Below are 57,671 nucleotides of genomic sequence, written 5' to 3' on the forward strand. Positions count from 1 at the left end.
CTATTGGAGATATATTTGCGGCTGGTGAGGTTGCCTTTATTATGGCTTTAGGCGCTCTCCTTGAAGAAGCAACTACGGAGCGAGCAAAAAAGGGATTAAAAAAGTTAATTTCATTAGCACCTGTTAAGGGTCGTAAAATACAAGATAACAAAGAAATGATGGTTTCTGTAGAGTCTATACAAAGTGGTGATTATTTACGAATCCTTCCGGGCGAAACAATCCCTGTAGATGGACGCATTATTAATGGTGAAACAACGGTAGATCAATCCATTATGACAGGAGAGTCTATACCTGTTGATAAAACAATTGATGATGATGTATTTGGCGGAACGATTAACTGTTTTGGTGCCATAGATATTATAGCTACCAAAGTGGGCGAAGATAGTTCTATTCAAAAAATGATTCAGCTTATTAGAAATGCAGAACAGAAACAGGCTCCTATTCAGCGTATAGCTGATACTGTTGCTAGTCGATTGGTTCCTATTGCATTGTTGATTGCTTGCATAGGCTATCTAGTAACTGGAAATATCATCGTTGGTGTTACTGTGTTGGTAGTATTTTGTCCTTGTGCATTGGTGCTTGCTACACCTACTGCGGTTATGGCCGCTATTGGTCAAGCTACTAAACATGGCGTTATTATTAAATCTGGTGAAATTCTTGAAACTATGGGAAAAGTAGATATTATGGCATTTGATAAAACCGGTACTTTAACACGTGGGCAGTTAGCGGTTCAATCTATTTTAGCCGTTGATACAGATTATAGTGAGACTGATATTCTTCAATTAGCTGCATCGGCAGAGGCTAAGAGTGAGCATCCTATTGGCAAGGCTATCGTTTCTCATGCGATAGAGCAAGATTTAGAAATACTTGACACTACTTCGTTTACGATGTCTGTAGGTAAAGGGATTATAGCTGTAATAAAAGGTCGAGAATTATATTGTGGAAATGAACGATTCCTTGAAGAGCATAATATTATTGTCAGTGAGTCTATTCAACAAGCCATTAATGTATATCGAAGTGAAGGAAAGGTATCTGTCATTATTGCAAATAATGAGTATATTATAGGTATCATTACATTATCTGATACAATGCGAAATGATGCGATAAATATTATATCTGCTATCTCAAGCTTAGATATGACAACAGTATTACTTACTGGTGATAGTAAAGCAGCAGCTACATATATTGGAAAGAAATCTGGCGTTTCCGAAATACATGCGGAGCTTTTACCAGGAGAAAAAGTAAGTATTATCGAATCATTGCAAGGGAAACAGCACAAGGTTTGTATGGTTGGCGACGGAATTAACGATGCTCCGGCTATGAAGACTGCTGATGTGAGTATTGCAATGGGGACTATTGGTAGTGATATTGCCATAGAAACAGCAGACATTGCTTTGATGAGTGATGACCTTAGCAAAATTCCTTATATTAAGCGACTATCAGATGCTACGATTAAAACTATAAAATTTAGTATTGCTTTATCAATGGCCATTAATTGTATCGCTATTATTCTCTCATTGCTTGAGGTTTTGACGCCTACTACAGGTGCATTAGTGCATAATGTGGGATCTTGTTTAGTGGTCCTCATCGCTGCCCGTTTGTATGATAGAAAGTTTATTTAAATGCAATAAGAGCCGTCCCCGGTTGTATGGGGGCGGCTCTATTGATTAGGGCTATCATAGATCAAGTTTTGGTATATATATTTATATATATCAAGGGAGGTAGTTATCCTCAAACTTGATTATGATTGATGTTGTGTTTTGATGGGACTCCACCAATGGCGTCTATAGGCCTTGATGCCTTCCACCACGGTTCTTGTCGCTTTAGCTGCAATATCTTTCGTTGCAGCTGGGATGCCCTCTAGGCGATAAGGAATACCTAACTCCTTATATTTAGCAATACCCATAACGTGATAAGGTAAGCAATCAACGGCTTGTAAATTTTTCAGAGATCCTAGAAAAAAGCCTAGACGATAGTGACGATCGGCATTATCTGTAATCGTAGGGACTACTACGTGACGAACCCAAATCGGAACTTCCACGTCTGCCGTCAATCGAGCAAACCCGAGAATGGGCTCTAACGGTTTACCCGTTAACCATAAATGCTTGGCTGGATCGATTTCCTTAATGTCTAGGATGACGAGACTAGTTACACTGAGTAATTTACGGTATGCCACCTCTTGGTGGGGGTCAAAACAAATTCCACTTGTATCTAAACAGGTATGGACGTTTCTTTCACGGAAATATGTGAAAAGCTCAATAACAAAGTCGATTTGCATAAGAGCTTCCCCACCTGTGACGGTGATACCACCATTAGTATAAAATTGGCGGTTACGTTCGTACTGGTCCCATAATTCCTTTACGGTCATGAATTTAGCATTATCGCTAGTTTCATCCCATGTATCAGGATTATGGCAATAAGCACAGCGCATGGGGCATCCTTGAAGAAATACCACCATGCGCATGCCTGGACCATCAACCGTACCCATCGTTTCAACCGAATGAATACGTCCAGTCATAGGAAACCTCGATTAGATACGTTGATGGAATGTACGGGAAATAACTTCGTCCTGTTGTTGTTTTGTCAATTTGTTGAAGTGCACCGCATAACCGGATACACGAATCGTCAATTGAGGGTACAACTCAGGATGTTTTTGAGCGTCTAACAATGTTTCACGAGTAAACACGTTAACGTTCAAATGATGGCCGCCCTTTTGGGAATAACCATCCAATAACTCTACCAAGTTATCAACTTGTTGGTTGCTCATGGGTATAACCTCCTTTCAACCAAGACTAACACGCGTATCGGTGCCGGTGAAAGCAGTCCGATACTGTGGAAGATTTTATTTATCTTCCTCTATAGTAACATTTGGTTCGCTGCATGCGAAGTTTGTATTGCTGTTAGGCAATTGAGAAGGGTCTAACTCAATATCAAAATCGCTGACGGAAACAAATGTTTCACCAGATTTACCTAATGCGTCCGGAATGATAGAGAAGGTATTAGAAATACCATCGGAGCAATCACGCCATGGCATTTTAGCTACGGATGCCAACGAGGATACAGCACCGTGAGAATCACGACCGTGCATTGGGTTCGCGCCAGGAGCGAAAGCTTCGCCAGCCTTACGGCCATCTGGAGTAGAACCTGTAGCAGTACCATATACTACGTTGGAAGTAATTGTTAACAAGCTCATAGTAGGAACGGATTGACGATATGTAGGATGTTTACGAATCTTGTTCATAAATGTGGAAACAACCTTTGCTGCCAAGCTATCTACACGGTCATCATCGTTACCATATTTAGGGAAATCACCTTCGATTTCGAAATCAACAGCGATGCCATTTTCGTCACGAATAGGTTTTACCTTAGCATATTTAATAGCGGATAAGGAGTCTGCTACTACGGATAAACCAGCGATACCAGTTGCAAACCAACGAGTTACTTTGCGGTCATGCAATGCCATTTCTAGTTTTTCATAAGCATATTTATCGTGCATGTAGTGAATGATGTTCAATGCATTTACATATACGCCTGCCAACCATTCCATCATGTCGTCGAATTTTTCCCATACTTCGTCAAATTCTAAGTATTCGGAAGTGATAGGGCGGTACTTAGGACCAATTTGTTTCTTCAACTTTTCGTCAACGCCACCGTTGATAGCGTAAAGCAAGCATTTAGCCAAGTTGGAACGAGCACCGAAGAATTGCATTTCTTTACCAATACGCATTGGGGATACGCAACATGCGATTGCGTAGTCATCACCAGAGTTAGGACGCATCAATTCGTCATTTTCGTATTGAATGGAAGATGTTTCAATGGATAATTTCGCACAGAAACGGCGGAAGCCGATTGGCATGCGAGGGGACCACAATACAGTGAGGTTTGGTTCTGGAGCAGGACCAAGGTTAGTCAATGTATGTAGGTAACGGAAGGACATCTTGGAAACCAATGTACGACCGTCAGTACCCATACCACCGATGGATTCAGTGGTCCAAACAGGGTCACCTGTGAACAAATTGTTGTATTCATGGATACGTGCGAAACGAACCATGCGCAATTTCATAATGAAATGGTCTACGAATTCTTGGATTTGTTCCTCTGTGTATGTGCCGTTGCGAAGGTCTCGTTCCGCATAGATATCGAGGAATGTGGAGTTACGACCAATGGACATAGCAGCACCATTTTGCTCTTTAATAGCACCAAGATAGCCGAAGTAAATCCATTGCATAGCTTCACGAACATCCTTAGCTGGTTTGGAAATATCATAGCCATAGGATGCTGCCATCTCTTTCAATTCTTTCAAAGAGCGGATTTGATCTTGTATTTCCTCACGGTCGCGAATGACATCTTCTAGCATGTCACCCATTGTAATGCTAAATTGTTCTTTTTTATCTTCAATGAGATAATCAACACCGTAAAGAGCAATACGACGATAGTCACCGATAATACGACCACGGCTATACGCATCAGGTAGGCCCGTTACGATATGCGCTGTACGAGCTGCACGCATTTCCGGTGTATATACGTCGAATACACCATCATTGTGAGTTTTGCGATGTTTCTTGAAGAAGTCCTCTGTTTGCGGATCCATTTTGAATCCGTATTCTTCGATAGCGGATTTTGCTGTGCGCAAGCCACCATATGGGAACATAGCGCGTTTTAAAGGTTTGTCAGTTTGCAAACCAACGATTGTTTCAAGGTCTTTGTCGATATATCCTGGCGCATGGGCAGTAATGTGTGTGGCCACAGAAGTATCAGCATCGAGCATGCCGCCTTTTTCACGTTCTTCTTCATAAAGCTTCATTACTTGTTCCCACAATTTTGTTGTTCGTTCTGTAGGACCAGAAAGGAAGGAATCGTCCCCTTCATAGGGAATATAGTTTCTTTGAATAAAGTCGCGTACATCAACGGCTTTATCCCACACACCTGTGTTAAAATCTTTCCATGCAGTATGTTGCATTTTGCACCTCCATAAAAGGATATAACTATAGATTTCTATGCCTATAGTGTACAATGTTTGTAGCAATTCTACAATGAATAGATGATATAGATTTTCAATACATACCATGCGATTTTGTGAAGTATCTCATAAAATTCCATAAGCCGAATTGTTGAAGTTTACTTGTATATAGAGGATTATATGAGTTTTTTGTTTTTGCGATCTCACTTGATGTATACATAATAATATGAAATTGCATATCAATATTAATAAAGGGAATAAAAATTTCATTAAAGAGGATGAAGGCGGATTATTCAATAGTATGATCGGATAGTTTATATTTGTGTACTGTTCGGAGGCTGTTTATATCTTGTACAGAATCAGCCTGTAGGTCTTTATAAATGCGCATATATATTGCGATGCTACGGAACGTTGCCAGCCAGGAAAACAAGCGTTTCTTTTCTTCGCTGACATCATATACTATACTTTGAGCAGCTCTTGTTGAAGAGTAATTGATATTGCCTAATATAGGAGGTCACATTATGGATTTTAATGAAAAATTACGGGAGTATAGAAAAGAATCCGGATTATCTCAAGGGAAATTAGCGGAAACGCTCAATGTGTCGAGACAGGCCATAACAAAATGGGAATCGGGCAATGGGATGCCTGATATTTCAAATTTAAAGGCCCTTTCAGCTGTATTCAATATTTCTGTGGATGAATTACTTTCAGAAGAAGCGGTTAAACTTCGATATCCTTATGAAAGTATTGTAGAATACGATATCGATGAGATAAAACATTTCGACATTAAACTGGGTTCTGTTAATCGCGTAAAAATGAGAGCTGGAGAGGGTGAGAAGATAAAGGTTCAACTGGTCAGTGATACTATTGAAAATTTGACGGAACTTGTGAAAGTAAAAATCGATGATATAAAAAGGCGTATCGATGTGGATGTAAATCGTTCCAAATCCTTATCTGAAGAGCTTGTAAAAGAACATTTGTCGATTTTTATAAATTTGCCTGAAAAATATATGGGAGATACGGAGCTAGCGACCCATTGTGAAAAACTAGAGCTATTTGATATTATTAGTGAAAAGTTTGAGCTAGACGGAGAGGCTAAAGAAATTTATATTGCCGGCGGTAACAGTCATATAGAGCTAGATAACAACTCTCCAATGGAGATATATGTAGCGGATTATACGGGGCGAATTGATGTGAATCAGATATCGGCAAAATCTCGTCTGTATGTCCCTCATGAGTATGCTTTCAAAGCGGTGAAAAAAGGTATTCGCACTAAATTGCTCTTCGAAGAACGTGGACATCTTGTAGATGATTTTTCTGTGGCTGAATCAGAAAATCACATTGAAATTAATGGAATCAATAGTGAACTTACGATAGTTAAGCTAAGCAACTAGTTGCCTTAATTACAGGGGTATTCCTACAGCATAGTTTCATAAAGCTTTATTATTTGTTCCTACAATTTTGTTGTACATTTTGTAGGTCCCATAAGGAAGAAATCATCCCCTTCATAGGAATAAAAAGTATGATTTAATTTATTGTAGTGTTAGGGGTATATTATGGTACTATTGAGATAGTGTTATTAAGCTATAAAACATGTAGATAACATGATCTTGGTAGAATGAATCAAGATAGAAATAATTTGGATAGAATATACGTTAATCAAAGTGGATTATAAGATTGTATAGGCGAATGTTATTGAAAGGTGGATGTTAATGACAAATCGAAAGAAAGCACTTTTAGGTGCTTCTGCTACTATTGCGGTGTGGGCTACTGCATTTCCTTCCAGTAAAATCGCATTACAGTCAGTAGATTCATTGACATTGTCTGTGGCAAGGGTCATGGGTGGCGCTTTACTTATGCTGGTAATCGGCGTTGTAAAAGGGCTACATATACCGACAACATGGCGTGAGTGGGGAGTATATATTCTGTTAGGCGCTACAGGGAATTTTGTTTACCAAGTTGTTTTTAACGAAGGCTTGCGCACAATTCCAGCGGCTACATCTAGTATTATTATGGCCTTGACTCCGATGACGACGGCACTGATGGCCATGATTGTTTATAAAGATAAAATTCGTCCCATAGGATGGGTATTTACAATAACGGCTTTTATTGGTGTAGCCATAATCATTCTTTGGAATTCGACCCTTACAATTCCTACAGGTGCATTATGGACCTTGCTAGGAATGACACTCTTTGCGGTTTATAATATCCTTAATCGTGGACTTAGTTTAAAAGGATATAAGCCTATTACCATTGCCATGTGGTCTATGTTTACAGGAGCTATTATGGCATTGCCCTTTGTGGAACATGCTATTGAATTGATTGTGGTGGCACCGATTAGTGCAAAATTTGCTATGGCCTATTTAGCATTCCTATCTAGTGCGTTAGGCTTTGTATTCTGGAGCTTTGCTTTGGAACATGCTGAAAAGGTTTCTGATGTAACTAATTTTATGTATATCTCGCCTATAGTGGCAGCTATTGTAGCAGCCTTCTTATTGGGGGAAATACCTAATATGGGCCTCTATATAGGGGCGCCTATCATTTTAGGATCATTATATCTTTTTAATCGATATAGATAAGTTATTTTTGTTAGAGTCTGAATCGGTTTAGCTTGATGTAAAAAATATAAAATTAGATAAATAGGGATGTAAACCCTTATAAGATAAGAGCTATATAATAAAAGAACCTCAATCTTTTGATTGGTGAGGTTCTTTTTTGTTTGACAGTCATTATAAATTGTAGTAATCTAAGTACATAATTAAAACATACCTTAAAGATATGATTTATAAGAAATATTAATTCCTATCGATGTGCAGGGAAAGAGACAGTACAGTGATTGCTATACGAAATGTAACGAAAGAATTTGATGTTAATAAGCAAAAGGTTAATGCATTATCTGATGTAAATTTTACCATAGAAAAAGGAGACATATTTGGCATTATTGGCTTCAGTGGAGCTGGCAAATCTACACTGTTACGAATGATTAATGCTTTAGAGGTACCTACCTCTGGTCATGTTGAAATAGATGGTGTGAATATCAATGGCTTAAGTTTTAGCGAGCTCAGAAAGGTTCGTAAGCGCATCGGCATGGTGTTTCAACAGTTTAATTTATTGAATGCTAAATCTGTGTATGATAATGTGGCGATTCCATTACTTCTAAATAAAGTTTCTAAATCAGAGATTGATAACAAGGTTAAAACCTTGTTAGACTTTGTTGATTTAGGTGATAAAGCAAATGCCTATCCAGGAGAATTATCTGGTGGTCAAAAGCAGCGCGTTGGTATTGCTCGTGCGTTGGCTACAGATCCATCAATTCTGCTTTGCGATGAAGCAACAAGTGCTCTTGATCCAGATACAACAGAGTCTATTCTTCAATTATTAGAACGCGTTAATCGTGAACTAGGGGTAACAGTCGTTATCGTAACTCATGAGATAGATGTAATCCAAAAGATATGTAATCGCGTTGTAGTTATGGAGCATGGAAAGCTCATAGAGAGCGGATCTGTACTTGAGGTGTTTAGTAAACCTAAACACGAAACAACAAAGCGATTTGTTAGGACTGTAATTCCTGATGAAATTCCATCAACCGTGAAACATACATTAGCTTGTGATAAAAGGCCATACACAATTCTTAAGATGCATTTCTTAGGAAATAATACGACAGATAATGTTCTATATCATATTAATAAAACCTTTGATTTAGAAACGAGTGTATTATTTGCTACGGTAACAGAGTTAGAACATACTGTACTTGGTATTTTCATTGTTCAGTTTATTGGTGATGATCTGGAAGTGGGCAAGGTAAAAGAGTATCTTGTAGCGCAAGGCATCGAATGGCAGGAGGTGACACTATAATGGACTTCTTTATGCAAGAACTTGGCGTTCCCGGTTCGCAGTTAGTACTAGCTGCAGAACAGACATTATATATGGTGTTCCTGTCTTTATTCATTGGTACCGTACTAGGTCTAATTATCGCAGTTACACTAGTGGTGACAAATCCTAATGGCATCATTAAAAATATTGTGGTCTATACTATAACAAATACAATTGTTAATATCGTGCGTTCTGTACCATTTATCATTTTGATGGTGTTTATCTTGCCATTAACAAAGATGATTGTTGGTACTCGTGTTGGTACAACAGCGGCCATCGTACCGCTTGTTATATTCATTGCGCCGTATCTTGCTCGACTCTTTGAAAACTCTATTTTAGAGGTCAATAAAGGCATTATTGAGGCTGCACAGTCGATGGGGGCCTCTCATTTTGAGGTGATTTGGCATTTCCTTTTACCAGAGGCAAAGGGTTCGCTTATTCTATCTATTACAACAGGTACCATAGGTCTTATCGGTGCTACTGCTATGGCTGGTGCCATTGGTGCTGGTGGTGTAGGTGATTTGGCCCTTACTTATGGTTATGAACGGTTGAACTTTCCATTGATGTTATTTACCGTTGTTATTTTAATTATTTTTGTTCAAATTATTCAAACAATAGGTAACTACTTTGCACGTCGTGCGCGTCGTTCCTAATTTGATGAAATAGATTTTAGTTATATGGATTGTGAAAGTATAGGAGAATGTACTATGAAATTTAAAAAAATCCTTGCCCTTGGTGTGGCATTAGTATTTAGCGTAGCTTTTATCGCAGGTTGTGGTTCTAATAATAGTGATAATGGTGCTAAAAAAGAATTAACCTATAGTAAATCTCAAGGCCCTTATTCTGAATTGTTTGAAAAAGGTGTAAAACCAATTTTAGAAAAACAAGGCTATACCTTCAAAGGTGTAGATATGTCTGACTTGGTACAAGCAGACCAAGTATTGAGTGATGGTGAAGTGGATTTTAATGTTGAACAACATACAGCATACATGAAAAACTTCAACGAAAAACAAAATGGTCATCTTGTAGCATTGACTCCAATTCCAACAGTGCCAGCTGGTATCTTTAGTGGTTCTAAGACATCTTTAGATCAAGTAGCTGATGGCGATACTATTGCAGTTCCTAATGATGCATCTAACATGGCTCGTGCTTATGTGCTATTGCAAAAAATCGGTTGGATTAAACTTGATCCTAACAAAGATTTAGCAACAGTAACACAAGCGGATATTGTTGAAAACCCTAAACATCTTAAATTTACAGAAATGAAATCCCTTACAATTCCTTCTGTACGTACTGATTTTGATTATATCGTTATTACAGGTGCTATTATCTATAATGCAAAAATCGATCCTAAATCCGCATTGGCAAATGAAGATGTATTGCCACAATGGTTATTACAACTTGTAGTTAATGAGAAAAATAAAGATGCACAATGGGCAAAAGACATTGTAGCAGCTTACCAATCTCAAGAATTCAAAGACTACATGGAGAAAAATAATAACGGCCTATGGTTCGTACCAAAAGGTGAATAAATAAGAGAACCACCGATAAGTTGCAGCTTATCGGTGGTTCTTTTTTCCTATAATTCTATTGTATGGTAATACAAAAAATAAACCAATTAACAGTCAATAACGTCCAATCAAGCGGACAAATGAGTGTTAATCAGTTTATGATTAACAATAGTATACTAAACGAAAAAGATTTAGACAAGCTTCAAAAACAATATAATTATCAGTACTATCAAGCTGCGTGTCATGGGTCGTCACATGATTTTGATTTGTTTGATTTAGGTGCTATTAGGTTAACTACGGAACAAGGTTTGAATAAAATAAGGGTTTCACCTAATGATTTTAATTTATATGAAATTATATATTATAATAAAAAGCAGAATTACTGCTGCTGCTGTACATAAAGGTACAGGTAGTCAGACCAGTAATTCTGCTTCTATGGTTACTATATATGAAATGACGAAAGATATCAATGATGGATATGGAACCCTTCACATTGATGTTAATGGTAATCCTGAATTTTATATACTTATTCCTGCCACATAGTTTTCGTATAGTTCTTTATAGTGACCACCGCGTTTGATGAGTTCGTGGTGTGTTCCTTGTTCTGTGATAGTGCCGGTAAAAATCCAAGTATCTTGCAGTACCATGCCTACCGTGTTGTGTAAGCTTTCACGAGATACGTCGCGAATATCTACGCCATCGTTGATGATTGTGGCCGTTAAGGTTGGTATATATAATGTGCCTGCCACGGTGAGTAACGAAAGAATTGATACGATAATGACTGGAAACCATAAAGATTTTATATAGCGTATAAAAGGTTTCATTTAAATCCTTTCAGTAATTTTAGTTAAATTAATAATTTTCGATATTTATATTGTATTGTATAAAACCAAAAATATCTAGTAAAAACTATTACTAAAAGTTTAGTATTAATCAATAAGTATTATGACGAATATTATATTCTCACTAAAAAAATTCTGCTATACTGTATTAGCAATTTTGCAGTTTTATTTTTAGTAAGGAGTGTTCTTAATGAAGTTGAATTGGAAATTATTTGCACCGCTTGTAGTAGCTATTCTTGTATGGCTCATCGGTGCTCCTGAAGGTCTTAGCGCAAATTCTTGGATTTATGTAAGTATTTTTGCAGGCCTTGTGGTGGGGTTGATTTTAGAACCAATGCCACCAGCTTTCATCGGTATCATTGCTGTTACCGTATCTATGTTATTTAAGGTTGGTCCAGCACCTATTATAGACAAAGCAACTGGTGTAGCAAAGGCTATTACGGATGCCCAAGCTATCAGCTGGGGACTTAGCGGTTTCTCTAATGCTATCGTGTGGTTGATATTCGCAGCATTTATGATCGGTATCGGTTATGAAAATTCTGGTCTTGGTCGACGTATTGCATTGTTCCTCGTAGCCAAGCTTGGAAAGTCCTCTTTAGGCCTTGGGTATGCTATTGCTATTACTGACCTTGTGTTGGCTCCATTTATTCCAAGTAATGCGGCTCGTTCTGGTGGTACGATTTATCCAATTGTATCTAGTATTTGTCCGATGTTCGATTCTTACCCCGATAAGAATCCTCGTAAAATTGGTTCCTATTTGAACTGGGTAGCATTGGCAACAACTTGTGTATCTAGCTCTATTTTCTTGACTGGTGCGGCGCCAAATCCATTGGCTCTTGAATTGTCTGCAAAGTCGGGTATCGTAGCTGCCAACTGGGGCACATGGTTCCTAGCATTCTTGCCAGTGGGTATTATACTATTTATCATCACACCATTATTGACCTATGTATTCTGTAAACCGGAGGTAAAAGGGTCCCCTGAAATTGCAGCATGGGCAAGGGATGAATATAAGAAATTAGGTTCCATGACACGCAGTGAAATTTTCATGGCCTTGATTTCCGTGTTGGCTCTTGTGTTGTGGATTGGTGCTTCTACATTCAAAGTAAACCCTACAACAACAGCTTTGATTGTTATTATCTTGATGATTTTCACTAAGATTATGACATGGCAAGACTTCCTTGCTAACAAACCAGCATGGAATGTTTTGACTTGGTTTGCTACACTCGTACCTATGGCTTCTGGCCTTAAAAATGTAGGTTTCTTAGACTGGCTTGCTAAATCTGCTGGTGATTCTTTGGTTTCTTTAGATCCTACAATGGCAGTTCTTGGCTTGTTATTAGCATTTTGCTTACTTCGTTACTTCTTTGCTTCTGGCACTGCTTATGTAACAGCTATGGTAGGCTTGTTTGCTACTCTAATTCTTCAAATTCCTGGTGTTGATCCAGCTCAAGTTATGTTAATTCTTTTAGTACCAATGGGTATTATGGGTATCCTTACACCATATGGTACTGGTCACAGTCCAATCTGGTTTGCTAGTGGCTATAACAAAGGGCCTGAATTCTGGAAATTAGGCGCTATCTTTGGGATTATCTACCTTGCGATATTTATCGTGGTGGGTATTCCATGGATTCAGTTCGTAATGCCACTTTTAGGATAGCTTTCCGCCGCATTGTATCTTCTTGCGCTCCATTCGCTGCAAGTCGCTTAGTAGATACAATGCGGCTTCTTTTTATCCTGAAATGGCAATACTCACTTCGGGAGTAGCAAGTCGAGCTTACAGAACACTACGAGGGGCTTTCCTTATACCCGAAAAGGGTATAACTCACTTCAGGAAAAGTAAGTAGAGCTTACAGAACACTACGAGGGGCTTTCCTTATATCCGAAAATGGCATAACTCGACAGAGCTCGACAAATCTAAAATAATAAATATAATATTGATGTGATAGTAAATATCTTTTTTGGGGTTTCTGATGGAGGTGGTTTATTATTATGTCTGCTACAGAGCGTGTTGTACAGTCGATTTTATATGAGTTGGGCTGTGTTATGATTGGCTGGTCGGTGATGCAGTTTGTTCCTCATGAGGGTCAGCCTCTTGCTTTGATGGTTATTTTTTCCTTACTGGCTATGGTTTGGAATTTTGTGTTTAACTGGATATTTGATAAACTAGTACCAGGTGATCGATTAGCACGAGGGCCTGTAATCCGCACAATTCATGCAGTGTTGTTTGAAGGTTTGTTTATGCTTGCCACAGTGCCTATTATTATGTACATGATGCATATGAGCTTTTGGATGGCCTTTGCTACAGATATAACGATGACATTAGTCATATTAGGTTATACTTATATTTATAATTGGGTATATGATCGAGCACGTCTATATTTTGTAGAGGCTTAATTTTAAATGTGAGGTAGGTACCTCTTGTAAAATCTATATCGTATAGTAGGAGGTTCTTATGTCTACAAAATCTATTACCGGCACAGGTCTCTTGTTGGCCGTTGCCTTATTGGCGCAAAGCTTGCGCCTTATGTTTCCATTTATTCCAAACCAAGTGAGTATGTTCCTCATCGGTTCCATTACATCTGCTACATTTGTTTTAGCGACGTGGCGCTATGGTTGGAAGAATGGTCTCGTTATCGCTTGGATCGCTCCGGTAGTAGCGCATTTACAAGGTATGTTACCGCTACCGCCGTTCATTTTGATTACGGCTCTTGGCACGACAGCGTATGTATTTGTGGCACATTGGTTACAACATAAGCCAAAGCTTTTACTTATTATTGTGGCGGCTTTGGTAAAAGCCGGCGTACTCTTTGGCGGGTATTCCTTGTTTTTCTCCTTGTTCCAATTTCCACCAAAGATTGTAAATACCATGCTTTTCGTATCTAGTTGGCCGCAATTGGTAACTTCGTCATTAGGGATTATTTTGGCATTACTTATTACTAAACGCACTAAAAATTAGGTCAACTTAACTTAGAGTTATGACAACCCATTCAAAATAGATATGTCTTTTTAGGGGCACTCAGGATGTATGAGTGCCCATTTTTGTTGACCTTAATCATTGTCTACTCTTATAATTAACATATTGTATACAAATATGAGGAGTTGATTGGAATGAAGTTTAATACAAAATGCGTTCATGGCAGTGGTAAACCGGATGATACCGGTGCGATTTCCCCTGCAATCTATATGTCTAGTACGTTCTCTCATCCAAAGTTGGGTGATACAACAGGTTACCAATATTCACGTGAGTCTAATCCAACACGTGACCGCTTAGAACAATTGATAGCTGGCCTTGAAGAAGGTACAGATGCATTGGCATTTTCCTCCGGTATGGCAGCTGTGGACGCAGTATTCCACCTATTCTCTCCTGGAGATCACATCATCTTAGGTGATGATTTATATGGTGGTTCTATCCGTATGTTCACAAATATTTATGAACAGAACGGCATTGAGTTCACTTATGTAGGCACCTCTGATCTTGATGCGGTGAAAGCTGCTTTTAAACCGAATACAAAGGCTGTTTATATTGAAACACCGACAAATCCTATGATGGAGATTACCGATATTCGTGCACTCTGTGCAATGGCGCATGCACGTAATGCGCTAGTAATCATCGACAATACTTTTCTAAGTCCATATTTCCAAAAGCCATTGACCTTGGGTGCCGATATTGTCGTTCATAGTGGTACCAAATTCATTGGTGGTCATCATGATGTAATTTCTGGCTTTACTATTGTAAAAGATGAAGAAATCGCTGCAAAATTGCGTTTAACATACAAAACAGTTGGTGCATGCCTATCCGCTATGGATAGCTGGCTCGTTATTCGCGGCGTAAAAACATTGGCACTTCGTATGGAGCAACACCAAAAGAATGCCATTGCTCTTGCGGAATGGCTAAAGACACAACCTAAGGTAACAAAAGTATTGTTCCCAGGACTTCCTGAACATCCGGGCTATGAAATCAATAAAGCTCAAACAACAGGCTTTGGCGGCATGTTATCCTTCGAAGTAGATAGCGAAGAAACGGCTAAACAAGTATTAGAAGGTATTGAGCTTATTCAATTCGCTGAAAGTCTTGGTGGTACAGAATCCTTGTTGACATACCCTGTAACGCAAACACATCCAGATTTAAAACCGGAAGATGCAGAACGTAAAGGTATTACACGTCGTTTGTTGCGTTTATCTGTAGGGATTGAAGATACAGAAGACTTGATTGCAGACTTGGAACAAGCTTTTAATAAATAAAGGAGTTCCTATGGGACAATATAACTTTGATCAAATTTTAGATAGAACGCACACGAAATCTTTAAAATATGATTTTGCTGTAAAACGAGGCAAACCTGCGGATGTGTTGCCATTCTGGGTAGCGGATATGGATTTTGAAATTCCCCCTGAATTGAAGCAAATTTTATTAGACCGCGTAAACCATGGTGTGTTCGGATATACCGAGTCCGACGACGAATACTTTGATGTGTTACAAAATTGGTTTAGCACTCGTTTTAACTGGATTCCAGAACAAAAATGGCTTGTTAAAACGCCTGGGATTGTATTTGCTTTGGCGATGGCGGTGCGAGCTTTCACCAAGGAGGGTGAAGGTGTGCTCATCAACCAACCAGTGTACTACCCATTTAGCATGGTTATTGATGACAACAATCGGCATCTTATCAATGTGCCGCTCATCAAAGGCGAAGAGAGATATACTATCGACTTTGAAGGCATTGAGCGAGCTATCGTTGAGGAAAATGTTACATTATTCCTCTTGTGTAACCCCCATAATCCGGTAGGACGCGTGTGGACTGAGGACGAGTTGAAACGCCTCGGCGATATTTGTATTAAACATAATGTGCTCATTGTGAGCGATGAAATCCATGCAGATTTTGTATGGAAAGGGCATACGCATAAGGTCTTTGCCGCTCTTGGTGAAAGCTATGCAGAACACTGTATTGTATGTACAGCACCTAGTAAGACCTTCAACATTGCAGGCTTACAAGTAAGTAATATTTTCATTCCTAATGATTCCTTACGCCGCCGTTTTATCAAAGAAATCGATCGTGCTGGTTATAGCCAATTGAACACGATGGGGATTGTGGGCTGTGAAGGGGCCTACAAAGTAGGGGCTCCTTGGCTTGATGAATTGAAAGAATATATTCAAGACAATATTCAATTTACCATCGACTATATAGCAAAATATATGCCAAAAATCCATGTGTATCGGCCTGAAGGGACATATCTCATGTGGCTAGATTGTTCTCAATTGCCGCTGAGCCCTAAAGAGCGAGATGAATGGATCGTTAATGATGCCAAGTTATGGCTCGATACGGGTTCTATGTTTGGCATCGATGGGGAGGACTTTGAACGCATTAATGTTGCTTGTCCTCGTAAAATATTAGAAGAAGGGTTCGAATCTTGGCGCCGTGCCTATGAGGCTAAGGGCTTTTAATTAGATTAGGTTATCAAATTGTAGAATATGTAGAGGTGACATTATGCCTATTAAAGTAATAAAAAATTTACCGGCCATAACGAAATTAGCTCAAGAGAATATTTTCGTTATGGATACTGAGCGGGCGGAAAATCAACAGATCCGACCTTTGCAAATTTTGCTAGTCAATTTGATGCCTACTAAAGAAGTGACGGAGACGCAAATTTTGCGTGCTCTCAGTAATAGCCCATTGCAAGTTAATTTAACATTGTTGCATACCGCATCTCGTAAGGCTAAAAATACAGATGAACAATATTTAGAAACTTTCTATCGTACTTTTGATGAGGTAAAAGACCAGTTCTTTGACGGTATGATTATTACCGGTGCTCCTGTTGAGTTAATGCCTTTTGAAGAGGTAGACTATTGGTCTGAACTCGTAGAAATCATGAACTGGGGCGAAGAACATGTATATTCGACCTTCTATATCTGTTGGGGGGCTCAAGCTGGTTTATATCATCACTTTGGTATTAACAAATCTATTATGGATGAGAAATTATTCGGTGTTTATGAACACGATATTTATAATGATCGACCAGTGCTCATGCGTGGATTTGATGAAAAGTTTTGGATGCCACATTCTCGTCACACTACAGTTTCTTTGCAACAAATTAAGGAAAATCGTGACTTGGAACTTTTGGCTGGGTCTGAACCAACAGGTGCTGCTATCGTTCGTAGTTTAGATAATAAGCATATCTTTGTATTTGGTCATGCCGAATACGATTGGGACACACTTAACCGTGAGTACGTGCGGGATATCAAAAAAGGTATGGATATTGCAGTTCCTGAAAACTACTTCCCGGATAATGATCCAAAACAACGTCCCATCGTGCGCTGGCGCTCTGTAAGTACACTATTATTTACAAACTGGTTGAACTACTATGTATACCAAGAAACACCGTACATCATTGAACAAATCCAAAAAATGAAATTTGAACGGGATAAAAATTTAGGCGCTTACATCTAAATGTAAGTACTTATTTCTAATCTATTGATAGTAATATGTACCCCTAATTACTTCTAACATTTCTCAAGGGAACTAGTTCTTTGGAAGTAATTAGGGGATTTTTATTTTTCATAAAATGATTTAGTTCGCATTAGAGTCTTTGGTAAAAGTTTTTATCGTCCTTTGCTTACCATAGTTTAAAGTTATGGAGAAGACCATATAAAAAATAGTAGACATATTTTTTAAAACATAGTACTATACTAGGCATAAAGAATGAACTCAATTCACAGTTAATATAAAGGAGTTGTTATAATGAGCAAACAATACAGATTTGAAACATTACAATTACATGCTGGTCATACCGTGGATCCAACAGGTTCTCGTGCAGTACCTATTTACCAAACTACATCTTTCGTATTTAAAGATGCAGAAGAAGCAGCAGGCCGTTTTGCATTGACTAATCCTGGTGGTATTTACTCTCGCCTTGGCAATCCTACAACCGATGTATTGGATGCTCGTGTGGCAGAACTTGAAGGTGGCGCAGGCGGTATAGCTGTAGCATCTGGCTCTGCAGCAATTACATATTCCATTTTGAACGTAGCTAACGCTGGTGATAATATCGTATCAGCATCTACATTGTACGGTGGTACTTATAATTTGTTTACTGCTACATTGCCTCGATTGGGGATTCAAACTAAATTCGTAAATCCCGATCATTTGGAAGAATTTGAAGCAGCTATCGATGAAAAGACTAAAGCCGTTTATATCGAATCTATTGGTAACCCTGGTATTAATCTTATCGATGTACAAGCCATAGCTGATATTGCACATAAACACAATATCATCTTGATTGTAGACAATACATTTGCATCTCCATACTTATTCCGTCCATTAGAACATGGTGCTGACGTAGTTGTACACTCTGCTACTAAATACCTTGGTGGTCACGGTACAACATTGGCTGGCGTAGTTGTAGAATCTGGTAAATTCGACTATAAAGGTTCTGGTAAATACCCTGGCTTCTCCGAAGGTGACGAACACTACAATGGATTAGTATTTGGTAATTTGCCAATCCCATTCACTGTAAAAATTCGTGCTCAATTACTTCGTGATACTGGTGCATGCATTACTCCACTTGCAGCATGGCAAATCTTACAAGGTATTGAAACATTGTCCTTGCGCGTAGAACGTCACGTAGAAAATGCTCGTAAAGTAGTAGATTTCTTGAGCAAACATCCTAAGGTAGCATGGGTAAGCTATCCAGAATTAGAAGACAGCAAATACAAAGCATTAGCTGATAAATACTTCCCTAAAGGTGTTGGTGCAGTATTCACATTCGGTGTAAAAGGTGGTAAAGAAGCAGGTATTAAACTTGTTGACTCCTTGGAAATCTTCTCCAACCTTGCCAACGTAGCAGATGCTAAATCTCTTGTTATCCATCCTGCATCCACAACACATGCACAACTTAACGAAGAACAACAAAAATCTGCTGGCGTAACACCAGATATGATCCGTGTATCCATCGGCCTTGAAAATATCGATGATATCATCGAAGACTTGGCACAAGCTTTAGATAAAGCATAATTTTCGTACCTCTTGTTTGGAAAACTATAGATCAAACCTTTAAAACTTACAAATGACATCCTTAAGCTGAACTTTGCTTAAGAAATAGAACACATAACTATCAAACCTATAAAACTTATACAAAAGGCCTCCCGCAGGGAGGCTTTTTTGTTATTAGTGTGTTGTTGTCTTTATAAGAATGAAATGTTGTGTAGGTGTAATATAATCTTGATAGAATGGGCATAAAAAGACCTTGGATTTAATGATCCAAGGTCTTTAAGGGAGTATAGTGTGTGTAACGTTTGGTCTGTGGTGTGTGAGCACAGACCGTTTTCCTATTGTGTGAGATAGGATTTAGGGAGTCCGTGGTTAGTGTTACGGGCTCTCTGAGAGTGTGTTAGAGAGTGTATCCAAAGGATACAGTGTGTATAGTATGTGTGTTATATGTGTAGTGTGTCATCTAAGTGGGTTAGGATAGGGTTTCACTTGATGAAATGAAAATCTTAGTATTTTGTGTTTTTAACTTTAGCGCTAATAACTTTACCGGATGTAGCGTCTACTTTTACTTCAGCATTTTTACTGCCGCCAGTTGTCATATCGAATTCATATACAACTCTGCCGTTTTCACGTTCAACGGTCCAATCCATAGTTTGGAAATCAGAACCAACTTTTTCCATAGCTTTTGTTTCAGCTACTTCAGGAATGATGATGTTTTGAACGTTAATTGTTTTAGAAGCTTTGGAGTAACCTTTTACTTCTTTACCAACGATTTGACCAGATGCTTCGTCTACTTTAAGCTCTACTTCACGGTTGCCATAATAACCTTCTACTTCATAGTAAGGATTGTGTTTTGCATCATAGGAAATAGATTTTACAGTAGCGCCAGGGAATTGTTGTTGGAATACTGTAACAGCGCCCATATAGTCAACAGAATAGTTAGCTTGTGCGGATGGAGCAACGCTACCAACACCGTTCCAGTTGCTATGGTTGTTGTAACCATGGTTGCTAGCTGCACCAACTACACCTGCTAATAATACTGTACTAACGCCAAATGCACATAGTACTTTGGATACTTTCTTAACATTTTTCATAAGCAATGCCTCCTGATACCAAATTATAATTTTCGTTTAGTTACGATTTTGTGAAAGTAGGTTTTACTCAATCTACTTACGTATAATTTAATCTTGTTATATGAAAGATAAATGAAGTTTAGTAGTTTTTGTATGAAGATGAGTATATCTTTTAGTTATTATGAACTATTGATAATAACTATTAGCTATAGTCAAATTTAAAAAGTACTAAAAACATAGTATATATAGTATTAGACTATATAGTAAACTAAAAGTCAATCACTATAGTTGACAATTAAAAATACAAGTGCTTTAATTTAGATAGTTAGTAGTTTGTTTCCGTGTTATCTTGGACTTTTATTCTCCATTGATAGCACAAATTCCTGCTTAGGTCTGTTATGAATGGAGGTATACCATGAGCTCTACTGTATCAAAACAAACTCGCATTACCACCCGTCAGTTAACGATGACAGCACTCTTTGTGGCGCTAATCGCGGTTGGTGCTTTTATACGGGTCCCATTACCGAATTGTCCGTTTACATTGCAAATCTTATTTACTACATTAGCGGGCATTGTTTTAGGTAGTCGTTTAGGTGCCGCTAGTGTTGGCATTTATATTGTACTAGGTCTTGTTGGGGTTCCTATTTTTACATCTGGCGGTGGTCCTAGTTATATTTTGCAACCTACCTTTGGTTATTTAATTGGTTTTATGGTTGGTGCGTATGCAGTAGGACGCATTGCAGAGACAATGGATACACTATCGTTTAAACGTTTGCTAGCCGGATCCATATTAAATCTATTTATTGTATATGGTCTTGGCATGGTGTACCTATACTTTATTATGAATCTGTATTTAGGTAAGCCGATTGGTGTGGAAGCTGTCATTATTACTTGCTTCCTAATCCCAGTTGGCCCAGATATTTTCTTGTGCGCTGTAGCAGCATCTCTCGGCAAGAGAATTATTAAAGAATTACAGCACTAATAGGACGTTTTAATAACTATTATAATTAGAATAACTAGAATAACTAGAATAACTATTATAACTATTATAAGGCGTCAATCTGTTGTAGATTCATATAGACATTGAATTATGAAATATACGTTATTTTATTTAACAGAATCATTCCTATTAAAAACGAGGCGTTAAGCCTCGTTTTTTATGTAATTCTTAAGGGTATACATAGCCTAAAATAGGTTCTGCAGATTTGATTTTTGTAATCTCTACATATGGTTGTTTACGACCGTGGAAGTCTCGGGTAGAAACCTTTCCTTCAATCGATACCCATTGTTCATTTTGTAAGCTATCACCATCTGTTTTATAGGCTGTCATGCCAATAGGGGCAACGTCAGCAATACAACAAGCCATAGCCATACGAGAAATAGTAAATTCGTTAGATTTTAATGTATTATCTTCGCGGTTCACATAGCCTGTCATATAAACTGTGTAGTCTTTATATTGATCAGCATTAGATCCAACTTTTACAATGGTTTGATAGAAATTGTCTGAGTTCAAAACGATTTCTTTTTTGTCCTTGGAAATTCCTGGCTCTTTGCTTTCACTGTTAACAGTGACAACCTCTCCAATAGCATCGTTTGTAAAGTCAAAATTGTTAGTATCATCGTTTACACGAGCGGCACCATGAACGCCTGTTGAGGGTACAAGAACGGGAGGAACGATGAGCAACATAATAGGAATAATAATCGGAACGATAGATTTCCAGTTATGCTTGTAGTATTTTGACGGCGCCCAAATAATCGTCGCTAGACCGCCTAAAATAAGGGCAACGCCACTAATACCTAGTAAAAGTTCATAACGCGGTGCAATATAGTTCAAATAACGACCTGTCACAATGAGGTAAATACAACAGATACCTAAGATGAGATACAATAGACCTTTCACGATAGAAAAGCGATCTTTCAGTCCTAATGTCATGAAATCATCTCCTTTTAATTAATTAAGAACTGAGATAATGATTATAAAAGTTTGTAAATTAGCTAAGAAAGAATTTGAATACTAATGCTGCTATATAGGACATAACGGCAATCGTTATACTTAATCGTATGATAAATGAGGTAGGCATATATTGTTTTAATATATATACGTTTTTGATATCTAGCATCGGACCTAAGATGAGAAAGCCCATCACAGAGCTAATAGGAAATAAGGTGCTCAAGGATTTACCGATGATGGCATCTGATGTAGAGCAAATAGAGAAGAAGAATGCTAACATCAGCAAAATTGGAATGGCCGTAAATTCTGGCAAGGTTAATCCTGCGTTGAGAAGCCAAGGTTTGCCATAGACTTGAACTATAGATAGTACAGCTGCCGCCATGGAAAAATAGAATAAGAGTTGAGAAAACTCTTGTTCCATATGGACTAACAATCTTTTTTTATCGATATGTTTAGTTTTAGTTGCTTCTAAAACGATTTCTTCGTAGCTAAGATTCTGTGGTGTTCTTGCTTTCAAAATAGATGTGGCTGGAGGCCAAAATCGGAATGATAGGGCTACTAACAAGGCAACACCTAGTCCTAAAACGATACGCCATACGGAGAGCATGGGATTGTCAGGAAACGCATACCATGTAGAAAGAATGGTGATAGGGTTGATAATCGGGCTAGCGAGCATAAATAAAAGAGCTACTGATAAAGGGATGCCTCGATCTATTAGTGCCTTGAATAAGGGGATGATGGCACAGTCACAAATTGGCAAGGCAAAGCCACTGACCATAGCAGCCCCATAGCTTTTCAAAGAATGGTCACCTAACAGTTTTAGTAGCACTCGTTGTGGCACGAAATAGCGAATAATCGTCGAGCCTACCGTGCCTAATAAAAGGAATGGAATGGCCTCGATGATGAGGCCCGTGATTATGGCGAAGCATTGGTGAATGGAATAGGGGATGTCATGGCGAAAAGCTGTGACCAACAGTATATAGGTTGTAATACCAATAACTAATAGATTAGGAATGAGTCCCCATGTGGAATTCCGGCACAGTTGTTCTACTTTTTCTGGTGTAGGAGCTGTTATAATTTTAGCCTCTCCGTTGTAGGTACGTAGTAAAGCGTGATGTGTATTGGATTCTGTGATAATACAATCTGCACTATACAATTGACTCATTACATCATTACCTAAACCAGGGAGTATGGTTGAAACAAATTGATCGGTACAAATATACAATACCTTTTCTACTTGTACTAGGTGGCTTAATATATCGCTATATAGTAAGGCTTCTAGTTGATGAAAGCTTACCATGCCATTCCACTCAATCCATAGCTCTTTTGGCTGTAGTCGTTTTAAATAATCCCCGATTTTACAGGCTATCAATTCGTAAGACTTGATATCGCTAGGAACAATGGCACTGAGTTCATCCGCATTGAGTTGTAAGGGCTCTTTGATGAGAGGTTCACTGCCTTCTTCGGCGCTGATTATTGCGGTACCGCCTAGCTTTTTACGGTATTGTAATTGTTCGTTTATGAACGTGCTTTTACCGGATCCAATAAACCCTGTAACGATATAAACCGGTATCATGATTGACACACTTCGTTATGTACCATTGGTACATTAAAATCTGTGCCGATAACGACTAGACTATAGTCATTAGTTTCACTAGGTGAAAGCGAACAATAATGAGTGCCGTATTGGAGTTCGTGAGGACCTTCCGTGGTTGGTACAATCCCTTTGGCACGAAGCACCGTATCAGGCATTCCTTCTAAAATGGTTTTCCATTGTGCGAGACTAAGGGTGCGCAAATCCTTAAATGTATGACTCATAAATAAATGTTCATCGTGTAAACAGTGATCATCATGACAATGATACAGGCGCTTGATGTAATCACGCAAACCGATGGTATCCCATGCTTCTTCATGGATTGGCGTATGTGGTGCGAGGTCGCGAATCATACGTTTCGTAATGCTTGTTTGTTGAATATCTTCTGTGTGGCTCAAAAAAATCGCATCACTATGAGTGATTTGATCCTTGAAGAAAAGACCAAAATTTTTGATAAACATTGGTGCTTGCATAGCATCGACAGTCGTTATTGATGCGTGAATGTAAGCAGATTTTGCAATGTCCTCGTCGTTACAAGTATGGATGATTTCACTGAGTTTGCTAACACCTGATGGCTCGATGTAGATCATATCGATTTTGTAATTTTGCAGAATATCAAGTAGTGCTTGTTGGAAATTTCCTTGTAAGCTACAGCAAATACAGCCAGATGTTACTTCACGGACTGTGGCGCCTGTTTTTGCAAGATTAGCAGCATCGAGGCTAGTTTCACCAAAATCGTTTTCTATAATAAGAATTTTATCTTTCGATGTATGTTCTTTTAGTATATGTTGTAAGAATGTTGTTTTTCCAGAACCTAGAAATCCGGATATGATAACTATTGGAATCATATATACCTCCTGCGTAATGTAAACACAGTATACACCTATAGGATAACACAGAAAATACTCTATGGGGTATATGGAGACTAGTGAATGAGTCAGAGTTTAACAGCCTTTTTTGAAATTTATAGATTATATACTATATATGAGTATACTGGCACATGTAGTTGATATTCATAATTATTTATAAATAAAACGATGCATTCCATGTTGTTCATATATGAAAGAATACTCCTGTATGAATAAATATTTATTTATGTAGTTGAAAATTTTTTATGAAAAAAATCCCTCCTACAAGATAATTCAGTTGGAGAGATGGCTGAATTACTTGTAGGAGGGTTGGAGAGTCACTATTACATGGGTCTCGTAACTTGATGTGTTATTTGCTTATAGTATAACAAATTATACATCAAAAATATAGTAATTATTTATTTTATTGTAATTTTGCTAATAATGCTTTGAGGTACACATATACATTTTCAACAGAAGGTAAATGAACGCGTTCTGATGGTGTATGAGGACTTACGATAGTAGGCCCAAAGCTAATCATTTGTGTATTTGGCAATACGCCTTTTAACAAACCACATTCGAGACCTGCGTGAATAGCATTTACATTAGCTGGTGTATCGAACATTTCGTTATGCAAGGAAATCGCTTGTTCTTCCAATTTTGAGCCTTTGTCGTATTCCCATGCTGGATATCCACCTGTACGCTCTGCAGCTACGCCAAGTGCTTTTGCAAGAAGCATCATTTTTTTCGTTAAGAATTCAAGACTATTGCTATTGGAACTACGAATAGAAATGAGTATTTCAATGGTATGTTGATTTTCACGTACGATAGCAATATTATTAGATGTTTCTACAAGGTTTGGGATAGACTTACTTACAGAATGAACCCCATCTTGTGCAAGATAGATATATGTAATAAGTGCTTCTGTTGTGTCTTCTGCATATACTATTTCAGGAGTAGGAACATCTTCAACTACAAATGTAAGGCCTGGATCCTGTACGCTATATTCGTGTTGGTATTGTTTTTCTTGGTATGCGAGCAATGTTTTAATGGCTGCCACATCTTCAGAGCGTACGGATAGTACAGCTACTGCCTTAGACGAGATTGCATTATGTTTTACGCCACCTTCGAAAGACGCTAAGCTAATAGGATATTGTTGTTGAATATCATAGAGTACACGGGTTAGTACTTGGTTTGCATTAGCTCGTTGCTCGTTGATTTCGATGCCGGAGTGCCCCCCTTTAAGGCCGGTTACTGTAATGGATAAGCCCGCATCATAGCCTGGTAAATTGTTTTCGCGTAACAATGGAATTTTTACATGTACGTGGCAGCCACCAGCACAGCTAACGGTAAAGTCATGTTCTACTTCTGTATCTAGGTTGAGTAAGTAGTCACCAGTTACTTGACCTTCTTTAATGGCAAAGGCACCATCCATACCAGTTTCTTCGTTGGTAGTGAATAATAATTGCATTGGTCCATGTTGTTGGCTTTCATCTTCAAGGAGAGCAAGCATCATAGCAGCACCCATGCCATTATCGGCACCTAATGTTGTATGGTCTGCGTGCATCCATTCGCCTTCGATGATATTAGCAATTGGATCTTTAGAGAAGTCGTGGTTAGAGTCATGGTCTTTAACACAAACCATATCAATATGACCTTGTAAAATGATGGATGGACGGTTTTCATAACCTGGAGATGCAGCTTTTTTGATAACTACATTAAAGATTTCGTCTTGATGAACTTCAAGACCTAAATTTTTAGCAAAGTTCACGATGTAATCGCTGATGCCTTTTTCATTGCCGGACTCACGAGGGATTTGGCTCATTTCTTTAAAAATTTCTAATACGCGTTTTGATTGAACGATTGTTTCCATAATGGTACCTTTCATTCTCATGTAAAATAGACATGTATGTATTATTGAAAGCTTTTAAAACAATATAAAATAAAGTATTATAGCGTAATGGTCGCTTGTTTTACAGTCTAGACTAGGTCCTTTCATACATACGAACTATATAAATTATTATTGTATATATATAGTTATATCACAATAAAGATTATTAGGATAGCTTATGCTAGGTGCTAGCTATATAGGAATAATATTGTATAATGAGGGTATACGAATAACGAATAACAATTAACTAAATTTCTATAGATCTTAGAAAGTTGGTGAACTAATGCAACATGAAAGCCGCAATATTAGCATGCTTATGGATTTTTATGAGATGACTATGGCACATGGCTACTTTACAAAATTAAAAAATGTGGATCGCGTCGCATTTGATGTTTTCTTTAGACGTAATCCAGACAAGGGCGGTTTTGCTATTTTTGGTGGTCTCGAACAAATCGTTGAGTACATTTTAAATTTACACTTTGATGAAAGTGATATCTCTTATTTACGGAGTCAGGGTATTTTTAGTGAAGAATTTTTAGCATATCTAAAAGATTTCTCTTTCACCGGTGATGTATATGCCTTCCCAGAAGGTTCTATCATGTATCCTAATGAACCTGTAATTACAATTGTGGCACCTCTCATAGATGCACAAATCATAGAAACTGCAGTGCTTACTATGATGAACCATCAATCTCTTATCGCTACAAAAGCTAATCGCATCGTTCGCGCTGCGGATGGGCGTATTGTGGCTGACTTTGGTGCTCGTCGTGCACATAATGTAGACGCGGCCGTATACGGTGCAAGAGCCGCTTATATTGGTGGTGTTCAGTCCACTGCAACCGTTTTAGCAGGGCAACAATTTGGCATTCCTGTCAGCGGTACTATGGCGCATAGTTGGGTCATGTACTATGGCTCTGAATACGATGCTTTCAAAGCCTATGCTGAAGTGTATCCAGATAATGCAGTATTCCTTGTTGATACTTATGATGTGTTAAACTCTGGCGTGCCCAATGCTATTAAGGTAGCAAAGGATGTATTGGAGCCAATGGGGAAACGCTTAAAAGGAATTCGCCTAGATTCTGGTGACCTTGCGTATTTGGCTAAAAAAGCGCGGCGCATGCTAGATGATGCAGGTTTAGAAGATTGTAAAATCATGGCATCTAATAGTCTAGATGAGTATACAATCACATCTTTGCTCATACAAGGTGGACCTATTGATATTTTTGGCGTAGGGGAACGCCTCATTACCTCTAAAAGTGATCCCGTATTTGGTGCCGTATATAAGATTGCTAGCATTGAAAAAGATGGTGTGTGGGAACCGCGCATCAAGATTTCTGAGACTGTTGAAAAAATTACTAATCCAGGGCTTAAAAAGGTATATCGTGTTTATAATGATAAGGGTCGTGCGATTGCAGATCTATTAACATTGTTGAGAGAGGTACCTGATACGGAGGAACCATATCGATATATCGACCCTGAGCAACCTTGGCGTGAATTATATTTTGAAAACTGTACCTTCAAAGAGATGAAGCAACTCGTTATCAAGGATGGTAAACTCGTTGTAAATTTGCCAACATTAGAGGAAATTCGAAAATATGTACAGAAACAATTATCTAATGAAATTTGGCCTGAAGAGCAACGCTTTGAAAACCCACATCGTCACTATCTTGATATGAGTCCTAGCTACTATCAATTGAAGATGGATTTATTGAACCGTATTTATCGGAAAAAGTAGGAGGGTCTATGTTAGAAAATCCACAAGCTACAAAGGATGCCCTCGTTCAATGGATTCGAGATTATTTTTGTGAAAATGGTCCTAACTGTAGTGCTGTAGTCGGCATTTCAGGTGGTAAAGACTCTACTATCGTGGCAGCTCTTTGCAAAGAAGCACTCGGTGCAGATCGCGTGGTGGGTGTTCTTATGCCAAATGGAGTTCAATCGGATATTGATGATGCCAAGGCAGTTGTGGAGTACTTAGGTATTCCCCATATGACGGTTAATATAGGTGCTGCCTATGAGGCTTTAACTCAGGCTATCGTTCAAGGTGAAGGGTATGAAGCTGTAACGGAAAGAGCTGATTTATCTAAAGATGCTGCCATCAATACGCCGCCTCGCCTCCGGATGGCAACTCTCTATGCAGTAGGGCAAAATTTGCCAAATGGTGCTCGAGTAGCAAATACTTGTAATGGCTCTGAAGATTATGTAGGGTACTCCACAAAATTTGGTGATAGTGCAGGAGATTTTAGTCCTCTCGCACAACTCGTGGTAGAAGAGGTTCGTCAAATAGGTAAACTCCTTGATATTCCATTATATCTAGTTGATAAGGTACCAAGTGATGGTCTTAGTGGTCAGTCAGATGAGGATAAATTAGGATTTACCTATGCTGTACTGGATCGTTATATCAGAACTGGTGAAATTGAAGATCAGCCGACAAAAGAGCGAATAGATCATCTGAATCGAATCAATAAACATAAATTAGAATTGATGCCGTCATTTGATCCAAATCTTTAAATTCAACAACAATAATTATTTTATAGTTTTATAGTGGAGATAATATGGAGACAAAAATTGCTTTGATTGGCACTGGTGGGACCATTGCAGGACAAGGTGCTTCTGATACCGATCTGACAGGCTATACAGCAGGGGTGTTAGGTCTCGACGAAATTCTAGCCTCTGTACCTGGTACAAAACCGTATGGTCCTTATATATATACTCAGTTCAGTAATATTGAAAGCTCCGATATTACCGTAAATCACTGGTTAGAACTTTCTAAGTTGGTGCAAAAATTGGTTGATCGAGATGATATCGGTGGTGTTGTTATTACTCACGGCACAGATAGTATGGAGGAAACTGCATACTTTTTAAATCTAACTGTTCATACTGACAAGCCAATTGTTGTTACTGGATCTATGAGACCTGCTGGCGCTATCAGTGCTGATGGTCCAATTAATTTGTTGCAAGCTATTCAAGTAGCGAGAACACCAGCATCTGTAGGTAAAGGTGTGGTAGTCGTATTAAATGGCTACATTGATGGGGCAAGGGATGTATCTAAATGCAATACTACTAATGTAGCGACCTTTGATAGTCCATTAGTGGGGCATCTTGGTATTGTACAAGATGGTGTTGCCCACTATTATAAAACATCGACTCGCCGCCATACTCAAGACTCCGTATTTGATGTGAGTAAATTAGCTGAGTTGCCTCGTGTAGTTATAATGACTTGCTACGGTGGTATGGATGATATGGTGCCTATGAGTGTAGTTGCTACAAATCCTGACGGTTTGATCTTAACAGGGCTTGGTCATGGTACTATCCCACAAAATGTACGTCAAATCACACAGAATACAAAGTTTCCAACGGTACGTGCTTCTCGTACCGGTAGTGGCATGGTATCTGCAGTGCCACAAGATGCACTGGCAAACTATCTCGTATGTGATACTTTAAGTCCACAAAAAGCTCGTATTCTATTGATGCTAGGGCTTACAAAAACTAAAAATCTTAAAAAGTTACAACAATTCTTCCATGAATATTAAAGGCACATAATACTCATGGAACATATGAAACATAATAGTTCTTTGAATCTAATAATTAATTTGAAAAATTTGAGAAAATATCTCAAATTTTAATTTGATATTCATTTTCAAGAATTATAGTATATGTAACAGTTTTATATGCAATAAACCGCACATTCCGATCGCCTAGGATGTGCGGTTTTTCATTTGTATTATATTTTTCATATATGAGTGGGGTATTGAATGATAATTTTTAGGGTATCATTCTAGATATTTTTGTATATTACAAAATAGGATTATTCAGCGCCGATAGCATTTTCTAGTGCTCTTTGTACGCCTACATAGACAGCCTTGGCTAAGGTGTCTCCAAATAATGAGAAGGAACCAGCATCTGTTAAGATATCTCCATTTGTATCGATGGTGAGAATGATACCATCAGTAGAGGTACCTGTGGCAGATGTTTTGCGTTCTTTTGTAATTGCGTCAGGAATGTCTTCATTAATAAACGGATGGAGTCGTACGCTTTCAACATTCCAATCTTGTAGGGCTGCGGTTTTTGCCTCGGTAATCGTCATAATAGCTTTTACCATAGCGCTATCTGTTAAAGCTTTATTTGTAAATACGAGAATATTAATTGTGCCTGGCACTATGAAGTCTCCATCACGCTCTTCGTAACAATAGCCTGTACCTGCGCGATGTGCCGTTTTTTCATAGCCTGCAGTCACGATAGTTTCCACAATACTATCATGTTCTTCAACTTTGGCATAGGCGTGTAGATGCATTGTGGCAGACGTGAGAAGTGCTGTACTAAAATGAACAGGAGTATCAATATGTTCAAATTCTTGAGCCAAATAATCGGCTACAGAGCCACCGGGTAAATCTTTTTCTGTTTCGATTTGATATGTTAGCTGTTGGTTGCGTACCGCTAGCGTATGGTGATAGCCACCATTTAATTGTCCGCTCGAAAGAGAATAGTGGATATCGTCAAAGTGTACCGTAACGGAGTGTAACTCTCTAGTTACATAGCCTCCAGTAGCGAGCTCTTGGGGTGCTTCGTATAGATTTTTGAACATGTAAGTCTCCCTAGTTTTATGATTGTTATATATGGAATATAACGATATAATATCTTTATTATCGTATTGCAAATGCATATGTAAAATTATAGCATATATATTTACCGTTATTATATTGCTATTATGTTGTGATAGATATTTGTGATTGTATAGATTTATATTATGGATGGTTACTATGGCTAATTTCTTAAGTGCTGTTTCTGAATTTCTTTTTAAAGACGCTAATATATTAATTCAAATAAGGGACTGGTTTTTTGCACAAGCTGGAAATATCTTATTAGCATTAATTTTATTTTGGATTGGGCGATATGCTATTAAATGGGTAAAAGCTTTTGCCGTTCGCATTATGACAAAAGCTTCCTATGACTCAGCAGCGATGAGCTTTATCACTCAAATTATAAATTATGCCTTGCTGGTAGGGTTAGTGTTGATTTGCTTAAACCAAATCGGTATTCCTACAACATCCTTTATAGCTGCTTTTGGTGCGTTTGGTTTAGGTATTGGTCTCGCCTTACAGAATAACCTTTCTAACTTAGCATCTGGTTTATTGATTCTTATCTTCAAACCTTTTAGAGCGGGTCACGTTATTCAGGTCGGTGATGTAGTCGGCAGTGTTAAATCAATCCAATTTATGTATACAGTTATTACTACAAAAGATCAAAAGAATGTATACATACCTAACTCTCTTCTTACATCACAAGCTGTAACTAACATTGTTTATACTACAGAACGGGTTATCCCATTTACGTTTGACATTGGTTATAATAATGATCATCATGAGGCAATAAAAATCTTAAAAAATATTTTTGCAGCAGATAAACGCGTCCTTAATCCGAAGAATATGGAAATAGGTATCTCTGAATTTGGAGATAATTCTGTACGAATCGCCGCTTATGCTCGTGTTAAGTCGAATGATTTCCTCGCTGTTCAATATAGCATTATGTCTGATGTAAAAGATGCCTTTGATAAATATGGCATCGATATTCCATATCCTCAACGTGTAGTATATATTCAAAGTGTAGATACATCGACAGGTGAAATTAAAGGGACAAAGAAGAAAGCAACTACTACAAATGTAGCAATAGATGATAGTCTTGAAAGTTAAGATACTGGAAGGTAGAACGAGAGTGATGACACTTTTAACGACGAATATTCATATGTTTTATAAGAAATTGGTATTGGCCATAACTTTTATAGGAATCATATTTATAGGTGCTAGTGTTGCTCAAGCTGCATACATTGCACCTCCTTCTACTGTTGGTGAGGCCGTAGTCCTAATTGATGCAGATACAAAAGAAATTTTATTTGCAAAGAACCCAGATAAGTGGATGCATCCAGCTAGTACTACAAAAATGGTCACCTTGTTAACTGCCTTAGAATTAAAGGGCACACAGCTTGATGAATTAGCTACTATAAGTAGCTATGCAACGAGCATGGAAGAATCAAACCTTGGGGTTCGCGTAGGCGATCAGATTACATTGGAAGGTATTCTTGAAGGTATGATGGTTGCTAGTGGTAATGATGCGGCCGTTGTAGTAGCCGAAAATGTAAGTGGTTCTGTGGATAAATTTGCTAAAGATATGACTCGCATTGCTGCAAAAGCGGGGGCAAAGAATAGTGTGTTCTTGAATCCTCATGGATTAACACAAAAGGGTCACCATTCTACGGCTCGTGATTTAGCGATGATTGCCGCGTACGGTATGAAATACCAAATATTCCGTGACAAGGTTGCCAATGATTACTACAAGGTGCCGTACCAAAACCGTGCACCAGAAACAATTCGTACTACAAACCACTTCATTCGCAACAAATATCCTGGCGCAAATGGTTTGAAAACAGGTTTTACAAATGCAGCAGGAGAATGTTTGATTGCGTCTGCCACACGTAAGGGCCATACTATGATTGTAGTTATGCTTAATGATGATAATCGTTGGGACGAAGCGGTACAATTCCTTGATTATGGCTTTAAACTCCGTGGGGTCATTTAAGGACCTATTGTGTAATGGGGGACATATGAGTTCATTTTTTGCATTCTTAAAACGCATGCGCTTTATCAATCGATGGAGCCTCATGCGAAATACGGAAATAGAAAATATTCAAGAACATAGCCTTGAAGTGGCTATGGTAGCCCACAATTTGGGAGCTATAAAAAATGAATACTTCGAAGGAAATGTAGATATTAATAAGGTAGCTGTCATAGCCATGTATCATGAGGTAAGTGAAATCTTTACAGGAGATATGCCAACACCAATCAAGTATTTTGATCCAAAGTTGCGTGAACTGTATGGTGAGGTTGAAACTTTGGCGCAAGAAAAAATGCTATCAACCTTGCCAGACCGGTTACAATCTGTTTATAAGCCTATACTTGTTGATGCAGAGGCTAGTCCAGAATGGCCTATCGTTAAGGCTGCCGATACAATTTCAGCCTATATGAAATGCGTCAAAGAGCTCAAGGCAGGAAATGATGAGTTTAAAGAGGCACATGACTCTATCTTAGCCAAGTTGAAAACTCTAAATATGCCTGAGGTAGATATGTTTATTGAATTATATATTCCTGCTCTTGGTAAGAGTTTGGATGAGTTGAACTATTACGAAATTAAATAACTACTAAAAGAGACAACTTCTTGAACTGTACCCCAAAAATTGGACACAATTTTGAAGGTATAGTTCATCTGGGCCGTCTCTTTTTGATTCTAACGATTTGTAGATTATGTTGCTAATGCTTTATCAAATTTTTGTTAGTTTGTTTAATAATAATTATTATAAGCGTATTTGTTAATTATTATGCCTTATTGAATATTATAGTTTACTTTTTCTATCTATAATCTCTTGATTTCTCATTAGTATTTTTTTACCTCGCCACGAGAAGGCTCGATGACCGTATTTTGCTTTGAATTCTTTGTTCGTTAGTGTTTCTAGTTCGTCTATATTGATATACGGTTCTATCTGTTGGAATTCTGGGATGGGCGTAGTTGGAATATCTTTGTTGTGAGGACACACCTCTTGGCACACATCACAACCAAATACGAGTGGTGTTTTAGCGAGAATCTGTTCCTCTTCATCGGTAAGTTCTCCTTTTTTCTGAGTTAAGTAGCTTTTACAAGTCGCGAATTTAAATTCGTCATGGCCCAAACATTGGCCTAAGCATGCTGTAATACAACGATTGCATCCTATACAGGACTGCTCAAGAGGGGCATTTGGTTTGAGTTCTAGTGTTGTTAAAATCGTACCAATAACGACATAAGAACCCCATTTAGGGCTGATAAAACAGTTGTTCTTTCCGTAAAAGCCAAGGCCTGCTAAGTAGGCCATATACCGATCTGCTAAAGGAGAGGTGTCGCAATGAATGGAGAACTGAGCCGAGTCATCAATTATTTGTAATCTTTCAATAAGACGTTCTAAATATTCATTAATGACCAGGTGATAATCTGTTGACCATGTATAGCGCGATAGATTGGCATGGCCTTTGTGTTGTACATGGTACGGGAATAGACAAACGATGGCACTTTTTGGTATAAACTGAGTCGTTCCTAGTAGTCTTGCCTCCACATCTGCCGTAGTGAAGGGGCAGGGGTTGCTTTCAAATAAAATAGTTTTGGCCTGTTCAGGTAGTGGCCATGAGGCAATTCCAAATTCATAAATATGTAATTCTTTGCAAATTTCCTGTAAATTTATATCTTTCATCGTAGATTTAGTGGTAAATAATTGGTAAAATAAAAGTATAAGAAATGCACGAGATTCTATAGTTTTTTGTTAAGTTTGTAGTTTGGTGAGAACTGTATTTTTATAGTTAGCACCGTAATTCTGTTAGTATTAGTATACCATTGAGAGGACAGATTATGTTAGCATTTATGAAAGTATTACAACCGAAGACGGTGGAAGAGGCTTATGAATTAGCCACAAAGAACAAAACTGCTCCTATGCTAGCAGGCGGCTGTTGGCTGCGTCTAGGACGACGAACTTGGCCATCAGTGATTGATATGGCGAGTCTTGATTTGCGTTATGTTCGTGAAGAAGATAAGGAGTTTGTAATTGGCGCTATGGCGACACAAGGAGATGTGGAACGCTTTGAGCCTTTACAACAATTCTGCGGCGGTGCCGTAGTTAAAGGCGTTAAGGAGATTCTTGGCGTTCAATTTAGAAATACTGCTACCATGGGCGGTTCTGTAGCAAGTAAGTTTGGCTTCTCTGATATCATCCCTGCGCTATTGGCAGTGCATGCAGACATCGTTACCTTCAAAGGCGGTCGTATGTCCATGCAAGATTATATGGCATATAGAGAACGTGATATTCTCATGGAGATTCGCATCCCTAAAGTAGATGTACCTGTAGCTGTTGAAGCCCTTCGCATTTCTCGTGGTGATTTCCCGTTATTGACAGGTGCTCTTCGCCATGATGAAAAAGGGGTTGAATTGTATATCGGTACAAGACCTGGTGTACCTCAATTAGCTGTTAAAGCAAGTGCCTTGCTTTCAGAAAAAGGATTATCTGCCGCAAAAGAAGCAGGTCAATTGGCATCTGAAGAACTAGTGTATCAATCTAACTCTCATGCGTCCAAAGAATATCGCATGGAAATGGTAAAAGCAATGGTTCAACGCTTAGCTAAGGAGGTGGCACAATAATGGAACTCGTACTTAATATTAATAACAAAAATGTAACTGTTAATGTGCCAACTGATGAGATGTTGCTAGATACATTGCGTAATCTTGGCTATTACAGTGTCCGCTGTGGCTGTGACACCACAAACTGTGGCCTTTGCACTGTATGGGTGGATGACGAAATTATTTTGTCCTGTGCATACCCTACATTTCGTGCGCCAGGCCATAAAATTACTACATTAGAAGGCTTACAAGAGGAAGCTGAATTATTAGCGGCTTGTATCGCAAGTGAGGGCGCAGATCAGTGTGGTTTTTGTACAACTGGCATGATGATGAGTGCTATCAATTTGAAACGCAAAAATCCAAAGGCTAGCGATGATGAGATTCGCGAATACCTCATAGGTAACTTATGTCGCTGTACTGGTTATGAATCACAACTTCGAGGAGTTCGTAAATTCTTAGAAGGAGGCCTATAATGATGAACAAGCATATTGGTAAGTCCTATGACAAAGTTGACTCCAAAGGTATTTTGTCTGGTAAACCGTCTTATACTGGCGATTTTGTTCCCAAAGATGCGCTCGTTATTAAGGCTCTTCGTAGTCCTCATGCTCAGGCGCGCATCAAATCTATTGATACATCTAAAGCCAAATTGATTCCTGGCGTAGAAGCTATTTTTACTTATGAAGATGTGCCTAATACGCGATTCACATTAGCAGGTCAAACATATCCAGAGCCATCCGCTTATGATGCGCTTATTTTGGACCCTGTAGTTCGCTATGTTGGAGACGAAGTAGCTCTCATCGTAGCAAAAGATGAAGCTACAGCGCTCAAAGCAATGCCGCTTATCAAGGTTGAATACGAAGTACAGAAACCTGTACTTGATATGCATACTGCTATCGACCATGAAACTATAGTACATCCTGAAGATGATATTCACAATAATATCCCTGTAGGACAAGATTACAAACGCAATATTTGCGTATCCTATCACAAACGGGTAGGAGATGTGGAGGCAGAACTTGCTAAATGTGATTACGTGGCAGAAGGTACATACTTTGACCAGGCCACACGCCAAACAGCGATGGAACCATTCCAAAGCTTTGGATATATAGATGCGCTTGGTCGTGTAGTTATCGTATCCTCTACGCAAATCGTATTCCATGTACGCCGTCACATCGCTCGTGCACTCGGTATTCCGGCTACAAAAGTCCGTGTTATTAAACCTCGTATCGGCGGCGGTTTCGGCTCTAAACAAACGGCTTGTACAGAAATTATGACGGCCTTTGTAGCGTGGACATTGAAAAAACCTTGTTATCTCTTATACGATCGTACAGAAGCACAAACTTGCTCCACTACACGTCATGCTCGTGAATGGAAAATCCGCGTAGGTGCTACAAAAGATGGTATTATTAAAGTTATTGATATGGACTCCATCACAGCCGCTGGTGCACATGCAACTCATTGCTTCACTACTACAACGGCTGGTGAACATAAATCTGTACCGTTGTACAACAAAGCGACTGCTGTTCATTATGGTACAGAGGGTGTGTATACTAACCAAACTCCTGGTGGTGCTTTCCGTGGGTATGGTGCAACAGAAGCATTGTGGCCATTAGAATGTGCAGTAAACCAGTTAGCTGATAAGATGGGGATTGATCCAGCTGAATTACGTCAGAAGAACTTAATAGCGGAAGGTGAACAAAGCTTAGTATATGCTCCAGATGAATATCTTGATTCTGGTCTTTTCCAAGATACCGTAAATCGGGTAAAAGAAATGGCTCGTTGGGATGAACGCCCTCATTCTTGGGACATTGATGAGCGCTATCGCGGTGGACTTGGCATGGCTTTAGCATTACAAGGCTCTGGTGTCGCGAATATCGATGTGGCGTCTGTTGAAATCCGCCTTGGTGACGATGGTAATTATACACTGTATACTGGGTCTTCTGATATGGGCATGGGGTCTAATACCGTATTGACTCAGATGGCCTGTGAAGTAATTGGCTGTCCTATGGAATATATGACTGTTATTGAATCAGATACAGATATCGTACCATTCGATCCAGGGTCTTACGCATCTAGTACAACCTATGTAACAGGTACTGCTGCTAAGATGGCAGCAGAAGAATTGCGCACTAAGATTATTGCTAAATTTGCTCAATTCTTTGAAACCGACGTTGAAAACGTTGACTTTGACGGCGTTGTAGCTACCACAAAAGATGGTGCTAAAACAATGGATATCCATCAATTGGCACCAAAATTATTAGTTGGTGCTAATGCAGAGCAATTGTCTGGTTTCGCTACATGGGGCAGTCATACGTCTCCACCTCCATTTATGGCATCTATTGCTGAGGTAAAGGTAGATAAACAAACAGGTAAGGTTATTCCTCTTCATTTCTACTCTTGTGTTGATTGTGGTACTGTTATCAACCCTAAATTGGCTCGCGTTCAAGTTGAGGGTGGTGTGGTACAAGCTATCGGTATGGCTTTATATGAAGATGTACGCTATTCCAACAATGGTCGTTTGGAAACAAACAATCTTATGACTTATAAAATCCCAACCCGTCAGGATATTGGTGAATTACATACAGACTTTGTAGAATCTTACGAGCCTACAGGTGGCTTCGGAGCTAAATCTATTGGTGAGGTTGTCATCAATACGGGGTGCCCTGCTATCCAACATGCCATTAAAAATGCAGTTGGTGCGGATATTCGTACATTACCTATGACACCTGAGAAGGTATTTATGGCTATGGACGAGAAATATAAAGTATAGAGATTTCTAGTTCCTTTTACTTTCTAAGGAGGCCTGGTTCTATGACATCACAAACATCCTATTGGAATCGATTGATTCAGCCGGGAATCGTTGCCCTTGTTGGGGCAGGCGGTAAAACGACTGTGCTTTCAAAACTAGTAGAATATGGACGGCTGAAAGGTCAGCCCATAGTAGTTACGACTACGACTCGACTTTATGAGTCTCAGGTGGCTCATTATGAACCGATTTATACTCGTAATATTAATGAAGCTGATGAGTATTGTACTGACCGACTTTTACGTGGCTATTGTGGTGCGTGGTTCGCTGGAATTACAGGAACAAAAGTAGACTCCTTAGATTGTGATCTTATCGATGGTTTATCCAAGTTACATCCCAATTGGCAAATTGTTGTAGAAGCAGATGGGGCGAAGGAAAAATGGCTCAAGGCACCTAAGACGACCGAACCTGTCATTCCATCTCTTACAAAGACTACGATTGGCCTCGTGAATCTACAAATGCTAGGGGCCCCATTAGATGATGAGCACGTACATAATATCGAGCTGGTTCAAGATATTGTAAAACGCGATATGGGGGCTATTGTAACTCCTCGTATGTTAGCCGATCTTGTTTTGCATAGGCAAGGTTTATTCCAATACAGTAAGGGTAAGAAAATATTATTCTGTACTGGTTATGAAACAGTGCAACATCGCATTATCGATGATTTTATTGATCATATTGTTGATAGTGATATTACGGCTATCATTTTGGCTGATGGATATAAAGCAAGTTGTGAAATCCGTCGCATTATTCAATGTCGGTAGGTACTCATGACTATTATGAAAGCAAATTGTAGCACCGCTTTTAGTCCCATGAGAGACCCCATAGACCGTCATCCTTTGCATATTGGCATTGTCCTCCTTGTGGGAGGACAATCCAAGCGTATGGGATGTAATAAGCAACTCTTGCCCTGGCGTGGTAAGACTGTTCTAGATGCGGTCTGTGGGGCTCTTCAAGGTGGATGGGGTGGACAGGTGGCTTCTACTGTATCGTGTAAGCTACCTTTTGTGGCGGTTACTGGTGATGATCATGAGAAATTAGAACCAATTGTCACAAACTATGGTTTTGAAGCCATTCGAAATGACCATCCTGAACTAGGGCAAGGCGTATCCATAGCAATGGGAGTACGTCATTTGATGAATACGTCATCCTTACCGCTAGACGGTATTCTCTGTTCAGTAGGAGATCAACCACTTCTGACGAGTGCTGTTGTACACGAGGTCATTCGTGCGTTTAATGAAAACTTTCATCCGAAAACTATCGTCGTTCCACATTATGGGGCAAATTATCACTCGGGAAATCCCGTTCTCTTTGGTTCTCATTGGTTTGATTATTTACAACAGATTCAAGGGGATCAAGGGGGTAAGACCATTATTCATGGTGATGGTAAAGCCCATGTCGTGAAATTATGGATTAGTGATGATATTGGCGACGATATCGATACACCCGATGATTTTGAGCGTTTGAAACATCGTGAAAGTGAGGCATTATGAAACCATTGGTACTCATGCGTGGAGGCGGAGACATCGCTTCTGGCGCTGTATATAGATTGAGACGGGCGGGATATCCCGTTGTAATTAGTGAAATAGCGATTCCTACCATGATTCGCCGCGAAGTATGTTACGGTAATGCGGTTCATCGTGGAGAAATGATTTTGGAACGTTTTGTTGCTCGTCATGTGTCTCTTGGTGAAGTGAAGGATACATTGGCACAGGAAATCATTCCCGTTGTCACTAGCTCATATGAGGAATTATTGGACACTTTAAAACCAGAGATTGTAGTCGATGCTATTTTGAGTAAAAAGAATCTTGGTACAAAACGGGATGATGCAGATCTCGTTATCGGTGTGGGCCCTGGATTTACTGCTGGAGAAGATGTAGATGTAGTCATTGAAACGATGCGTGGTCATTCATTAGGTCGCTGTATCTATGATGGACCAGCTCAACCTAATACAGGTATCCCTGGAAATGTAGGTGGCTACACTCATGAGCGTGTTATTCATTCTCCAAAGGCTGGACTATTTACAGCAAAACGTCATATTGGGGATTCTGTACAAGCTAATGAAGTAATTGGTTATGTTGATGAAGAACCAGTAAGAGCGAAAATTACAGGTATTCTACGAGGCATTTTAAAAAGTGGGCTTATCGTATCAGATCATTTTAAGTTGGCTGATGTGGATGCTCGTTGTGAAGAGTCTCATTGCTATAGTATTTCAGATAAATCCCTTGCTGTCGGTGGAGGTGTATTAGAGGCTGTTACCGCTTGGGATTATGAAAGGAATCTAGATGGAAACAATTTATGATGTGATGAAAGATCGTCTACAGGTTACTGAAACTACTGTGATGGTTACCGTTCTATCCGGTCCTCGTCAAGGGGATAAGACTATTTATGCTGAAGATGGAAGGGTTCTATACGGAACTCCTATTGAAGGGTTTACTGTAGATAAAGCAAAGCTAAATTCTCTATGCATGGTAGGCGAAATGGAGTGTTTCGTACAACCTGTAGAAAATGATCCGTCAGTTCTCGTATTAGGCGCAGGTCATGTTAGCCGAGCTATTACAGATTTGCTGTTGTTTATTGGCTGTCGCGTTACAGTCGTAGATGACCGTCCAGAATATGTAGTGCCTGAATTCTTTGATGAACGTGTTACACGTAAGTGCTTACCTTTAGAAAACTTCAAGAACGATTTACCTCTTGATGAATATACTGGTTTTATCATTGTGACACGTGCTCATGAGTACGATAATATATGCTTAGAACAATTACGAGGGTACTTGCCTACCTATATGGGCGTTATGGGCAGCCAAAAACGCATCCATCATGCTTTTGAAGTGTTGCGTGAGCAAGGATGGACTCAAGATGAGTTAGATATGGTATATGCGCCTATTGGTCTAGATTTAGGAGCTCAAACGCCTGAGGAAATTGCATTATCTATCGTTAGTGAATATTTGGCAGTGGTGCGTGGTAAAAAAGGCGGCTCATTGCGGAAAGGTAGAGTGATCCATGAATCGTGAGTTTATTGAATACCTTAGTGAACGTAAAAACGAAACCTTAGCAGTAGCCACTATTTTATATACCTGTGGATCCACACCTCGTAAAGCTGGTACATCTATGGTTGTATTTCCTGATGGATCTATTTTTGGTACTATCGGCGGTGGCCGTGCGGAAAATGAAATCCGCCTAAGTGCGGTGGACTCTTTGAATAAAAAAGAAGCTCACCGTCGTATCGATGTTCATCTCGATGATGACGTAGCTGTTAAAGAAGGCATGGTTTGTGGGGGCCAAATGGATGTTTGGATTGAAACACAAAACATCTAATAAAAATCTCATTCAGCGTTTGTTTATAAATTTACAGTACTCTCAAAATGAGTTAAAATATAAGGTACAGTCAAAGAATTGATTGTACCTTATTATTTTGTATAAGGAGCTATTTTTATGCATATTGACGCACTTATACATACCTTTAGGCTTCTTGATATTGTTGATATCATAATCGTTGCTATTGGTATTTACTATTTATATAAATTGCTTAAAGATACACGGGCCGTTTCTCTTTTAAAAGGTCTCGTTATGTTGGCGATTTTTAATTTATTGAGTCATCTGTTAAATCTATACGTTATCAACTGGATTTTGCAACAAAGTATGACCGTTCTTCTCTTTGCGTTACCCGTTGTATTCCAACCTGAATTGCGTCGTGCTCTAGAACAATTGGGGCGTGGCCGAATTTTCAGCAAGGCACAAAATGTAAACGAAGAAGAAATGGATATGGCTATTAATGAAGTGATGGCTGCGGCTCGCGTTATGTCTCGCGAACATACTGGGGCACTTATCGTTTTTGAACGTGAAGTAGGTCTCAATGACTTTGTAGATACTGGTATTCTTATCGATGCTGTATTGAGTCGCGAGTTGATTAAAAATATCTTTGTTCCTAGTACACCGCTTCATGATGGGGCCTTGATTATTCGTGATGGGCGAATTCGTGCAGCGGGCTGTTTGTTACCGTTGACTGAGGACCGCACATTGAGTACTGAACTAGGTACACGTCACCGTGCAGCTATTGGCTTGTCTGAGCAAACTGACGCTGTCGTAGTCGTTGTTAGTGAGGAAACAGGGACCATTTCTTATACATATGGCGGTCATATTTATCGCCATTTACCAGAGGATCAAATTAAAGAGGCATTGCGTACCTTTATGGAACGCCCTCGTCAAACCATTACTAGTATGTGGAAATGGAGGGCAAATAAATGATGATTCATTTGAAACGCAATTGGCCTGCTAAATTATTATCCTTGTTAGCAGCTATCGTCATGTGGTTCTTTATTATGCGCGATCAGAACCCTGTGATGGAAGTAACCTACATAATACCTGTACAGGTTCAAAATCTCAATTCTGGCTATATCATAGAAGATGCACCAGATGTGGTCCGTGTTGTTCTGGCTGGCCCACGTGATACCATTATGTCTATGAAATCAGATAATTTACGGGCTTATATTGATGCATCTGGTGTAAAACCAGGTCAAAATAATGTAACTATTAATTTTACGCCTCCGGCAGGAATGAATCTTGTGGAGGTTAAACCAGATAACATCACCATCAATGTTGATGAATATGCAGAGAAAACGATTCCTGTTGAAATAGTTCCAATCGGCAAGTTCTCTGATGATATTGCTTTGAAATCGGTAACGATTGTGCCGAAAGAGGTAACTGTTTCTGGTCGTAAGCAACAAGTTAATGCAGTGAGCAAGGTTGTGATGAAAGTCAATGTGGCTGGTCAAACGAAGAACTTTAGCGCTGTTAGTACTTTAGAAGCTTGGGATACGGCAGGTAATGTACTGGATGTACATATTAATCCAAACCAAGGCCAAGCACAATATGAACTCAACTTATTACGTAAAGAAAAGGCGGTTCCTATTACTGTTCCGACTGTTGGTACAGTAGCAGAAGGTTATGAAGTTAAATCCACGTCTGCTACACCAACGCAATTAACAGTTACAGGTCGTGAAGAAATGATTGATTCCGTTACAGAAATACAAACGGAACCTATCGATGTATCGGGTGCTACTGAAACTGTACAGGGTAACTATAATTTAGTATTACCGAATGGAGTTAATAGCAATACTACAACGGTACGGGTGAAAGTAGAAATACAAAAGAAAGTACTTAATGGATGATAAGTTTTTTGTGAGGCTTTGAAATCTTGCGACGAAGACCCTAATAGAGTGAATATTTCTCTATTAGGGCCTTTTTATGATTTATATATTAGCTTTTATAGTAGTGTTGTATAATAAAGATGTATGACTACTTTCTTACTGGTCAAGTGGTAAAGAATTTTGGTCAAAGATTAAAGAAGTAGGCTCACCTAAAAGGGAGGCTTTAATAGGAAAGCTATGATTAGAATAATAAATCTCCGCGTGGCTGTTACGGTTAAGTCGGATATCAAAAGTATTGTAGAAAAGAAATATCCCCCGTTACGTGGTGCTATCAAAACGATTCATGTTGTTCGACGTGCCGTAGATGCTCGTAAGAAGCCAAACATTGTTTTTGTATATACCCTATTCATTGAGGTTCATAATGAAGCTCAAGTTATGAAAAAGCTTGGTAAAGAAAAGGATGTATCTGTATTTGCTGCAGAAGATCCAGAACCTATTGTTTTTGGGTCCGTACCATTAGCTCATCGTCCTGTTGTTATGGGCTTTGGCCCTGCGGGGATGTTGGCAGCCTTTTACTTAGCTCGTGAAGGCTATCGCCCAATCGTGCTTGAACGCGGTCAAGATGTAGATACACGTAGTCATGATGTAGAAACATTTTGGAAAAAGGGCATATTTAAACCTGAATCCAACGTACAATTTGGGGAAGGCGGTGCAGGAACTTTTTCCGATGGTAAGTTGACAACTCGCATTACCCATCCGCGGTTACATGAAATATCTAAATACTTTGTAGAGTTTGGCGCGCCTGAAGAAATCTTATATAAACATAAACCCCATGTAGGTACAGATAAATTACGTACCATGGTAAAAGCCATGCGTGAGCGCATCATCGAATGGGGCGGTGAAGTTCGCTTTGGTTCAAAGGTAACGGATTTATTTATTGAAAATGACCGTATCGTAGGTGTTGAAGTTAATGGTAGTGAGCGTATTGATACGACTGTTGTTTTGTCTGGTGTAGGCCATAGTGCACGTGACACATATGAAATGCTTTATAAACGCAATGTGGAAATGACGGCTAAACCATTTGCTATCGGTGTTCGTATTGAGCATGATCAGGCTGTAATTGATGAGTCTCAATATGGTGTAGATCCATCTAGTTTGGGCCTTGGTGCAGCAGAATATTCTCTCGTATACCACGATAAAGAATCAGGCCGTACTGCATATAGCTTCTGTATGTGCCCAGGAGGTCAAGTAGTAGCATCTGCCTCTGAAGATGGTGGCGTTGTCGTAAATGGCATGAGTTTATACGCTCGGGATAGCGGTGTTGCTAATAGTGCTATCGTAGTCAACGTAGGTCCAGATGACTTTGGTACTCATCCTTTAGATGGCGTCGCATTTCAACGAGAATGGGAACGCAAGGCCTATGAGTTGGGCGGTTCTAACTTCCATGCACCTGCACAAACTGTAGGACAGTTTTTAGGACTTTCACAAGCACCTAGCGTACAAAATAGTATATATAGCTACGAGCCAGGTGTTGTAAATTGCGATTTACATGATTGCTTGCCATTATTCGTCACATCCGTATTAGAGCGGGCCTTGCCATACTGGGGGCGTCGCATCCGAGGATTTGATGATCCTGCGGTGTGTATGACAGGTGTTGAAACGCGTACCTCTGCGCCGCTCCGTATGGGACGCAATGAAGAACGCATTTCTCCTACTGTAGGAGGTTTCTATCCTATGGGTGAGGGGGCTGGCTATGCAGGGGGAATTATGAGTGCTGCCCTTGATGGTGCGGAAACGGCCATTTTATGTATGGCAAAATACGCAAAACCTAATTAGTGGGGAATTATACTGATGAATTGAATTACAGTATAGATTCATACTATTTATGTAATATAGATGTGACTTTATAGCAGGTATGCTTTCCATATTATGATATAATACACAACAGTAATTATTGAAAAGATACACACGGTAGATATATAGACTTGTGAAACTTTCACAAATCCTTAGAGGAGGATAATTATGGCTCGTTTATTTGGTACAGATGGTGTACGTGGTGTTGTTAATGAGTTTTTAACGCCGGAATTAGCTTATCATTTAGGTCGTGCGGCAGGAACGCATTTTGGTAAGAAAAAGGATCACCCTACGTTCTTGATTGGTCGAGATACGCGAATTTCTGGTTCTATGCTTGAAAGTGCATTAGCGGCGGGCATTTGCTCTGTTGGTGGCAATGTAGTAATTGCAGGCGTTATCCCAACTCCAGCAGTAGCGTACCTTGTACGTCAACAAGGTTTTGATGCGGGTGCTGTTATTTCTGCATCTCACAATCCATATCCAGATAATGGCATTAAATTCTTTGATGGTAATGGCTATAAATTACCTGATGAAGTGGAAGATGAATTGGAAAAATATGTTCGTCAAAGCGCAGATAATGAATTGGCGCGTCCTACGGGTGATGGTATTGGTAAAATTGAGTTCAATAGTAACTTGGCTCATTTATATGCTCATTTTGTACGTCACACAATCGATACGTCCCTTGAAGGGTTGACTATCGTTTATGATGGTGCTAATGGCGCAGCTTCCAGTGTAGGTCCGGAAATTTTGTCTGGACTAGGGGCTAAAGTCATCAATATTAATGTGAATCCAGATGGCTTGAATATTAATCATCATTGTGGTTCCACACATATTGAAGGCTTACAAGTAGCCGTACAACAACATAATGCAGACCTTGGTATTGCTAATGATGGCGATGCTGACCGCTGTTTATTGGTTGATGAAAAAGGTCAAGTCCTCGATGGTGATCAAATCATGTTGCTATGCGCCCTTAAGTTAAAAGAAGAAGGCAAACTTAAAGGTGATACCATAGTTGGTACCGTTATGAGTAATATCGGATTCCATAAAGCAGCAGAAGAACTTGGTATGAAAACGGTTTCTACTGCTGTTGGTGATCGATATGTATTGGAATATATGCGTGAACATAATCTTTCCGTTGGTGGTGAACAATCTGGTCACGTAATCTTTTTAGATCACAACACCACTGGTGACGGCATGTTAACAGCTGTTCAAGTGGCAGCTCTTATGAAGGAGAAAAAGCAACCTCTTTCTGAGTTGGCCGGCATTATGACAAAATACCCACAAGTTCTTGTAAATGTTCGTGTAGCTACAAAAACTGGCTGGGAAGATAATGACCTCATCAAAGCTGCTATCGTAACAGCTGAAGGAGAACTTGGTGATGAAGGTCGCGTTTTAGTACGTGCATCCGGGACAGAACCACTCATCCGTGTCATGGCTGAAGGGCCTAACCAAGAAGAACTACAATCCCTGTGCCAAGAAATTGCTGATATTATCGGTAGAGAACAAGGGTTGGCTGAATAAAAGTAGGGTGTGAGGCGGCAGAGGAGCCTGCGACGATGAAGCCCACACATCACTTTGTTCCGAGCGTAAGATTTTGCGAAGCAAAATCCACTGCGAGGAACCATCTTTACTGAGATTAATCCTATGGATTTTAATAATTGTGAATCCATTCTACAATTTGATATTAAAGGTATCCCCTCCTATATATGTCCCTTTGCTCCGTCCTACGTAAAGTCACTGCAGGATCGTATATAGGAGGTTTAGAGATGAGTGATATTTAAAATTGAATAATCATAATGAATAATCTTTTTATTTTGGTTTATTCTAAGCTTAGAGGGTGAAATTATGAAAACAATAGGTTTAATTGGGGGAATGAGCTGGGAAAGTACGATTACGTATTACCAAGTCTTGAATGAAACTATTAAGCAAGTTTTGGGCGGCTTACATTCAGCAAAATGTATTTTATATAGTGTCGATTTTGAAGAGATAGAAAAGTGTCAAGCAAATGGAGATTGGGTCAGAAGTGCTGAAATTTTATCCGATGCTGCTCAATCTTTAGAAAAGGCTGGTGCTGATTATATTGTTATATGCACGAATACAATGCATAAAGTAGCGGATGAAATAAAAAGACATATTCACATTCCACTTCTTCATATTGCGGAAATGACTGCAGTAGAGTTGGAAAAATCAGGTATTACAAAGGTAGGTCTACTCGGTACCAAGTACACGATGCAACAAGATTTTTATAAATGTATCTTGGAAAATCGGGGGATTCATGTTGTTATACCTAACGAAGATCAAGTCGAACTTGTGAATGATATTATATATAATGAATTGTGTTTAGGTGTTATTTCTAATGAATCTAAACAACAATACTTAGATATTATTGGTGATTTGGTAAAATCTGGTGTACAAGGTGTTATCTTAGGCTGTACTGAAATTGGGCTACTTATTAAACAAGATGATACGGATATACCTTTATTTGATACTACATTGATACATGCAAAAAATGCGGCTTTAATTTCTATTGATAGAGCATAATATAGTTAGGTTTTATTTTGTCCAAGCAACATAACTCTCTATTAGATATTTTATTCATTTTTAGAATATTTAATAGAGGGTTATTTTTATGCAATTAGAATTAGATAGAGGCTAAAGGAAATCTTTTTGTATAGTTTGAATTTATACGAATGGCGTTATTATAAGCACAAAAGTATATAAGTAATAACTTATGTTATTATAAACATATGGTCTAAAATATGTTCGATGATAGTAAAGGTGTAATATGAAACTTGCTATAAGAGAGTATTGGCAAAATCTAAAAACAGAATATAAAACTAATTATAAGGTATCTATATTTAGTGATTATAATGTATTAAAGGAATATGCAGAGCGTTTCGGAACTTACTTGCATGGTTTGATGCATGAACATCCGCATGATGTGGATGTGGTATGTGCTTTAGCAACTGTTGAACAGGTGTTGAGGCATGAAGAAAATTCAATACAACTATTGGAAGAGTTTCTCAGAAAATATATAGAAGAACTGAGTGATACTGAAAAAGCAAGAGTTTACACTAATTTGGCTTTTTATTATAACGATGAGGGGAATATAAAAGAATATGACTATCTATCTGCTGCTGTAAAATTAAAGTCCCCATATATAGAGACTTACAGAGGGCTGGCTTTATATCATTTTTCAGCTTATAGAGAGAAAGGTTCTGCAGAGGACTTAAAGAAAAGTTTACGTGCTTTTGAAAGGGGAATAATAGTATCGAACGATTATGAAATGAACTTTGGCTATGCAGTGTGTTTGTTTGAGCTTAAGCAATATGAGAAAGCAAAGGTCATTTTTGAAGAGTTATTAAAGAGTTATCCAAATAGGATGAGGTTACTAGTTTGTATTGCTTATTGTGATGTGTATTTAGGTAATAAAGAGCAAGCCCTTGATCGTTTGAAGCAAATTAAGCTTGGAGGCGATGTAGCATATCATTTAAGTAATGATGAAGTTTTTGAGTTTGATATCATTGACGCCTATTATATATTAGATGAGTATGACCTATTCTTAGACGAATGTGAGAAGGCTAAAGAGCACTGTGATTTAAGTGATGGCCCTTATTACTTTGGCCTTTGGATTATGAATCAACATGATATGTTCCATCGTGAAATGGACAAGCAACGAACAGAAATATTGGCATGCATTGAAAATGCAAAAATGGACGAAGACTTTGATAGCGAAGAAGAAAAGCAGGACTATATCAAAAGCTGGGAAGATGATTTAGAGAATCTAAATTTGTTGGAACATAAAATTAAAGATGAAAACTACAAGCCTATGGTTGAATTAAAACTGTGGCCTATATATGGCTGCTATTTAATAGACTGTTTAACTCATAACTTATAATATGCTAACTTCATAGTGATAGAGCTAAAGAATATTTATATAGTTGAAGTTTTATAGTTTTGATTGAAAAAGAATAGCACTACTTTGGATTGGAATAATTCAAAGTAGTGCTTTTATTATTATTTATCAGCCACAACGAGTTTCTATCCATTTAAGTGAATGTTACTTCCCGTTGTGTCTTCGTTGTTCAAGGATTTTACATAGCTGTCGCCTGTTAATATCCAATTGGAGTCTTTGCTGAGTTTCACAGTTACTTCTTTAGCAGCATTGTCTGTGTTTATAGCGCCTACAAGGCTAGATCCATTTGTCATGTCTAGTGCGATGGTACTGATTGAATCAGCCATAATATTACCGCTTAGTTCTTGATTAGATGTGCGGAGTGTAAGATGACCGCCGTTCTCACCAGTTTTTCCCCAACGGGAGTCGGCAGCTGCTTTCACTAAGGTAGAAGTGTTCGGCATAGAGATGGCATTGTTAGAAAGGTCTACTTCAGCAGTAGTGTTGTTTACATAGAGGAACGCACCTGTAGCGTGAGTTGTAAGTGTATTATTCTCTGCTTTCAGGCGAGCAATACCGCTTTCAGCATCACCAGAGAAGCTTTGATATAGCATGAAACCATTATCTTTGTAGCCTGTTACATTGGAGTTTGTAAGGGTAATAGAGTTCTTACCTTCTACGACGCCAATTTCACTGTTATTAGCTACACCGTTGACATTGTTTACCATAATATTACCAGTGGAGTAGATAACAGGACTGCCTTCGCCAGATGTCGTAAGTTTTGCCGCTTCTGCGGTGATAGTGCCTTCTCCGCGATCTGTAGCAAGTGTAGCAGAGTGAGCCCCTTCAGTGGTGATAGTTAGGTTTTTGCCATTTACAGTACCTTTGTAAGTAGCATCTAAACCACGAGAGGAATCGCTTTTTGTGTGAATATTAGTATTTTCTACGTTGATAACCGAGCCTTCACCAGTGGCAAAGACTGCGTTAGAGCCTTTAGAATTAGATGTAATATTGCTACCTTTGATGTTAATTTGGCTACCCTCGATACCGAGGACTACTGCATTTTGACCACGGAAATTGCTATTGTCATCGCTTGTAGTGTCGCCTGTTTTATCGAAAACGCTATTTTCAATATCAATTACCGCTTTATTTTTACCGATGAAAGCATTCTGATCAGCCGTTGTGTTTGTCATCGATTCGTGAGCAATGGATTTGTTTTCTGTAACGATAGTTGTGCCTTTAAAAGTACTAGGATCTACTTCAACTTGTGGTGCCATTCCATTAGAGGCTCCATTCTGCATAGCCATTGGAGGCATACCGTTAGGAGTGCCAGAAGGAGGATTCCCATTTGGAGGTATTTGGTTAGACGTGCCTGTAGGGGAGTGACCCATAGGTGGTTTGCCGTGAGGTGCACCGGTTGGAGGTGTGCTTCCTTGTGCAGATGGTACTGTTTTAGTTTGTTCTGTTGTGGTTATAACTGCTACGTTGGTATTAGTTTGAGTCTCTGCAGCTAATGTTGGGATAACTGCTAATGTCGATAAAGCAGCACCAAGGACTGCAGGTAACACCCAACGACGTAATTTTCTATATGATAAGCTATTCTTTTTAGTTTTATGTTGTTTCTTTATAGTTGTTTTATTCATGATTAATATCTCCCAAATTATATACATACATTTTGAAAATACAACAAAATCTAATTGTGTAAAATTTAGAATGATAGAAGTATAATTTCTTACAATGAAAAGGACGTGAAGCATAGAATCAATCTTTTCTATTCTTTTTGAATTATCTGTGGTAGTTTACTTTTTATCGATTTTTTTAGTATAATATACCTCAGTACATATTTTATTTTGTACTGATTCTGCCGTATATCATAGAAAGGAATTCCAAATTCGTAAAGGCGAATAGCGCAAGTACCCGCGAAGGCAGTCGTTAGGGTAGACGAGGTGAAGAGTGATCGAGTCATCAGCGGATGCTCTTCCGGCATATTCATGTCGTAACAGGTATTAAAAAGCCCATCGGTAACGATGGGGACAAAGTATATCTGAATGAATTGTATTGAACTAATATTTAATACATTAAATAGGATATTAATCTAGAACATTAATTAGTTAGCCTTAGTTTTTGCTGGGGCTAGAAATACCCCCAGTTATAGGAGGATATACATATGTGCGGTATCGTAGGATACATTGGCTTTAATCAAGCATCTGATTTCTTGTTGGACGGTATGGCAAAGTTAGAATACCGTGGTTATGACTCTGCAGGTATTGCTGTTATCGGCCCTGAAAATGTAATTAAAATTCAAAAGAAGGTTGGCCGTCTTGCTAATCTTGAGGCAGTTGTGAAAGCAGATCCTAATGAAGGAACTGTAGGCATTGGTCATACACGTTGGGCTACACACGGTCGTCCATCCGACATGAACGCCCACCCTCATGCATCTGAAGATGGTAAATTTGCTGTTGTACACAACGGCATTATTGAAAACTACATGCCTTTGAAAGAAGAGCTCCTTGCCAAAGGGTACCATTTCAAATCTGAAACTGATACAGAAGTTGTAGCTCATTTGTTAGAGGATATGTACGATGGCGATTTCGTGGGCACAGTACGCCGCATGCTAGCTCGTGTTGATGGTGCGTATGCTCTTGAAATCATCTGCTCCGATGAGCCAGATAAAATCATTTGTACTAAAAAAGAAAACCCATTGGTTATCGGCCTTGGCAAAGGTGAAAACTTTGTAGCATCCGATATTCCAGCTATCATTAACTACACACGTGATACATACATCTTGAGCGATGGTGAATTAGCTATTGTAACTCGTGATAATGTATCCGTATTCGACCGTGAAGGTAACTCTGTTGATAAAGAGGTATTCCATGTAAATTGGAACGCTGAAGCAGCAGAAAAAGGTGGTTATGAACACTTTATGTTGAAAGAGATTCATGATCAACCTAAAGCTGTTCGCGATACATTCGGTACACATATCTCTGAAGATGGTAAAACAGCAATCTTTGATGAGCTAAATTGGACTGCTGAAGATGTAGCAGCTTTCAATAAAATTCTCATCGTTGCATGCGGTACTGCATACCATGCAGGTCTTGTAACAAAACAATATATTGAAAACTTGGCGCGTATTCCAGTTGATGTGGAAATAGCATCTGAATACCGTTACAGCAACCCGTTGACTGATGATAAAACATTATGTATCGTTATTAGTCAATCTGGTGAAACATCCGATACATTGGCGGCTTTGAAAGAAGCTAAACGCCTTGGTGCCAAATCATTGGCCATTACCAATGTTGTTGGTTCCAGTATTTCTCGTGAAGCAGATAACAAAGTTTACACATGGGCTGGCCCTGAAATTTCTGTAGCGTCCACAAAAGCGTATACTACTCAATTAGTAGCGGGATTGTTGTTCGCCGTATACCTAGGTCAATTAAATGGTAAATTAAATCCAGCCTTAGCTGAAGAAATTCTTAGCGGCGTTAAAAACTTACCATCCTTGATTCATGAAATCTTTGAAGTAGACGAAGATATGAAAGCCTTTGCTAAACATTATGGCTTCAAATCTGATGCATTCTTCTTGGGCCGTGCTATCGACTATGCAGTAGCGATGGAAGGTGCTTTGAAGTTGAAAGAAATTTCTTACATCCACGCTGAAGCATATGCTGGTGGCGAATTGAAACATGGTACATTGGCTCTTATCGAAGAGGGCGTACCTGTTATTGCATTGGCTACACAAGAGGATGTTTACGATAAGATGATCAGCAACATCCGAGAGGTAAAAGCTCGTGAAGCTATTGTAATCGGTATTGGCATGAAAGGTGACGAAGAATTATCTAAACACGTAGACCACACAATTTATGTGCCTCGTGCGAATAAATTTATCGCTCCAATCTTAGCGGTTGTACCATTGCAACTATTGGCGTATTATGCAGCAATTACACGCGGTGCAGATGTAGATAAGCCACGTAATTTGGCTAAATCTGTAACCGTAGAATAATATATAACCAACAGTGCTTTGGCACTGTTGGTTTATTTCAATATAGGGAGACTATTATGGCAGTTATATTTTCCGGCATCCAACCAAGTGGGGAGTTAACACTTGGTAACTATTTGGGGGCTTTACGTAATTTCTTAGACTATCAAGATACTGATGAATGTTACTATTGTATCGTTAACCAACATGCGATTACGGTACCGCAAGATCCAAAAGAATTATTTCAAAACACTCGTAATTTGGCTGCATTGTACCTTGCGGTTGGCCTTGACCCTAAAAAGGTAACATTGTTTGTTCAATCCGAAGTACCTGAGCATGTTAAGCTCGGTTGGGTTATGCAATCTATTAGCTATGTTGGCGAATTAGAGCGTATGACTCAGTACAAGGATAAGTCTCAAAAGCAAGGGGATTCTATTCCAACTGCATTGCTTACGTATCCACCGTTGATGGCGGCAGATATTTTGCTATATGGTACGAATTATGTTCCTGTAGGGGAAGACCAAAAGCAACATCTCGAGTTGACTCGTAATTTAGCAGAGCGTTTTAACCGTAGATTCGGTGAAACTTTTGTAGTACCTGATATCAAGGTCGGAGAAGGTGGCGCTCGCGTTATGAGCTTGCAAGAACCAACTAAGAAAATGAGTAAATCTGATGATAACCAAAATGCTACAATCCGTCTTTTGGATGCACCAGATTTAATCGTGAAAAAGTTGAAACGAGCTCAAACTGATTCTGATAATGCGGTTCGCTATGATAAAGAAAATAAACCTGGCATCTCTAACTTGATGGGGATTTACCGTGCTATTACAAAAGACAGCTACGAATCTATCGAAGAAATGTATGCTGGTAAGGGTTACGGTGTATTTAAATCCGATATTGCCGATCTATTAGTAGCAACCCTTGAACCAATTCAACAACGTTACAATGAATTGATTACAAGCCCTGAACTGGATGTAATCCTCGATGAAGGGGCTGCTAAGGCGCATGCTAAAGCAAGTGCAATGTACTGTAAGGTAGAACAAGCTATGGGCTTGTGCCGTAAATAAAATCATATAGTAGACTTTCAATTTGTGAGGTAAACCATGACGAAACAAGAGGCGATGGAACGCTTTTCATCAGGTGCCGTACAACAGAGCATAGAAATACATCGCGGTATACAGTGGACCGGTCGCATCATCGGTCTAGTTGCGTGTGCGTTGATTGTAAAATATATGCCCTCAGACTGGGCGGAACGTGTATGGTATTATCTGTTGTTGCTCGTGATATTATGGACCCTTCATAGATTAGGTGAAAGTCAAGCTTTTATCTGTGAAAAGGGCCTCGTGTTAAAACGTAGGCCCTTTTCTGTGAAAGAATACTTTCACAGTTTATTCTATGGGGATGAATATTTTGTCTTTGTTGATTATGAGCATATTATTGGATTCACTGAGGAATGGCGTGAGTTGCAAGCGATGAATGGTCATGGTGGGATTTATGTGATACCACTTGATCTGCATCAGGTGGCGTATAAGGATAAAATGGCGATGATTGAGGCTATCCATAAACATACGCAGTCATAAAGTGTAAGTACGAAGCGTCATATAATATAGGCATACAGAAATATAAATATAGGACTACAGAAACATAAAGCAAATGAATCTAGAATCATAAACTATATATGTGGAGAGTCTGTAAAATAAAAAATGCAAAATTCATCGAATTAACTATTTACAACTTTAACGAACTAAAGTATAATACAATCATTAAGTACGGAATCTAAATCTGTATTGAACATATTATTAAGTAGTAAATGGGCGATAATCGCCGTGGAGGATAGTTATGAATTGGAAAAAGATGATGGCCGTTGGCCTTGCAGCCGTGTCTATGATGGCATTTGTAACAGGTTGTGGTGGTGACGCTAAAAAAGCTAATACAGAATTGCCTAAGAAAGTTGTTATCGGTTTAGATGATAGTTTCCCTCCAATGGGCTTTAAAGATGAAAAAGGAGAAATCGTTGGCTTTGATATTGACATGGCTAAAGAAGCAGCTAAACGTGCTGGCATGGATGTAGAGTTCAAAGCTATCGACTGGTCTAGTAAAGAAGCGGAACTAAAATCTAAAAAAATTGATGCGTTGTGGAATGGCTTAACAGTTTCTCCTGAGCGGGAGAAAAATATTTTGTTCTCCAATACATATATGAAGGATAAACAATATGTTATTGTTCGTAATGACGATGATTCCATTAAAGGAAAAGCCGATTTAGCTGGTAAGGTAGTAGGCGTGCAACAAGCTAGTACTGGTGAAGCAGCATTGCAAAACGACCCAAGCGGTAAGACGGTTAAAGAGACAAAATCCTATGCGGATTTTGTAAGTGCCTTCATGGATCTTGGTATTGGTCGTGTTGATGCGGTTATTGCTGATGGTGTAATCGCTCGTTATCTTATGACAAAAGAACCTGGTAAATATAAAATCGTAGAAGGTACTGACTACGGCGTTGATAATTTCGCTGTTGGCTTCCGCAAAGATGATACTGCTTTGCGTGACAAAATTAATGGTATCTTAGCTGAAATGAAAAAAGACGGTACTGCTGATAAAATTGCTGAGAAATGGTTAGGCTCAGGCGCAGACTTAGATAAGAGCGATGCTAAATAGTACAATTCGTGATATACTAATAGTACTATGGTCAGTAGGTACAACTGATAATTAAAGAACGAAATGTACACTAGAGAAGCGGCCAGATGGCCCTTCTCTAGTCGTGTTTTGAAGGAGTCTTTCATGTTAGATTATTTATTGCAGATTATCCCAACCATCGCTGATGGTTTAAAGGTAACCGTATCGCTATTCTGTATTGTATGGATTTTATCTATTCCTGGTGGCATTTTAATGGCTATGTTACGCCTATCTAAATTGCCTTTAGTAGATAAGCTTGTCGATGCGTTCGTATATTTAATGCGGGGCACACCGTTGATGCTACAAATCTTATTCGTCTATTATGCATTACCAATCATCACAGACGGTGCTATTCAAATGGATGATGCCACGGCAGCAGTTCTTACCTTCGTATTAAATTACGCAGCTTATTTATGTGAGATTTTCCGTGGGGGCATTCAATCTATCTCTCGAGGTCAGTACGAAGGGGCGAAGGTGCTTGGTTTTACCTATGCACAAACTATGCGTAAAATCATCTTGCCACAAATGTTTAAACGTGTATTGCCTCCTCTTGCGAATGAGACGATTAACTTATTGAAAGATACATCTCTTGTATATGTATTAGCGATGAATGATATCTTGCGTATTACAAAATCTATCGTACAACGTGACTTTGATATTTCTGCATTCCTCGTGGCAGCATTATTCTACTTGATCTTTACCTTTATTTTAACGAATATCTTCAACTACTTAGAACGAAGATTTGCTGTATACGAAGATTAATCTAATTCTATGATAGTTTGTCGTATGTAATGATGTAGCTAGTTTTATAGGTGAGATACTTTTATTTGATGCTATAGATGCGATTTTGTAGATGAGATATCTTTACTTGAGGTGCTGGTTATATACTTAATATGACGACGTAAGAGGTACTTATGACATTTGTAAATATGGAGCGTATTGAAAAACGCTTTAATAATCAATCAGTATTGCGCGATGTGTCGCTTAAAATGAATAGAGGAGAAATCGTTTCTATTATTGGACCTTCTGGTTCAGGTAAATCCACATTTTTACGCTGCTTGGGCCAGTTAGAAACGATTGATGGAGGCTCTATTACCGTTGATGGTACGGTTCTTGCTAGTACTGAAAATGGGGTTGTAAAATATGCTTCTCCTCAAACTCAGCATGAATTATTGCTTCGTATGGGGATGGTATTTCAATCTTTCAACTTGTTCCCGCATATGACGGTATTAGATAATATTATGATTGCTCCACGTATGGTAAAAGGTATGAAAGATGATGAAATCTCACCGATTGCGGAGCAACTACTCAATAAAGTAGGGTTATGGGAAAAACGTAATATGTATCCATCTCGCTTGTCTGGTGGTCAGCAACAGCGTGTAGCTATTGCTCGTGCGCTAGCGATGAATCCTGAAATTATGCTCTTTGATGAACCTACATCTGCTCTCGATCCAGAGCTTACTGGTGAGGTTCTTAAGACGATTAAACAATTGGCGGACGATCACATGACGATGATTATCGTAACTCATGAAATGAACTTTGCTCGAGAAGTATCGGATCGTGTTATCTTTATGGCTGATGGTGTTATCCAAGAAGAAGGAACACCAGAACA

At 38.9% G+C, this 57,671-nt stretch carries 52 protein-coding genes and 1 pseudogene (2 of these 53 running past the window's edge); 41 read left to right on the forward strand and 12 right to left on the reverse strand.

Annotated elements, in window-relative coordinates; all coding sequences use genetic code 11:
- On the forward strand, nt 1-1,622 hold the 3' portion of the coding sequence (locus VPHSUH08_RS04925) for a cation-translocating P-type ATPase (RefSeq protein WP_105086916.1). It extends 274 nt beyond the left edge of the window; the window shows 1,622 of its 1,896 coding nt (coding positions 275-1,896); the start codon falls outside the window, past its left edge; it ends in the stop codon at nt 1,620-1,622.
- Nucleotides 1,623-1,741: 119 nt separating this feature from the next.
- Here VPHSUH08_RS04925 and pflA read toward each other — a convergent pair whose 3' ends face one another.
- The 3 genes from pflA to pflB all read right to left on the reverse strand — a co-directional run bounded on the left by pflA (nt 1,742) and on the right by pflB (nt 4,960).
- Nucleotides 1,742-2,518 (reverse strand): pyruvate formate-lyase-activating protein, encoded by a 777-nt coding sequence (pflA, locus tag VPHSUH08_RS04930; RefSeq protein ID WP_004693958.1) that lies wholly within the window; start codon nt 2,516-2,518, stop codon nt 1,742-1,744.
- Between the two features lie 12 nt (nt 2,519-2,530).
- Nucleotides 2,531-2,767, reverse strand: coding sequence for an autonomous glycyl radical cofactor GrcA3 (gene grcA3, locus VPHSUH08_RS04935; protein ID WP_004693956.1), 237 nt, complete (start codon nt 2,765-2,767; stop codon nt 2,531-2,533).
- A gap of 75 nt (nt 2,768-2,842) precedes the next feature.
- Nucleotides 2,843-4,960: a formate C-acetyltransferase gene (gene pflB, locus VPHSUH08_RS04940; protein ID WP_105086917.1), complete on the reverse strand. Its 2,118-nt coding sequence runs from the start codon at nt 4,958-4,960 to the stop codon at nt 2,843-2,845.
- A gap of 521 nt (nt 4,961-5,481) precedes the next feature.
- Between pflB and VPHSUH08_RS04945 the strand changes: the two genes are divergently transcribed.
- The 6 genes from VPHSUH08_RS04945 (at nt 5,482) to VPHSUH08_RS04970 (ending at nt 10,887) form a co-directional block, all read left to right on the forward strand.
- Nucleotides 5,482-6,354, forward strand: a complete 873-nt coding sequence (locus VPHSUH08_RS04945; protein WP_105086918.1) for a helix-turn-helix domain-containing protein — start codon at nt 5,482-5,484, stop codon at nt 6,352-6,354.
- Between the two features lie 318 nt (nt 6,355-6,672).
- Complete coding sequence (locus tag VPHSUH08_RS04950; protein WP_105086919.1) at nt 6,673-7,539, forward strand: DMT family transporter; 867 nt, start codon at nt 6,673-6,675, stop codon at nt 7,537-7,539.
- A 253-nt stretch (nt 7,540-7,792) separates the two neighbouring features.
- Entirely contained in the window at nt 7,793-8,815 is a 1,023-nt protein-coding gene (locus VPHSUH08_RS04955) for a methionine ABC transporter ATP-binding protein (RefSeq protein ID WP_105086920.1), read from the forward strand.
- Complete coding sequence (locus VPHSUH08_RS04960) at nt 8,815-9,486, forward strand: methionine ABC transporter permease (RefSeq protein ID WP_105086921.1); 672 nt, start codon at nt 8,815-8,817, stop codon at nt 9,484-9,486. Before VPHSUH08_RS04955 ends, VPHSUH08_RS04960 begins: the two co-directional genes overlap by 1 nt.
- A gap of 54 nt (nt 9,487-9,540) precedes the next feature.
- Entirely contained in the window at nt 9,541-10,365 is an 825-nt protein-coding gene (locus tag VPHSUH08_RS04965; RefSeq protein ID WP_105086922.1) for a MetQ/NlpA family ABC transporter substrate-binding protein, read from the forward strand.
- A gap of 312 nt (nt 10,366-10,677) precedes the next feature.
- Complete coding sequence (locus VPHSUH08_RS04970; protein WP_012863840.1) at nt 10,678-10,887, forward strand: hypothetical protein; 210 nt, start codon at nt 10,678-10,680, stop codon at nt 10,885-10,887.
- 59 nt (nt 10,888-10,946) lie between these two features.
- Here the strand turns inward: VPHSUH08_RS04970 and VPHSUH08_RS09605 are convergent.
- Nucleotides 10,947-11,168 (reverse strand): annotated as a pseudogene (locus VPHSUH08_RS09605) (hypothetical protein); the annotation flags it as partial.
- Between the two features lie 208 nt (nt 11,169-11,376).
- Between VPHSUH08_RS09605 and VPHSUH08_RS04980 the strand changes: the two are divergent.
- The 7 genes from VPHSUH08_RS04980 (at nt 11,377) to VPHSUH08_RS05010 (ending at nt 19,189) form a co-directional block, all read left to right on the forward strand.
- Nucleotides 11,377-12,843 carry a DASS family sodium-coupled anion symporter gene (locus VPHSUH08_RS04980; RefSeq protein WP_105086923.1) on the forward strand — a complete coding sequence of 489 codons (1,467 nt, stop codon included), beginning with the start codon at nt 11,377-11,379 and terminating at the stop codon, nt 12,841-12,843.
- Nucleotides 12,844-13,175: 332 nt separating this feature from the next.
- Entirely contained in the window at nt 13,176-13,580 is a 405-nt protein-coding gene (locus tag VPHSUH08_RS04985; RefSeq protein ID WP_105086924.1) for a PACE efflux transporter, read from the forward strand.
- Between the two features lie 58 nt (nt 13,581-13,638).
- On the forward strand, nt 13,639-14,142 hold the full coding sequence (locus VPHSUH08_RS04990) for a hypothetical protein (RefSeq protein ID WP_101928728.1): 504 nt from the start codon (nt 13,639-13,641) through the stop codon (nt 14,140-14,142).
- 152 nt (nt 14,143-14,294) lie between these two features.
- Entirely contained in the window at nt 14,295-15,428 is a 1,134-nt protein-coding gene (locus VPHSUH08_RS04995) for a PLP-dependent aspartate aminotransferase family protein (protein WP_101928729.1), read from the forward strand.
- Nucleotides 15,429-15,438: 10 nt separating this feature from the next.
- A complete protein-coding gene (locus tag VPHSUH08_RS05000) occupies nt 15,439-16,623 on the forward strand; it encodes a MalY/PatB family protein (protein ID WP_105086925.1) in 1,185 nt (394 codons plus the stop codon).
- Between the two features lie 43 nt (nt 16,624-16,666).
- Nucleotides 16,667-17,626: a homoserine O-succinyltransferase gene (gene metA / locus VPHSUH08_RS05005; RefSeq protein WP_004697897.1), complete on the forward strand. Its 960-nt coding sequence runs from the start codon at nt 16,667-16,669 to the stop codon at nt 17,624-17,626.
- Between the two features lie 291 nt (nt 17,627-17,917).
- Nucleotides 17,918-19,189, forward strand: coding sequence for an O-acetylhomoserine aminocarboxypropyltransferase/cysteine synthase family protein (locus VPHSUH08_RS05010; protein ID WP_101928730.1), 1,272 nt, complete (start codon nt 17,918-17,920; stop codon nt 19,187-19,189).
- Nucleotides 19,190-19,671: 482 nt separating this feature from the next.
- Here the strand turns inward: VPHSUH08_RS05010 and VPHSUH08_RS05015 are convergent, their stop codons facing one another.
- Nucleotides 19,672-20,259, reverse strand: a complete 588-nt coding sequence (locus VPHSUH08_RS05015; protein ID WP_105086926.1) for a PepSY domain-containing protein — start codon at nt 20,257-20,259, stop codon at nt 19,672-19,674.
- 394 nt (nt 20,260-20,653) lie between these two features.
- Between VPHSUH08_RS05015 and VPHSUH08_RS05020 the strand changes: the two genes are divergently transcribed.
- Nucleotides 20,654-21,220, forward strand: coding sequence for a biotin transporter BioY (locus tag VPHSUH08_RS05020; protein ID WP_008602966.1), 567 nt, complete (start codon nt 20,654-20,656; stop codon nt 21,218-21,220).
- Between the two features lie 186 nt (nt 21,221-21,406).
- Here the strand turns inward: VPHSUH08_RS05020 and VPHSUH08_RS05025 are convergent, their stop codons facing one another.
- From VPHSUH08_RS05025 to VPHSUH08_RS05040, 4 genes are all read right to left on the reverse strand, one after another.
- On the reverse strand, nt 21,407-22,171 hold the full coding sequence (locus VPHSUH08_RS05025) for a TIGR03943 family protein (RefSeq protein ID WP_008602964.1): 765 nt from the start codon (nt 22,169-22,171) through the stop codon (nt 21,407-21,409).
- Nucleotides 22,172-22,229: 58 nt separating this feature from the next.
- Nucleotides 22,230-23,765, reverse strand: a complete 1,536-nt coding sequence (locus tag VPHSUH08_RS05030) for a permease (protein ID WP_105086927.1) — start codon at nt 23,763-23,765, stop codon at nt 22,230-22,232.
- Nucleotides 23,762-24,631, reverse strand: a complete 870-nt coding sequence (locus VPHSUH08_RS05035; protein WP_008602960.1) for a GTP-binding protein — start codon at nt 24,629-24,631, stop codon at nt 23,762-23,764. The genes VPHSUH08_RS05030 and VPHSUH08_RS05035 overlap by 4 nt, the downstream gene beginning before the upstream one ends.
- 424 nt (nt 24,632-25,055) lie before the next feature.
- A complete protein-coding gene (locus tag VPHSUH08_RS05040; RefSeq protein WP_105086928.1) occupies nt 25,056-26,504 on the reverse strand; it encodes an aminoacyl-histidine dipeptidase in 1,449 nt (482 codons plus the stop codon).
- Nucleotides 26,505-26,805: 301 nt separating this feature from the next.
- Here VPHSUH08_RS05040 and VPHSUH08_RS05045 point away from each other — a divergent pair, with 301 nt between their 5' ends.
- Genes VPHSUH08_RS05045 through VPHSUH08_RS05055 form a run of 3 tightly spaced genes read left to right on the forward strand, consistent with a single transcriptional unit; the run spans nt 26,806 to nt 30,055 of the window.
- Complete coding sequence (locus VPHSUH08_RS05045; protein ID WP_105086929.1) at nt 26,806-28,257, forward strand: nicotinate phosphoribosyltransferase; 1,452 nt, start codon at nt 26,806-26,808, stop codon at nt 28,255-28,257.
- An 8-nt stretch (nt 28,258-28,265) separates the two neighbouring features.
- Nucleotides 28,266-29,033: an NAD(+) synthase gene (gene nadE / locus VPHSUH08_RS05050; RefSeq protein WP_105086930.1), complete on the forward strand. Its 768-nt coding sequence runs from the start codon at nt 28,266-28,268 to the stop codon at nt 29,031-29,033.
- A gap of 44 nt (nt 29,034-29,077) precedes the next feature.
- Nucleotides 29,078-30,055, forward strand: a complete 978-nt coding sequence (locus tag VPHSUH08_RS05055) for an asparaginase (RefSeq protein WP_105086931.1) — start codon at nt 29,078-29,080, stop codon at nt 30,053-30,055.
- Between the two features lie 275 nt (nt 30,056-30,330).
- Here the strand turns inward: VPHSUH08_RS05055 and VPHSUH08_RS05060 are convergent, their stop codons facing one another.
- Nucleotides 30,331-31,107, reverse strand: a complete 777-nt coding sequence (locus VPHSUH08_RS05060; RefSeq protein WP_105086932.1) for an adenosylcobinamide amidohydrolase — start codon at nt 31,105-31,107, stop codon at nt 30,331-30,333.
- Nucleotides 31,108-31,282: 175 nt separating this feature from the next.
- Here VPHSUH08_RS05060 and VPHSUH08_RS05065 point away from each other — a divergent pair, with 175 nt between their 5' ends.
- From VPHSUH08_RS05065 to yfbR, 3 genes are read left to right on the forward strand one after another with little or no spacing between them, the layout of a single operon-like run.
- Nucleotides 31,283-32,212, forward strand: coding sequence for a mechanosensitive ion channel family protein (locus VPHSUH08_RS05065; RefSeq protein WP_105086933.1), 930 nt, complete (start codon nt 31,283-31,285; stop codon nt 32,210-32,212).
- 25 nt (nt 32,213-32,237) lie between these two features.
- Nucleotides 32,238-33,095 (forward strand): D-alanyl-D-alanine carboxypeptidase family protein, encoded by an 858-nt coding sequence (locus VPHSUH08_RS05070; protein WP_105086934.1) that lies wholly within the window; start codon nt 32,238-32,240, stop codon nt 33,093-33,095.
- Between the two features lie 25 nt (nt 33,096-33,120).
- Complete coding sequence (gene yfbR / locus VPHSUH08_RS05075) at nt 33,121-33,711, forward strand: 5'-deoxynucleotidase (RefSeq protein ID WP_105086935.1); 591 nt, start codon at nt 33,121-33,123, stop codon at nt 33,709-33,711.
- Nucleotides 33,712-33,906: 195 nt separating this feature from the next.
- Here yfbR and VPHSUH08_RS05080 read toward each other — a convergent pair whose 3' ends face one another.
- Nucleotides 33,907-34,791 carry an epoxyqueuosine reductase gene (locus tag VPHSUH08_RS05080; RefSeq protein ID WP_105086936.1) on the reverse strand — a complete coding sequence of 295 codons (885 nt, stop codon included), beginning with the start codon at nt 34,789-34,791 and terminating at the stop codon, nt 33,907-33,909.
- A gap of 155 nt (nt 34,792-34,946) precedes the next feature.
- On the opposite strand from VPHSUH08_RS05080, the gene VPHSUH08_RS05085 reads away from it, so the two are divergent.
- The 14 genes from VPHSUH08_RS05085 to VPHSUH08_RS05150 all read left to right on the forward strand — a co-directional run bounded on the left by VPHSUH08_RS05085 (nt 34,947) and on the right by VPHSUH08_RS05150 (nt 49,416).
- The gene (locus tag VPHSUH08_RS05085; RefSeq protein ID WP_004693894.1) at nt 34,947-35,729 is read left to right on the forward strand and encodes a xanthine dehydrogenase family protein subunit M; all 783 of its coding nucleotides are present in this window, start codon (nt 34,947-34,949) and stop codon (nt 35,727-35,729) included.
- Nucleotides 35,729-36,181 carry a (2Fe-2S)-binding protein gene (locus VPHSUH08_RS05090; protein WP_004693892.1) on the forward strand — a complete coding sequence of 151 codons (453 nt, stop codon included), beginning with the start codon at nt 35,729-35,731 and terminating at the stop codon, nt 36,179-36,181. Before VPHSUH08_RS05085 ends, VPHSUH08_RS05090 begins: the two co-directional genes overlap by 1 nt.
- A complete protein-coding gene (locus VPHSUH08_RS05095) occupies nt 36,181-38,478 on the forward strand; it encodes a xanthine dehydrogenase family protein molybdopterin-binding subunit (protein ID WP_105086937.1) in 2,298 nt (765 codons plus the stop codon). Before VPHSUH08_RS05090 ends, VPHSUH08_RS05095 begins: the two co-directional genes overlap by 1 nt.
- A gap of 41 nt (nt 38,479-38,519) precedes the next feature.
- On the forward strand, nt 38,520-39,278 hold the full coding sequence (gene yqeC / locus VPHSUH08_RS05100) for a selenium cofactor biosynthesis protein YqeC (RefSeq protein ID WP_105086938.1): 759 nt from the start codon (nt 38,520-38,522) through the stop codon (nt 39,276-39,278).
- A gap of 6 nt (nt 39,279-39,284) precedes the next feature.
- Nucleotides 39,285-40,007 (forward strand): NTP transferase domain-containing protein, encoded by a 723-nt coding sequence (locus VPHSUH08_RS05105; RefSeq protein WP_105086939.1) that lies wholly within the window; start codon nt 39,285-39,287, stop codon nt 40,005-40,007.
- Complete coding sequence (yqeB, locus tag VPHSUH08_RS05110) at nt 40,004-40,816, forward strand: selenium-dependent molybdenum cofactor biosynthesis protein YqeB (protein WP_077708062.1); 813 nt, start codon at nt 40,004-40,006, stop codon at nt 40,814-40,816. Before VPHSUH08_RS05105 ends, yqeB begins: the two co-directional genes overlap by 4 nt.
- Nucleotides 40,800-41,528: an XdhC family protein gene (locus VPHSUH08_RS05115; protein WP_004697774.1), complete on the forward strand. Its 729-nt coding sequence runs from the start codon at nt 40,800-40,802 to the stop codon at nt 41,526-41,528. Before yqeB ends, VPHSUH08_RS05115 begins: the two co-directional genes overlap by 17 nt.
- Nucleotides 41,518-41,832 carry an XdhC family protein gene (locus tag VPHSUH08_RS05120; protein ID WP_004693881.1) on the forward strand — a complete coding sequence of 105 codons (315 nt, stop codon included), beginning with the start codon at nt 41,518-41,520 and terminating at the stop codon, nt 41,830-41,832. Before VPHSUH08_RS05115 ends, VPHSUH08_RS05120 begins: the two co-directional genes overlap by 11 nt.
- Before the next feature lie 117 nt (nt 41,833-41,949).
- Nucleotides 41,950-42,762, forward strand: a complete 813-nt coding sequence (cdaA, locus tag VPHSUH08_RS05125) for a diadenylate cyclase CdaA (protein WP_105086940.1) — start codon at nt 41,950-41,952, stop codon at nt 42,760-42,762.
- The gene (locus VPHSUH08_RS05130; protein WP_024061248.1) at nt 42,759-43,685 is read left to right on the forward strand and encodes a YbbR-like domain-containing protein; all 927 of its coding nucleotides are present in this window, start codon (nt 42,759-42,761) and stop codon (nt 43,683-43,685) included. The genes cdaA and VPHSUH08_RS05130 overlap by 4 nt, the downstream gene beginning before the upstream one ends.
- Nucleotides 43,686-43,901: 216 nt before the next feature.
- Nucleotides 43,902-45,500 (forward strand): NAD(P)/FAD-dependent oxidoreductase, encoded by a 1,599-nt coding sequence (locus tag VPHSUH08_RS05135; protein ID WP_105086941.1) that lies wholly within the window; start codon nt 43,902-43,904, stop codon nt 45,498-45,500.
- Nucleotides 45,501-45,686: 186 nt separating this feature from the next.
- The gene (glmM, locus tag VPHSUH08_RS05140) at nt 45,687-47,039 is read left to right on the forward strand and encodes a phosphoglucosamine mutase (RefSeq protein WP_008602925.1); all 1,353 of its coding nucleotides are present in this window, start codon (nt 45,687-45,689) and stop codon (nt 47,037-47,039) included.
- A 324-nt stretch (nt 47,040-47,363) separates the two neighbouring features.
- A complete protein-coding gene (locus VPHSUH08_RS05145; RefSeq protein WP_004697879.1) occupies nt 47,364-48,059 on the forward strand; it encodes an aspartate/glutamate racemase family protein in 696 nt (231 codons plus the stop codon).
- Between the two features lie 244 nt (nt 48,060-48,303).
- The gene (locus VPHSUH08_RS05150; protein WP_105086942.1) at nt 48,304-49,416 is read left to right on the forward strand and encodes a tetratricopeptide repeat protein; all 1,113 of its coding nucleotides are present in this window, start codon (nt 48,304-48,306) and stop codon (nt 49,414-49,416) included.
- A gap of 143 nt (nt 49,417-49,559) precedes the next feature.
- On the opposite strand, the gene VPHSUH08_RS05155 is transcribed toward VPHSUH08_RS05150, so the two are convergent.
- Nucleotides 49,560-51,056 (reverse strand): hypothetical protein, encoded by a 1,497-nt coding sequence (locus VPHSUH08_RS05155; protein ID WP_105086943.1) that lies wholly within the window; start codon nt 51,054-51,056, stop codon nt 49,560-49,562.
- Between the two features lie 524 nt (nt 51,057-51,580).
- On the opposite strand from VPHSUH08_RS05155, the gene glmS reads away from it, so the two are divergent.
- From glmS to VPHSUH08_RS05185, 6 genes are all read left to right on the forward strand, one after another.
- Nucleotides 51,581-53,413, forward strand: a complete 1,833-nt coding sequence (gene glmS / locus VPHSUH08_RS05160) for a glutamine--fructose-6-phosphate transaminase (isomerizing) (protein WP_105086944.1) — start codon at nt 51,581-51,583, stop codon at nt 53,411-53,413.
- Nucleotides 53,414-53,469: 56 nt separating this feature from the next.
- Nucleotides 53,470-54,456, forward strand: coding sequence for a tryptophan--tRNA ligase (gene trpS / locus VPHSUH08_RS05165; RefSeq protein WP_105086945.1), 987 nt, complete (start codon nt 53,470-53,472; stop codon nt 54,454-54,456).
- Nucleotides 54,457-54,492: 36 nt separating this feature from the next.
- Entirely contained in the window at nt 54,493-54,969 is a 477-nt protein-coding gene (locus VPHSUH08_RS05170) for a hypothetical protein (RefSeq protein WP_004693862.1), read from the forward strand.
- A 259-nt stretch (nt 54,970-55,228) separates the two neighbouring features.
- Complete coding sequence (locus tag VPHSUH08_RS05175; RefSeq protein WP_004693860.1) at nt 55,229-56,041, forward strand: amino acid ABC transporter substrate-binding protein; 813 nt, start codon at nt 55,229-55,231, stop codon at nt 56,039-56,041.
- A 123-nt stretch (nt 56,042-56,164) separates the two neighbouring features.
- On the forward strand, nt 56,165-56,821 hold the full coding sequence (locus VPHSUH08_RS05180) for an amino acid ABC transporter permease (protein WP_004693858.1): 657 nt from the start codon (nt 56,165-56,167) through the stop codon (nt 56,819-56,821).
- Nucleotides 56,822-56,973: 152 nt separating this feature from the next.
- Nucleotides 56,974-57,671 carry the 5' portion of an amino acid ABC transporter ATP-binding protein gene (locus tag VPHSUH08_RS05185; RefSeq protein ID WP_004693856.1) on the forward strand. Its footprint extends 58 nt past the window's final position, so the window shows 698 of its 756 coding nt (coding positions 1-698); the start codon lies at nt 56,974-56,976; its stop codon lies beyond the right edge, outside the window.

It is taken from the genome of Veillonella sp. S13054-11 (assembly GCF_002959795.1).
GTDB classification, from domain to species: Bacteria; Bacillota; Negativicutes; order Veillonellales; family Veillonellaceae; genus Veillonella; species Veillonella parvula_E.

What these genes read in the sequence shown, in the direction of transcription:
- pflA (WP_004693958.1), bottom strand. Translation starts at nt 2,518, where the DNA reads ATGACTGGACGTATTCATTCGGTTGAAACGATGGGTACGGTTGATGGT.
- grcA3 (WP_004693956.1), bottom strand. Translation starts at nt 2,767, where the DNA reads ATGAGCAACCAACAAGTTGATAACTTGGTAGAGTTATTGGATGGTTAT.
- pflB (WP_105086917.1), bottom strand. Translation starts at nt 4,960, where the DNA reads ATGCAACATACTGCATGGAAAGATTTTAACACAGGTGTGTGGGATAAA.
- VPHSUH08_RS04945 (WP_105086918.1), top strand. Translation starts at nt 5,482, where the DNA reads ATGGATTTTAATGAAAAATTACGGGAGTATAGAAAAGAATCCGGATTA.
- VPHSUH08_RS04950 (WP_105086919.1), top strand. Translation starts at nt 6,673, where the DNA reads ATGACAAATCGAAAGAAAGCACTTTTAGGTGCTTCTGCTACTATTGCG.
- VPHSUH08_RS04960 (WP_105086921.1), top strand. Translation starts at nt 8,815, where the DNA reads ATGGACTTCTTTATGCAAGAACTTGGCGTTCCCGGTTCGCAGTTAGTA.
- VPHSUH08_RS04965 (WP_105086922.1), top strand. Translation starts at nt 9,541, where the DNA reads ATGAAATTTAAAAAAATCCTTGCCCTTGGTGTGGCATTAGTATTTAGC.
- VPHSUH08_RS04970 (WP_012863840.1), top strand. Translation starts at nt 10,678, where the DNA reads ATGATTTTAATTTATATGAAATTATATATTATAATAAAAAGCAGAATT.
- VPHSUH08_RS04980 (WP_105086923.1), top strand. Translation starts at nt 11,377, where the DNA reads ATGAAGTTGAATTGGAAATTATTTGCACCGCTTGTAGTAGCTATTCTT.
- VPHSUH08_RS04985 (WP_105086924.1), top strand. Translation starts at nt 13,176, where the DNA reads ATGTCTGCTACAGAGCGTGTTGTACAGTCGATTTTATATGAGTTGGGC.
- VPHSUH08_RS04990 (WP_101928728.1), top strand. Translation starts at nt 13,639, where the DNA reads ATGTCTACAAAATCTATTACCGGCACAGGTCTCTTGTTGGCCGTTGCC.
- VPHSUH08_RS04995 (WP_101928729.1), top strand. Translation starts at nt 14,295, where the DNA reads ATGAAGTTTAATACAAAATGCGTTCATGGCAGTGGTAAACCGGATGAT.
- VPHSUH08_RS05000 (WP_105086925.1), top strand. Translation starts at nt 15,439, where the DNA reads ATGGGACAATATAACTTTGATCAAATTTTAGATAGAACGCACACGAAA.
- metA (WP_004697897.1), top strand. Translation starts at nt 16,667, where the DNA reads ATGCCTATTAAAGTAATAAAAAATTTACCGGCCATAACGAAATTAGCT.
- VPHSUH08_RS05010 (WP_101928730.1), top strand. Translation starts at nt 17,918, where the DNA reads ATGAGCAAACAATACAGATTTGAAACATTACAATTACATGCTGGTCAT.
- VPHSUH08_RS05015 (WP_105086926.1), bottom strand. Translation starts at nt 20,259, where the DNA reads ATGAAAAATGTTAAGAAAGTATCCAAAGTACTATGTGCATTTGGCGTT.
- VPHSUH08_RS05020 (WP_008602966.1), top strand. Translation starts at nt 20,654, where the DNA reads ATGAGCTCTACTGTATCAAAACAAACTCGCATTACCACCCGTCAGTTA.
- VPHSUH08_RS05025 (WP_008602964.1), bottom strand. Translation starts at nt 22,171, where the DNA reads ATGACATTAGGACTGAAAGATCGCTTTTCTATCGTGAAAGGTCTATTG.
- VPHSUH08_RS05030 (WP_105086927.1), bottom strand. Translation starts at nt 23,765, where the DNA reads ATGATACCGGTTTATATCGTTACAGGGTTTATTGGATCCGGTAAAAGC.
- VPHSUH08_RS05035 (WP_008602960.1), bottom strand. Translation starts at nt 24,631, where the DNA reads ATGATTCCAATAGTTATCATATCCGGATTTCTAGGTTCTGGAAAAACA.
- VPHSUH08_RS05040 (WP_105086928.1), bottom strand. Translation starts at nt 26,504, where the DNA reads ATGGAAACAATCGTTCAATCAAAACGCGTATTAGAAATTTTTAAAGAA.
- VPHSUH08_RS05045 (WP_105086929.1), top strand. Translation starts at nt 26,806, where the DNA reads ATGCAACATGAAAGCCGCAATATTAGCATGCTTATGGATTTTTATGAG.
- nadE (WP_105086930.1), top strand. Translation starts at nt 28,266, where the DNA reads ATGTTAGAAAATCCACAAGCTACAAAGGATGCCCTCGTTCAATGGATT.
- VPHSUH08_RS05055 (WP_105086931.1), top strand. Translation starts at nt 29,078, where the DNA reads ATGGAGACAAAAATTGCTTTGATTGGCACTGGTGGGACCATTGCAGGA.
- VPHSUH08_RS05060 (WP_105086932.1), bottom strand. Translation starts at nt 31,107, where the DNA reads ATGTTCAAAAATCTATACGAAGCACCCCAAGAGCTCGCTACTGGAGGC.
- VPHSUH08_RS05065 (WP_105086933.1), top strand. Translation starts at nt 31,283, where the DNA reads ATGGCTAATTTCTTAAGTGCTGTTTCTGAATTTCTTTTTAAAGACGCT.
- VPHSUH08_RS05070 (WP_105086934.1), top strand. Translation starts at nt 32,238, where the DNA reads ATGACACTTTTAACGACGAATATTCATATGTTTTATAAGAAATTGGTA.
- yfbR (WP_105086935.1), top strand. Translation starts at nt 33,121, where the DNA reads ATGAGTTCATTTTTTGCATTCTTAAAACGCATGCGCTTTATCAATCGA.
- VPHSUH08_RS05080 (WP_105086936.1), bottom strand. Translation starts at nt 34,791, where the DNA reads ATGAAAGATATAAATTTACAGGAAATTTGCAAAGAATTACATATTTAT.
- VPHSUH08_RS05085 (WP_004693894.1), top strand. Translation starts at nt 34,947, where the DNA reads ATGTTAGCATTTATGAAAGTATTACAACCGAAGACGGTGGAAGAGGCT.
- VPHSUH08_RS05090 (WP_004693892.1), top strand. Translation starts at nt 35,729, where the DNA reads ATGGAACTCGTACTTAATATTAATAACAAAAATGTAACTGTTAATGTG.
- VPHSUH08_RS05095 (WP_105086937.1), top strand. Translation starts at nt 36,181, where the DNA reads ATGATGAACAAGCATATTGGTAAGTCCTATGACAAAGTTGACTCCAAA.
- yqeC (WP_105086938.1), top strand. Translation starts at nt 38,520, where the DNA reads ATGACATCACAAACATCCTATTGGAATCGATTGATTCAGCCGGGAATC.
- VPHSUH08_RS05105 (WP_105086939.1), top strand. Translation starts at nt 39,285, where the DNA reads ATGACTATTATGAAAGCAAATTGTAGCACCGCTTTTAGTCCCATGAGA.
- yqeB (WP_077708062.1), top strand. Translation starts at nt 40,004, where the DNA reads ATGAAACCATTGGTACTCATGCGTGGAGGCGGAGACATCGCTTCTGGC.
- VPHSUH08_RS05115 (WP_004697774.1), top strand. Translation starts at nt 40,800, where the DNA reads ATGGAAACAATTTATGATGTGATGAAAGATCGTCTACAGGTTACTGAA.
- VPHSUH08_RS05120 (WP_004693881.1), top strand. Translation starts at nt 41,518, where the DNA reads ATGAATCGTGAGTTTATTGAATACCTTAGTGAACGTAAAAACGAAACC.
- cdaA (WP_105086940.1), top strand. Translation starts at nt 41,950, where the DNA reads ATGCATATTGACGCACTTATACATACCTTTAGGCTTCTTGATATTGTT.
- VPHSUH08_RS05130 (WP_024061248.1), top strand. Translation starts at nt 42,759, where the DNA reads ATGATGATTCATTTGAAACGCAATTGGCCTGCTAAATTATTATCCTTG.
- VPHSUH08_RS05135 (WP_105086941.1), top strand. Translation starts at nt 43,902, where the DNA reads ATGATTAGAATAATAAATCTCCGCGTGGCTGTTACGGTTAAGTCGGAT.
- glmM (WP_008602925.1), top strand. Translation starts at nt 45,687, where the DNA reads ATGGCTCGTTTATTTGGTACAGATGGTGTACGTGGTGTTGTTAATGAG.
- VPHSUH08_RS05145 (WP_004697879.1), top strand. Translation starts at nt 47,364, where the DNA reads ATGAAAACAATAGGTTTAATTGGGGGAATGAGCTGGGAAAGTACGATT.
- VPHSUH08_RS05150 (WP_105086942.1), top strand. Translation starts at nt 48,304, where the DNA reads ATGAAACTTGCTATAAGAGAGTATTGGCAAAATCTAAAAACAGAATAT.
- VPHSUH08_RS05155 (WP_105086943.1), bottom strand. Translation starts at nt 51,056, where the DNA reads ATGAATAAAACAACTATAAAGAAACAACATAAAACTAAAAAGAATAGC.
- glmS (WP_105086944.1), top strand. Translation starts at nt 51,581, where the DNA reads ATGTGCGGTATCGTAGGATACATTGGCTTTAATCAAGCATCTGATTTC.
- trpS (WP_105086945.1), top strand. Translation starts at nt 53,470, where the DNA reads ATGGCAGTTATATTTTCCGGCATCCAACCAAGTGGGGAGTTAACACTT.
- VPHSUH08_RS05170 (WP_004693862.1), top strand. Translation starts at nt 54,493, where the DNA reads ATGACGAAACAAGAGGCGATGGAACGCTTTTCATCAGGTGCCGTACAA.
- VPHSUH08_RS05175 (WP_004693860.1), top strand. Translation starts at nt 55,229, where the DNA reads ATGAATTGGAAAAAGATGATGGCCGTTGGCCTTGCAGCCGTGTCTATG.
- VPHSUH08_RS05180 (WP_004693858.1), top strand. Translation starts at nt 56,165, where the DNA reads ATGTTAGATTATTTATTGCAGATTATCCCAACCATCGCTGATGGTTTA.